Annotated in this window: 66 protein-coding genes and 1 riboswitch (1 of these 67 running past the window's edge); of the genes, 54 read left to right on the top strand and 12 right to left on the bottom strand. The window is 48.2% G+C overall.

Annotated features, from left to right (window positions below):
- The 49 genes from ACLTOQ_RS06975 to ACLTOQ_RS06735 all read left to right on the top strand — a co-directional run.
- Nucleotides 1–2,991 carry the 3' portion of a VirB4 family type IV secretion system protein gene (locus ACLTOQ_RS06975; RefSeq protein ID WP_006873393.1) on the top strand. It extends 66 nt beyond the left edge of the window, so the window shows 2,991 of its 3,057 coding nt (coding positions 67–3,057); its start codon lies off the left edge, out of view; the stop codon is at nt 2,989–2,991.
- 27 nt (nt 2,992–3,018) lie between these two features.
- On the top strand, nt 3,019–3,711 hold the full coding sequence (locus tag ACLTOQ_RS06970; protein ID WP_412319142.1) for a DUF5697 family protein: 693 nt from the start codon (nt 3,019–3,021) through the stop codon (nt 3,709–3,711).
- Nucleotides 3,712–4,374: a DUF6100 family protein gene (locus ACLTOQ_RS06965; RefSeq protein WP_006873396.1), complete on the top strand. Its 663-nt coding sequence runs from the start codon at nt 3,712–3,714 to the stop codon at nt 4,372–4,374.
- A gap of 172 nt (nt 4,375–4,546) precedes the next feature.
- Nucleotides 4,547–5,632, top strand: a complete 1,086-nt coding sequence (locus ACLTOQ_RS06960) for a hypothetical protein (protein ID WP_347060257.1) — start codon at nt 4,547–4,549, stop codon at nt 5,630–5,632.
- Nucleotides 5,633–5,643: 11 nt separating this feature from the next.
- Complete coding sequence (locus tag ACLTOQ_RS06955; protein ID WP_412319185.1) at nt 5,644–7,584, top strand: VirD4-like conjugal transfer protein, CD1115 family; 1,941 nt, start codon at nt 5,644–5,646, stop codon at nt 7,582–7,584.
- 34 nt (nt 7,585–7,618) lie between these two features.
- Nucleotides 7,619–9,115, top strand: a complete 1,497-nt coding sequence (locus ACLTOQ_RS06950) for a S1 RNA-binding domain-containing protein (RefSeq protein WP_412319141.1) — start codon at nt 7,619–7,621, stop codon at nt 9,113–9,115.
- A 194-nt stretch (nt 9,116–9,309) separates the two neighbouring features.
- Nucleotides 9,310–10,506: an AAA family ATPase gene (locus tag ACLTOQ_RS06945; RefSeq protein ID WP_006873400.1), complete on the top strand. Its 1,197-nt coding sequence runs from the start codon at nt 9,310–9,312 to the stop codon at nt 10,504–10,506.
- A gap of 1 nt (nt 10,507) precedes the next feature.
- A complete protein-coding gene (locus ACLTOQ_RS06940; protein ID WP_118560360.1) occupies nt 10,508–11,155 on the top strand; it encodes an RloB family protein in 648 nt (215 codons plus the stop codon).
- Between the two features lie 153 nt (nt 11,156–11,308).
- Entirely contained in the window at nt 11,309–11,770 is a 462-nt protein-coding gene (locus tag ACLTOQ_RS06935; protein ID WP_025529809.1) for a DUF4320 family protein, read from the top strand.
- An 8-nt stretch (nt 11,771–11,778) separates the two neighbouring features.
- A complete protein-coding gene (locus ACLTOQ_RS06930; protein ID WP_006873404.1) occupies nt 11,779–12,279 on the top strand; it encodes a hypothetical protein in 501 nt (166 codons plus the stop codon).
- A 74-nt stretch (nt 12,280–12,353) separates the two neighbouring features.
- Entirely contained in the window at nt 12,354–12,923 is a 570-nt protein-coding gene (locus ACLTOQ_RS06925; RefSeq protein WP_008394778.1) for a DUF6550 family protein, read from the top strand.
- Nucleotides 12,924–13,003: 80 nt separating this feature from the next.
- Nucleotides 13,004–14,701 (top strand): hypothetical protein, encoded by a 1,698-nt coding sequence (locus ACLTOQ_RS06920; RefSeq protein WP_173700508.1) that lies wholly within the window; start codon nt 13,004–13,006, stop codon nt 14,699–14,701.
- Nucleotides 14,673–15,185 carry a prepilin peptidase gene (locus tag ACLTOQ_RS06915; RefSeq protein WP_006873407.1) on the top strand — a complete coding sequence of 171 codons (513 nt, stop codon included), beginning with the start codon at nt 14,673–14,675 and terminating at the stop codon, nt 15,183–15,185. The genes ACLTOQ_RS06920 and ACLTOQ_RS06915 overlap by 29 nt, the downstream gene beginning before the upstream one ends.
- Nucleotides 15,186–15,197: 12 nt before the next feature.
- On the top strand, nt 15,198–16,037 hold the full coding sequence (locus ACLTOQ_RS06910) for a Flp pilus assembly protein CpaB (protein WP_003499634.1): 840 nt from the start codon (nt 15,198–15,200) through the stop codon (nt 16,035–16,037).
- A gap of 27 nt (nt 16,038–16,064) precedes the next feature.
- Nucleotides 16,065–16,859, top strand: coding sequence for a hypothetical protein (locus ACLTOQ_RS06905; protein ID WP_006873409.1), 795 nt, complete (start codon nt 16,065–16,067; stop codon nt 16,857–16,859).
- Entirely contained in the window at nt 16,852–18,228 is a 1,377-nt protein-coding gene (locus tag ACLTOQ_RS06900; RefSeq protein WP_215725540.1) for a CpaF/VirB11 family protein, read from the top strand. Before ACLTOQ_RS06905 ends, ACLTOQ_RS06900 begins: the two co-directional genes overlap by 8 nt.
- Nucleotides 18,229–19,161 carry a type II secretion system F family protein gene (locus ACLTOQ_RS06895; protein WP_006873411.1) on the top strand — a complete coding sequence of 311 codons (933 nt, stop codon included), beginning with the start codon at nt 18,229–18,231 and terminating at the stop codon, nt 19,159–19,161.
- Nucleotides 19,158–20,036: a hypothetical protein gene (locus ACLTOQ_RS06890; protein ID WP_008394770.1), complete on the top strand. Its 879-nt coding sequence runs from the start codon at nt 19,158–19,160 to the stop codon at nt 20,034–20,036. The genes ACLTOQ_RS06895 and ACLTOQ_RS06890 overlap by 4 nt, the downstream gene beginning before the upstream one ends.
- Nucleotides 20,037–20,221: 185 nt before the next feature.
- Entirely contained in the window at nt 20,222–20,368 is a 147-nt protein-coding gene (locus ACLTOQ_RS06885; RefSeq protein ID WP_006873413.1) for a hypothetical protein, read from the top strand.
- A gap of 61 nt (nt 20,369–20,429) precedes the next feature.
- Complete coding sequence (locus tag ACLTOQ_RS06880) at nt 20,430–20,651, top strand: DUF6133 family protein (protein WP_006873414.1); 222 nt, start codon at nt 20,430–20,432, stop codon at nt 20,649–20,651.
- A 91-nt stretch (nt 20,652–20,742) separates the two neighbouring features.
- Nucleotides 20,743–21,090 carry a hypothetical protein gene (locus ACLTOQ_RS06875; protein WP_003499640.1) on the top strand — a complete coding sequence of 116 codons (348 nt, stop codon included), beginning with the start codon at nt 20,743–20,745 and terminating at the stop codon, nt 21,088–21,090.
- 47 nt (nt 21,091–21,137) lie between these two features.
- On the top strand, nt 21,138–21,554 hold the full coding sequence (locus tag ACLTOQ_RS06870; protein WP_412319184.1) for a zinc-finger-containing protein: 417 nt from the start codon (nt 21,138–21,140) through the stop codon (nt 21,552–21,554).
- 16 nt (nt 21,555–21,570) lie between these two features.
- A complete protein-coding gene (locus tag ACLTOQ_RS06865; RefSeq protein WP_008394765.1) occupies nt 21,571–22,152 on the top strand; it encodes a sigma-70 family RNA polymerase sigma factor in 582 nt (193 codons plus the stop codon).
- Nucleotides 22,153–22,212: 60 nt separating this feature from the next.
- Nucleotides 22,213–22,908 carry a hypothetical protein gene (locus ACLTOQ_RS06860; RefSeq protein ID WP_025529799.1) on the top strand — a complete coding sequence of 232 codons (696 nt, stop codon included), beginning with the start codon at nt 22,213–22,215 and terminating at the stop codon, nt 22,906–22,908.
- 2 nt (nt 22,909–22,910) lie between these two features.
- On the top strand, nt 22,911–23,366 hold the full coding sequence (locus ACLTOQ_RS06855) for a hypothetical protein (protein WP_318281134.1): 456 nt from the start codon (nt 22,911–22,913) through the stop codon (nt 23,364–23,366).
- A gap of 158 nt (nt 23,367–23,524) precedes the next feature.
- On the top strand, nt 23,525–24,316 hold the full coding sequence (locus ACLTOQ_RS06850; RefSeq protein ID WP_008394760.1) for a CPBP family intramembrane glutamic endopeptidase: 792 nt from the start codon (nt 23,525–23,527) through the stop codon (nt 24,314–24,316).
- 167 nt (nt 24,317–24,483) lie between these two features.
- Nucleotides 24,484–25,092, top strand: coding sequence for a hypothetical protein (locus ACLTOQ_RS06845; RefSeq protein ID WP_008394758.1), 609 nt, complete (start codon nt 24,484–24,486; stop codon nt 25,090–25,092).
- A 293-nt stretch (nt 25,093–25,385) separates the two neighbouring features.
- A complete protein-coding gene (locus ACLTOQ_RS06840; RefSeq protein WP_025529798.1) occupies nt 25,386–25,787 on the top strand; it encodes a single-stranded DNA-binding protein in 402 nt (133 codons plus the stop codon).
- A 115-nt stretch (nt 25,788–25,902) separates the two neighbouring features.
- Nucleotides 25,903–26,718, top strand: a complete 816-nt coding sequence (locus tag ACLTOQ_RS06835) for a hypothetical protein (protein ID WP_008394754.1) — start codon at nt 25,903–25,905, stop codon at nt 26,716–26,718.
- Nucleotides 26,719–26,763: 45 nt separating this feature from the next.
- On the top strand, nt 26,764–27,837 hold the full coding sequence (locus ACLTOQ_RS06830) for a DUF932 domain-containing protein (RefSeq protein ID WP_006874318.1): 1,074 nt from the start codon (nt 26,764–26,766) through the stop codon (nt 27,835–27,837).
- 38 nt (nt 27,838–27,875) lie between these two features.
- Nucleotides 27,876–28,709, top strand: a complete 834-nt coding sequence (locus ACLTOQ_RS06825; RefSeq protein ID WP_006874319.1) for a hypothetical protein — start codon at nt 27,876–27,878, stop codon at nt 28,707–28,709.
- Nucleotides 28,710–28,812: 103 nt separating this feature from the next.
- The gene (locus tag ACLTOQ_RS06820; RefSeq protein WP_008394752.1) at nt 28,813–29,352 is read left to right on the top strand and encodes a hypothetical protein; all 540 of its coding nucleotides are present in this window, start codon (nt 28,813–28,815) and stop codon (nt 29,350–29,352) included.
- A 63-nt stretch (nt 29,353–29,415) separates the two neighbouring features.
- A complete protein-coding gene (locus ACLTOQ_RS06815) occupies nt 29,416–29,661 on the top strand; it encodes a hypothetical protein (RefSeq protein ID WP_006874321.1) in 246 nt (81 codons plus the stop codon).
- A gap of 104 nt (nt 29,662–29,765) precedes the next feature.
- Nucleotides 29,766–30,449, top strand: coding sequence for a YkgJ family cysteine cluster protein (locus tag ACLTOQ_RS06810; protein ID WP_412319140.1), 684 nt, complete (start codon nt 29,766–29,768; stop codon nt 30,447–30,449).
- A 35-nt stretch (nt 30,450–30,484) separates the two neighbouring features.
- Nucleotides 30,485–30,913: a DUF6809 family protein gene (locus ACLTOQ_RS06805; RefSeq protein WP_173700511.1), complete on the top strand. Its 429-nt coding sequence runs from the start codon at nt 30,485–30,487 to the stop codon at nt 30,911–30,913.
- Nucleotides 30,906–31,391 (top strand): hypothetical protein, encoded by a 486-nt coding sequence (locus ACLTOQ_RS06800; RefSeq protein WP_173885392.1) that lies wholly within the window; start codon nt 30,906–30,908, stop codon nt 31,389–31,391. Before ACLTOQ_RS06805 ends, ACLTOQ_RS06800 begins: the two co-directional genes overlap by 8 nt.
- A 175-nt stretch (nt 31,392–31,566) precedes the next feature.
- On the top strand, nt 31,567–32,106 hold the full coding sequence (locus ACLTOQ_RS06795; RefSeq protein ID WP_412319139.1) for a decarboxylase: 540 nt from the start codon (nt 31,567–31,569) through the stop codon (nt 32,104–32,106).
- Nucleotides 32,103–32,594, top strand: a complete 492-nt coding sequence (locus ACLTOQ_RS06790; protein ID WP_412319138.1) for an adenylosuccinate lyase — start codon at nt 32,103–32,105, stop codon at nt 32,592–32,594. The genes ACLTOQ_RS06795 and ACLTOQ_RS06790 overlap by 4 nt, the downstream gene beginning before the upstream one ends.
- Nucleotides 32,595–32,712: 118 nt before the next feature.
- On the top strand, nt 32,713–33,942 hold the full coding sequence (locus ACLTOQ_RS06785; RefSeq protein WP_412319137.1) for an ATP-binding protein: 1,230 nt from the start codon (nt 32,713–32,715) through the stop codon (nt 33,940–33,942).
- Nucleotides 33,943–34,043: 101 nt separating this feature from the next.
- Nucleotides 34,044–34,643 (top strand): hypothetical protein, encoded by a 600-nt coding sequence (locus ACLTOQ_RS06780; protein WP_173885396.1) that lies wholly within the window; start codon nt 34,044–34,046, stop codon nt 34,641–34,643.
- Nucleotides 34,644–34,691: 48 nt separating this feature from the next.
- Complete coding sequence (locus ACLTOQ_RS06775) at nt 34,692–35,786, top strand: DUF4313 domain-containing protein (protein ID WP_148336090.1); 1,095 nt, start codon at nt 34,692–34,694, stop codon at nt 35,784–35,786.
- Entirely contained in the window at nt 35,783–36,106 is a 324-nt protein-coding gene (locus ACLTOQ_RS06770) for a hypothetical protein (RefSeq protein ID WP_008394742.1), read from the top strand. Before ACLTOQ_RS06775 ends, ACLTOQ_RS06770 begins: the two co-directional genes overlap by 4 nt.
- A gap of 128 nt (nt 36,107–36,234) precedes the next feature.
- A complete protein-coding gene (locus ACLTOQ_RS06765; RefSeq protein ID WP_412319136.1) occupies nt 36,235–36,951 on the top strand; it encodes a DUF4313 domain-containing protein in 717 nt (238 codons plus the stop codon).
- 17 nt (nt 36,952–36,968) lie between these two features.
- Nucleotides 36,969–37,625, top strand: coding sequence for a hypothetical protein (locus ACLTOQ_RS06760; protein ID WP_412319135.1), 657 nt, complete (start codon nt 36,969–36,971; stop codon nt 37,623–37,625).
- Between the two features lie 265 nt (nt 37,626–37,890).
- Nucleotides 37,891–38,568, top strand: coding sequence for a response regulator transcription factor (locus ACLTOQ_RS06755; RefSeq protein WP_412319134.1), 678 nt, complete (start codon nt 37,891–37,893; stop codon nt 38,566–38,568).
- The gene (locus tag ACLTOQ_RS06750; protein ID WP_412319133.1) at nt 38,556–39,656 is read left to right on the top strand and encodes an ATP-binding protein; all 1,101 of its coding nucleotides are present in this window, start codon (nt 38,556–38,558) and stop codon (nt 39,654–39,656) included. The genes ACLTOQ_RS06755 and ACLTOQ_RS06750 overlap by 13 nt, the downstream gene beginning before the upstream one ends.
- 68 nt (nt 39,657–39,724) lie before the next feature.
- Nucleotides 39,725–40,399, top strand: coding sequence for an ABC transporter ATP-binding protein (locus ACLTOQ_RS06745; protein ID WP_412319132.1), 675 nt, complete (start codon nt 39,725–39,727; stop codon nt 40,397–40,399).
- Entirely contained in the window at nt 40,396–42,888 is a 2,493-nt protein-coding gene (locus ACLTOQ_RS06740) for an ABC transporter permease (RefSeq protein WP_412319131.1), read from the top strand. The genes ACLTOQ_RS06745 and ACLTOQ_RS06740 overlap by 4 nt, the downstream gene beginning before the upstream one ends.
- A 187-nt stretch (nt 42,889–43,075) precedes the next feature.
- Nucleotides 43,076–43,498, top strand: coding sequence for a winged helix-turn-helix domain-containing protein (locus tag ACLTOQ_RS06735; protein ID WP_412319130.1), 423 nt, complete (start codon nt 43,076–43,078; stop codon nt 43,496–43,498).
- A 141-nt stretch (nt 43,499–43,639) separates the two neighbouring features.
- Here ACLTOQ_RS06735 and ACLTOQ_RS06730 read toward each other — a convergent pair whose 3' ends face one another.
- Nucleotides 43,640–43,993: a winged helix-turn-helix transcriptional regulator gene (locus ACLTOQ_RS06730; RefSeq protein ID WP_412319129.1), complete on the bottom strand. Its 354-nt coding sequence runs from the start codon at nt 43,991–43,993 to the stop codon at nt 43,640–43,642.
- 152 nt (nt 43,994–44,145) lie between these two features.
- On the opposite strand from ACLTOQ_RS06730, the gene ACLTOQ_RS06725 reads away from it, so the two are divergent.
- From ACLTOQ_RS06725 to ACLTOQ_RS06710, 4 genes are all read left to right on the top strand, one after another.
- Nucleotides 44,146–44,664, top strand: a complete 519-nt coding sequence (locus ACLTOQ_RS06725; RefSeq protein WP_148336683.1) for a nitroreductase family protein — start codon at nt 44,146–44,148, stop codon at nt 44,662–44,664.
- 98 nt (nt 44,665–44,762) lie between these two features.
- Nucleotides 44,763–44,878, top strand: a riboswitch (FMN riboswitch).
- Nucleotides 44,879–44,995: 117 nt separating this feature from the next.
- The gene (locus ACLTOQ_RS06720) at nt 44,996–45,640 is read left to right on the top strand and encodes an ECF transporter S component (protein WP_148336080.1); all 645 of its coding nucleotides are present in this window, start codon (nt 44,996–44,998) and stop codon (nt 45,638–45,640) included.
- Between the two features lie 8 nt (nt 45,641–45,648).
- Nucleotides 45,649–46,341 carry a riboflavin kinase gene (locus ACLTOQ_RS06715; protein WP_412319128.1) on the top strand — a complete coding sequence of 231 codons (693 nt, stop codon included), beginning with the start codon at nt 45,649–45,651 and terminating at the stop codon, nt 46,339–46,341.
- Nucleotides 46,342–46,511: 170 nt separating this feature from the next.
- Nucleotides 46,512–46,937, top strand: coding sequence for a winged helix-turn-helix domain-containing protein (locus tag ACLTOQ_RS06710; protein ID WP_412319127.1), 426 nt, complete (start codon nt 46,512–46,514; stop codon nt 46,935–46,937).
- Nucleotides 46,938–46,990: 53 nt separating this feature from the next.
- Here ACLTOQ_RS06710 and ACLTOQ_RS06705 read toward each other — a convergent pair whose 3' ends face one another.
- From ACLTOQ_RS06705 to ACLTOQ_RS06690, 4 genes are all read right to left on the bottom strand, one after another.
- Nucleotides 46,991–47,173: a helix-turn-helix domain-containing protein gene (locus ACLTOQ_RS06705; RefSeq protein ID WP_080908623.1), complete on the bottom strand. Its 183-nt coding sequence runs from the start codon at nt 47,171–47,173 to the stop codon at nt 46,991–46,993.
- The gene (locus tag ACLTOQ_RS06700; RefSeq protein WP_238117712.1) at nt 47,170–47,577 is read right to left on the bottom strand and encodes a sigma-70 family RNA polymerase sigma factor; all 408 of its coding nucleotides are present in this window, start codon (nt 47,575–47,577) and stop codon (nt 47,170–47,172) included. The genes ACLTOQ_RS06705 and ACLTOQ_RS06700 overlap by 4 nt, the downstream gene beginning before the upstream one ends.
- A 19-nt stretch (nt 47,578–47,596) precedes the next feature.
- Nucleotides 47,597–47,896, bottom strand: coding sequence for a hypothetical protein (locus tag ACLTOQ_RS06695; RefSeq protein WP_412319126.1), 300 nt, complete (start codon nt 47,894–47,896; stop codon nt 47,597–47,599).
- A gap of 467 nt (nt 47,897–48,363) precedes the next feature.
- A complete protein-coding gene (locus ACLTOQ_RS06690) occupies nt 48,364–48,912 on the bottom strand; it encodes an SLOG family protein (RefSeq protein ID WP_118560398.1) in 549 nt (182 codons plus the stop codon).
- 126 nt (nt 48,913–49,038) lie between these two features.
- On the opposite strand from ACLTOQ_RS06690, the gene ACLTOQ_RS06685 reads away from it, so the two are divergent.
- Nucleotides 49,039–49,368, top strand: a complete 330-nt coding sequence (locus ACLTOQ_RS06685; RefSeq protein ID WP_003501971.1) for a helix-turn-helix domain-containing protein — start codon at nt 49,039–49,041, stop codon at nt 49,366–49,368.
- Nucleotides 49,369–49,398: 30 nt separating this feature from the next.
- Here ACLTOQ_RS06685 and ACLTOQ_RS06680 read toward each other — a convergent pair whose 3' ends face one another.
- From ACLTOQ_RS06680 to ACLTOQ_RS06650, 7 genes are all read right to left on the bottom strand, one after another.
- Nucleotides 49,399–49,809 carry a hypothetical protein gene (locus ACLTOQ_RS06680; protein ID WP_412319125.1) on the bottom strand — a complete coding sequence of 137 codons (411 nt, stop codon included), beginning with the start codon at nt 49,807–49,809 and terminating at the stop codon, nt 49,399–49,401.
- Between the two features lie 4 nt (nt 49,810–49,813).
- Nucleotides 49,814–50,728 carry a hypothetical protein gene (locus tag ACLTOQ_RS06675; protein ID WP_412319124.1) on the bottom strand — a complete coding sequence of 305 codons (915 nt, stop codon included), beginning with the start codon at nt 50,726–50,728 and terminating at the stop codon, nt 49,814–49,816.
- A gap of 167 nt (nt 50,729–50,895) precedes the next feature.
- Complete coding sequence (locus ACLTOQ_RS06670) at nt 50,896–51,330, bottom strand: winged helix-turn-helix domain-containing protein (protein WP_029465871.1); 435 nt, start codon at nt 51,328–51,330, stop codon at nt 50,896–50,898.
- 55 nt (nt 51,331–51,385) lie between these two features.
- Nucleotides 51,386–51,550, bottom strand: a complete 165-nt coding sequence (locus ACLTOQ_RS06665) for a DUF6440 family protein (protein WP_117497604.1) — start codon at nt 51,548–51,550, stop codon at nt 51,386–51,388.
- A gap of 150 nt (nt 51,551–51,700) precedes the next feature.
- Nucleotides 51,701–53,668: an ABC transporter permease gene (locus ACLTOQ_RS06660; RefSeq protein WP_412319123.1), complete on the bottom strand. Its 1,968-nt coding sequence runs from the start codon at nt 53,666–53,668 to the stop codon at nt 51,701–51,703.
- Between the two features lie 16 nt (nt 53,669–53,684).
- Nucleotides 53,685–55,895: an FtsX-like permease family protein gene (locus tag ACLTOQ_RS06655; RefSeq protein WP_412319122.1), complete on the bottom strand. Its 2,211-nt coding sequence runs from the start codon at nt 55,893–55,895 to the stop codon at nt 53,685–53,687.
- On the bottom strand, nt 55,885–56,357 hold a 473-nt coding region (locus ACLTOQ_RS06650; RefSeq protein ID WP_412319121.1), incomplete at its 5' end, for an ABC transporter ATP-binding protein. The genes ACLTOQ_RS06655 and ACLTOQ_RS06650, both read right to left, overlap by 11 nt.

Below are 56,357 nucleotides of genomic sequence, written 5' to 3'. Positions count from 1 at the left end.
TTCGGTGGTATGTTCAAAGCCCGAAATGTGATTGAAGCCGGCATCCTGGCATTTGCCATTGGTGTGCCGGTTTTTTCATTGCTCCCTCTTAGCCTGACTGCCCGTATCATCGCTTTGTGCCTGACCGCACTGCCAGCAGCATTGGTGGCGCTTATCGGAATTTCCGGTGAGAGCCTTTCCTCTTTTCTGCTGATTTTCATAAAGTACCTGCGAAACCGCCGCATTATAGGCGGTAACAGCGCAGAAGATGCGGTTCCGGCGGCAGAGCATGGCGGCAAGCATATTAAAAAGAAGGTACACAAGCCCGACAAGGCTCCCAGACGGTCACGGCGCTCCGGCAGAGAGGATTTCCCAGCGGAGTTTGATGAAGTTCGTAGCTACGAGATCCGCCAAAAACTCCGTCCTGTGAAAAAGCAGAAGCCTGCCAAGGAGAAGAAAGCCGCCAAGCAAAAAAAGAAGGTCTCCAAGGAGCGCAAAGTAAAACGCCCTATCCGCACCCAGGAGCCGAAGCCCGCCTGCCTTAACCCGGTAGCAGATTATCTGCCGATTTCCAAAATTGAAAACGGCATCATCTACACGAAGGACCACCGCTATGTCAAGGTCGTCGAGGTAGTACCCATCAATTTTATGCTGCGCAGCGCCCAGGAACAGCGGAACATCATCTATTCCTTTGTATCCTACTTGAAAATCAGCCCCATCAAGCTGCAAATCAAGGTACTGACACGTCGGGCAGAGATCAACCGCCATCTGGATACCGTTCGGAAGGAGATGGAACAGGAGACCAATGAACAGTGTCTGCTCATGCAGGAAGACTACCTCCAGTTCGTTCAGCAGATCGGTTCCCGTGAGGCAATTACCCGACGTTTCTTCCTGATTTTTGAATATGAGCCGTGGAGCAACACCAAGCGCTCTGATGAAGAAGGCGAGGCAATCAATGCCCTGCAAAGTGCAGTCCATACTGCTACCAACTACCTCCGTCAGTGCGGTAACGAGGTCATCGTTCCGGAAAACTGGGATGAGTTTACCGTAGATGTCCTCTATAACCTGCTCTGCAGAAATGAAAGTGCTGTAAAGCCGCTCTCCGTCCGGGCACAGGAGGTTGTGGCTGAGTACCTTGCCAAAGGGCGCGACAGTGAGATCGACCATATCCCTGCCACCGAATTCTGTGCGCCAAAAAGCATTGACTTCACGCATGGTCACCATATCTGCATTGACGGTCTGTATTATGCTTATTTGCTGGTGCCCTCTGATGGCTACAAAACGCAGGTTCCAGCCGGCTGGCTCAGTCTTATCGTCAATGCCGGTGACGGGATCGATATGGATATGTTCCTCTCCCGTCAGCCCAAAGAAACCATCATCCAGAAAGTCGGACAGCAGCTGCGTATCAACCGTTCCAAAATCAAGGACGCCAGCGACACCAACACCGACTTTGATGACATTGATGGCGCTATCCGAAGCGGGTACTTTCTCAAAGAGGGCCTTGCCAACAACGAGGACTTCTACTACTTGAATCTGCTGATTACCATTACTGCCTCCAACGAGGAAGACTTGGAATGGAAGGTCAGCGAAATGAAAAAGCTCCTGCTCTCACAAGACATGAACGCCTGCACCTGCCATTTTCGGGAGGAACAGGCGTTTTTATCTGCCCTTCCATTGGTGGCAATGGAAAAGAAACTGTATGAGCGCGGTAAACGCAACCTGCTGACAGGCGGTGCGGCAAGCTGTTATCCCTTTACCTCCTATGAGATGTGTGATGATAACGGTATCCTGCTGGGCGTCAACAAGTACAACAGCTCCCTTATTATCGTGGACATCTTCAATTCTGCGGTCTATAAGAACGCCAATATGTCGATCCTTGGCACGAGCGGAGCCGGCAAAACTTTTACCATGCAGTTGATGGCGCTGCGAATGAGGCGGAAAAATATCCCCATTTTCATTGTTGCGCCCCTAAAAGGCCATGAATTCCATCGCGCCTGCTCCAATGTGGGCGGCTCCTTTATCCAGATTTCACCGGCCAGTCCCCACTGCATCAATGTTATGGAGATTCGGCGGGTAGACCGCTCGGTGAATGAAATTCTGGACGGTCCAGGCATTCAGTTATCTGAACTTGCAGCAAAGATCCAGCAGCTCCACATATTTTTCAGTCTGCTGATCCCCGATATGTCTCACGAAGAACGACAGCTTTTGGACGAAGCCCTTGTTCGTACCTATAACACAAAAGGCATCACTCATGATAACGCCTCTTTGGAAGACCCTGCACAGCCCGGCCAGTACCGTGAAATGCCGGTGCTTGGTGACCTGTACGAAATTTTGAAAACCTCCAAGGAAACGATGCGCATGGCCCACATTCTAAACCGTCTGGTAAACGGCAGCGCCAGCACCTTCAATAAGCAGACCAATGTTCGGCTCGACAACAAGTACACTGTTTTGGATATTTCCTCCCTCACGGGAGATCTGCTCACCGTAGGTATGTTTGTGGCGCTGGACTTTGTTTGGGACAGAGCCAAAGCCGACCGTACAGAAGAAAAAGCCATCTTCATCGATGAGTGCTGGCAGCTTCTATCCGGCGCCGGTGCTGCTGGTGTAAGATTGGCCGGCGATTTTCTTTTGGAAATTGCCAAAACCATACGAGGTTACGGCGGCGCCTCAATTTTTGCAAGCCAGGATCTTGCCGATTTCTTTGACCTTGACGGCGGCAGATTTGGTAAGGGCATCATCAACAACTCCAAGACCAAGATCATTCTGAATCTGGAGGACGACGAAGCCCAGCGGGTACAGGAAGCCTTGCACCTGTCCGATGCTGAAACAATGGAGATCACTCACTTTGAAAGAGGTCACGGTCTGATTTCTACCAATAACAACAATATTATGGTGGAGTTCAAAGCCAGCCCTCTGGAAAAGGATCTGATCACTACCGACCGCCGCGAGCTGCGTGAAATCGTAGAGCGAAAACGCCGTGAACAATCCACATCTGCCGAACAGCAGATATAACAATTTGAAAAGCGAGGTGATTCCCATGTGCAACTTTCCTGCCAGACACCGCTATGCGTCTGCTTTGCGCCTGTATTACGCCTAAAAGCCAGTTTTGCCAGCCAGATCATCTTTTGGTTTACACTGACTGGCTTTCCTTCCTATTTAATGCGTCTTGAATACGCCTATATTACGCCATTGGAGGTGATACCCATGAAGACCAGGGCTGAAATCTATGGAAATGAAGCTGCGGCTCTGCTGCGGATCGTCACGATGTATCCCGGTCTCAATATGCAGCAGCTTCTTTGCTTTCACCCTGGCAAAGAAGAACTCATCAAGACCCTGCTCTCCCATCTGCAAAAGCAGGGCCGTATTTTTCAAACTGATACAGGCGGTTACTTTCCGTCTGGTTGGGCAGCAAAATCAGACAACTCCCTGATACGGGCTGCCTGGGTACTCTTGGATTTTATCGGACAGGTGGAATACCATGCTCCCGGTGATTTTCCGGTCAAGCTTATCTTCTTTGCAAACGGTGAACTATACGAAATCGTCTACGCAGCTTCCGGCCAGGAGGCCCTGATCAACCATGCGCTTCGGGATGACCGCAGCGGTGGACGCCGCATCATTTTGGTCGATAATCCGGAAGACATTCGCCGCATTGACTGCCCTGGCATTTCCGGTTTCTGCACCGTGGATGCAGCGGGCCAGGTGCATTACTTTAAGAAAACAGGAGGAACTTGATTGGAACGAAAAATCATCTCACACCGGATTGGAAGCATTCTTGATGATATATCCCGTTTGAGCAATGCTCTTTACGCGATGGATACCACGGATATTCAGCGCTATCCGGACAACTATGAAGTCTTATCCACTGACGCCGCCCTGCGGGCAGAGAAAATTGCCTGCAGGCTGCGGCATTTGATATATTCCAGCACCACCATCCGCAAAGGCGATTACCTGACATCCGCCGGTATTGTACACGGAATTGAGGTTGTCTATGAGGACGGTGTACTGGAGGTCACCCTGCCTGGTCTGCTCCCAAAACGCAAGCAGAGACAAAACACTGAGTTTCTGCTCGACCCGTTCTACTTCTCATTGGAGCAATACGCCAAAGAGCATCCCATGCCCCGCTTCAGCGATTGTGTGGTGTGCTTTACGCAGGTTTATGACCAGTGCCTTCCCACCCGGCGTATCCGTGACTACGACAATCTGGAAGAAAAGCAGCTTCTGGATGTCCTCTCCACCTTCGTCATGGCTGACGATACCGGCCTGCTCTGCGATGCCTACAACACCGCTGCGCTGGGCGAAAAGGACTGTACCAGAATCAGTGTCATGGAAAAAAAGCGGTTTCCCGCCTGGCTTGCTGAGCATGAAAACACCCTAAAATCCATCTCGGATTTTTGAGCATTTTCAGCCATTGCTTGTCCGACCTGCCGCAACATCGTATTTCGCCCCGGATTTCGGGGCTTTTTTCTGTCGTTACACCACGGATTTTTACCGAAGTTCCTTGCAGTCTCGGTAAAAGCCACACACCACAAGGAGGTGATCACTTGGGAAATTCCCACAGCCAGACACGATGGCGTACAGGCTTCTCTCTCTGACTGCCATCTCCGGCGAGTTCCCCACAGACCAGCTTAACAGACTTCCCGGCAGTCCATATTATCTGGAGTCTGTTGTCACTGCACTGAAAAAAGACGGGCTGCTGCGTACCTATTACCGGGATAAACTGCGCGGCTACCGTCTGGGGCCGCGAGCCAAAGCCACTCTGCTGAAAAGCCGGCCGGATAGATTTGCCAGCTACCTGACAGGAGATACCGACACCAACCGTTTGAAATGCGAAATTGACCGAAGACTCCGGCTACACCGCCTGGCCGAAACCTATGTGACCATGGATAATGCGGGTGTATGTGTGTATCGGGATGAAAAACCGGCAATTTTTGCACCGGAGGGCTACGCTGGCGGCAGGATTGTCTATCCTGCTTTTTTCAGTTCCAGAGAAGTGAAAGAAATGGGGATCGACACCACGAAGATCCGCAGTTCCCGCTCCACCGGAATACTCCTTGCGCCCTCCGGCATCTTCGTGACCTACAACAGCAGCAGCGCCCTGATGAAGTGGCGCTACAAATCGGAAATGCGGGTCAAGGCATTGATCTGGAGCGTAATCTGCCAACAGCGCCTGTCCCTACAGTTTCGCCATGAGGATGTTCATGGACTGATTCTGGGCAACAGCATGGATCTGGCTTACCAGATTTTGACCAGCACCGGAGGACGCAAACATGATTTCTTCATGCTGGATGGCAGCTATGAGCATTTTCTTTATCTTACCAACAACCATCAGGGGGAGGTGATACTTGCACTGCTGTGCGACCCTGTGAAAACTGCGGAGCTGGACCGCATTCTGCTCCAAGGTCTTACTGCGAGGCAGCCCGGACTGGCTATTGAGCATGACGGTGTTTCACCGGATGGCTCACCAGTCCTGTTTGGCTATTTCTGCGATCTGCCCCGTATCGCACGCTTCAACACCTCCCTCGAACTATCCGAGCGCCCAGGCACACTGATCTGTTTTGACTTCCAGGCAGAGGTACTTCGCAGCTACTGTGGTTCCCGGGTGCGCTTCCAGACCATTGATTTCACAAAATTCGAGGGGAGGTTGTTCCCATAAACAAGAAAAAACTGATCGTAAGCCTGATTGCAGCGCCCTTTGCCATTCTTGCGATTCTATACGCAGGCGGCTTTCTGGCACAGCTTTTGGGTAACTATGCAACCTGGAAACAGGGCGGCGGTATTCCCGGCGACGGTACTTCACCGCTGGCCGCTTCGCCCGACTTCCTTCTCTGCCTTTCCTCTGTGCTCAGACCGCCTTATGGCGTGTATGGCATTTTGATCTGCATTGGCTTGTTAGCAGTGCTGCTCATCATGGTCATGCGCATGGGATATGGTGATGCCGGTGAGTATGATGAAGACCGCAATTTCTCCTACTCCGCCAAAGGCACTTATGGCACCTCCGGCTGGATGTCCCGCAAAGAAATGTCCGGCGTACTGGATCTGGTGCCCGATCTGCGCAAACACAAGGGTGTTGTACTGGGTATGCTGGATGGCAAAGCAGTCTGCATACCGGAAGATACCAGAATCAACAGTAATCTGGCAGTCTACGGCGCCAGTGGTTCCATGAAAACCCGTTCGTTTTGTATGAACCGTATCCTTCAGGCCACTGTCCGAGGTGAAAATGGCGCCGGAGAATCGTTGATCATCTGCGATCCCAAATCGGAATTGTACGAGAAGTCAAGCGAATTTCTCCGCAGCCGGGGCTATTGTGTCAAGGTATTCAACCTCGTTTCGCCTGAAAACTCAGATTCCTGGTGTTGCCTTGCCGAAGTTGAGGGACAGGAACTAATGGCCCAGCTTTTTGTAGATGTCATCATCAAGAACACCACGAACAACGGCAAGAGCGACCATTTCTGGGATGCCTGTGAGATGAATCTGCTCAAGGCCTTGGTACTGTATGTGGATCAAGGCTATGCGGAAGAAAACCGCAACATTGGCGAAGTCTACCGGCTGCTGACTCTCAATGGGGAATCCCAACTTGACACATTGTTCGAGGCGCTTCCTTCCACGCACCCTGCCAAAGCACCCTACAGCCTGTTCAAGCAGGCCAGCGACACAGTGCGAAGCGGCGTGATTATCGGTCTGGGCAGCCGCCTGCAGGTATTCCAGTCTGAGCTGATCAAAAAAATTACCGCTAAGAATGAGATCGATCTGGAGCTTCCGGGTCAGCAGCCCTGTGCCTACTTCCTCGTTACCAGCGACCAGGACAGCACCTTTGATTTTCTGGCCTCGCTGTTTCTATCTTTCTGCTTCATCAAACTGGTGCGATATGCAGACCACAACTGCGAGGGCGGCAAACTGCCTGTGCCTGTCCATATCCTTGGGGAAGAACTGACAGCGTGCGGCACGATCCCCGACCTCTCCCGCCGGCTCAGCGTAATACGCTCCCGGAATATCTCCATGTCCTGTGTGTTCCAAAATCTCGCAGGATTGCAGAACCGATACCCGCAGAATTTGTGGCAGGAGATCATTGGAAACTGTGACGCGCAGTTGTTTTTAGGCTGTACAGACCAGCTTACTGCCGAATTTATTTCTGCCAGGACAGGGCTTGCCTCCGTAGCAGTATCCAGTAAGTCCAAACAGCTGGGCACCTGGCGTATCTCCAACTATACACCGGAGTTTCGTGAGACCTCTGGTGTTGGAAAACGCCCTGTACTTACTCCTGATGAAGTCCTGCGGCTCCCGCTGGATCAGGCGCTCATCATCATCCGTGGCAAGAAGGTTCTGCAGGTAGACAAAATGGATTACTCCAAACACCCGGAAGCCAAGTACCTGCGTTCCTGCAAAGCATCTGCCCATGTACCGGAATGGCGCCGCTTGGAAGAAGAAGCCGCCAAAACACCGCAGCCCGCGCCGAAACCGGCTCCTGCAGCAAAGAAGCCGGCAAAGCGCAAAGCCACCAAACCGGCATCCCCCACGGATAAATCACCCAAAGAGGCTCCGGCCCCCAAATCTGCCGGTACGCCGGAAGGCATTATCACCACAGACAAGGATTCCATCCTGTCTTAAACAAAACTATCAAATTCATAGGAGGTTTTAATCTATGGCAACCAAGAAAAAAGAACTTCTGGAACAGGAGGCTCCTGTTACCGAAACCGTTATGTCGGAAGGCGAAACTCTGCCGGCCGATACTGCTCAACCTGAATCCCTTCCTGCTGATACTGGCAATAGTCTGGATTTGAACGAACTGCTGGGGCAGATGGATCAGCCCCTGGAGGACACCTCTGCCGAAGATATGGCTGAAGATCTCCTTCCTGAACTCACCGAGGAGGAAATGTTCGGAGATACGCCTGCTGAAACAGACGATCAAAGCGCTGCTCCCACTGATATGCCGGAAGACTTTGATGTGCAGCCGCCTGATGTTTACGAAGATAACGCCGACGCTGTGCAGGAACCCCCTGCATCTCCCAAGCCCAAGCGTACCAGCCGAAAGAAGAAAGAAGCTGCTGCTCCTGAAGAAACTGTCACAGAGGAAGTCCCTGCCGAAACAACAGAGTCGGCGGATACAGCCGACTCTATTCTTGATACGGAGGAACCTGCTGTGGAGCCTGATGTTCCTGTCGTGGAAGAAGCTGCCGCTCCTGCCCCTACTCCTTCTCCTCCCCAGCGCCAGCCCCGCCCCCAGCGCGGCGAGGCCCCCGTCCTTACCATCCGCAGCCGGGATGATGTCGAGACTGCCGAAGACCGTGATGATGTAATCTGGCATGAGATCCATAATGCCTACCGCACCCGCAAGATCATCACCGGCAAGCTGGGCGGCATTGAACAGCTGGACAACCGCAAGACGGTGGCAGTTGTGGATTACAAGGGGTTCCGTGTCATTATCCCTATCAAGGAAATGATGATCAATCTGGGCCGCAGTCCTTCCGGTCAGGAATACGCCGACCTTATGCTGCGCCAAAATAAGATCCTTGGCAACATGCTCGGTGCTGACATTGACTTCATCGTGCGTGGTATCGACTCCAAGACCCGCAGCGTAGTTGCCAGCCGCAAGGAGGCCATGCTGCGCAAACGCCAGATTTTCTATCTGGATACGGATGCTGCCGGTATGTACCGTGTCTATGAGGGCCGCATCGTCCAGGCGCGTGTGATTGCAGTGGCTGAAAAGGTTGTGCGCGTGGAAGTTTTCGGCGTTGAAACCTCCATCCTTGCCCGTGACCTTGCCTGGGATTGGATCGGTGATGCCCATGAGCGTTTTTCCGTAGGCGATGAGGTTCTGGTCCGTATTCTCAGCGTGCGGCGCAACAGTCTGGAGGACTTGGGCATCAAGGCTGACATCAAGAGTATTTCCGAGAACACCGACAGGGACAACCTGCAGAAGTGCCGTATCCAAGGCAAGTATGCCGGCCGTGTCACAGATGTCCACAAGGGCGTTGTCTATGTGCGCCTCTCCAATGGCGTCAATGCGGTAGCCCACTCCTGCTATGACTACCGGATGCCCGGCAAAAAGGACGATGTATCTTTTGCCGTCACCCGTCTGGATATGGAGCGGGGTGTGGCCGTAGGTATTATCACCCGGATCATCCGTCAGAACCTGTAAGCAAAGCGCCTGGGAAGCAGCGGCGAACTGTTTCCCAGGCTTGCTTTTTATCATTACCGAAACTCCCACCGCATATCCTCTCCACACGACTGTTCTCTTAAATCCTCTATATAGATTTTTATTTTTCATTTGCGTTGATTTTTCACAAAAATGCGGATATAATATATTATAGCAAGGATTTAGGAGGTTGTTTTATGCTGATTCAATTTAGTGTAGAGAACTTTCTCTCTATCAAAGATAATGTCGTGTTATCCCTGCTTGCCAGTAAGGATAACGAACATCCGGAACACCTGATTGTGGACGGAAACAAAAAGCATTTGAAGTCTGCCGTGATTTACGGTGCCAATGCTTCCGGAAAGTCCAATGTCTTGAATGCATTTTGGTTCATGGTAAATTATGTGCTGACTTCGCATAACCAGCAGCTCCACAAAACCATTGAGCGTTCGCCGTTCAAGTTTGACCGGGAAACACCCTCTCGCCCCAGCAGCTTTGAGGTCATCTTCACCACAAATGGCATCCGATATGCGTATGGCTTTTCTGTAACAGACAAAGCTGTTATTGAAGAATATCTGTATTACTATCCCAATGGCAGGCAGGCACTCATTTTTGAGCGAAAAGACACAAAAGATTTTCGCTTTACCGTTGATGTCGATGAACAAAATACTCTCAAGGATCGCACTTCGGCCAACAAGCTCTATCTGTCTGTCGCATCAAACTGGAGCTATTCCAAAGTGATTCCGGTTCTGGAATGGTTTGCTTCCTGCCAGATCATCACGAAAAATTCTGTTGCAGACGCCTACGGCCTTGAAGCAGAACAACTCAAAGATGATGACTACCGGCATGTGATCGCCTCTATGCTGCGTGTTGCAGATTTTGGCATACAGTCCCTTCAGATGCGTGATACAGAACCCGCTCCTTCTCAGCGTAATGATATCTTTACCAATATCGAGGCCATTCACACGGTACAGGATACAGAGGGAAATACTTCTTCCTACGCGCTGAACATGGCAGAGGAATCTGATGGCACCAACAGTTATTTCAAACTGATCGGTGTTGTAAAAAAGGTGCTGGATGAAGGAACGCTTCTTGTCGCTGACGAGATGGACGCTCATCTGCATCCTCTTCTGACAAAGCATCTGGTCTCGCTTTTTAACAGCGTGGAGTTCAATCCAAATGGAGCCCAGTTGATTTTCACATCACACAACACCAATCTTCTTGACCTGGATGTACTGAGGAGAGATCAGATTTGGTTTACCGAAAAAGACGAGCAAACAGCGGCTACCGATCTGTTCTCCCTTTACGATTTTTCCATCCGCAAGGATGCCAAGGTGGAGAAAGGCTATCTGATTGGCCGTTATGGTGCAATCCCCTTTATCAAGGGAGGGCTGTAAAATGGCACGTGGAAAAATTGAAAAGCGTGGACAGCGACGCAGAAAAATAAAGCCTGTCATTCTGATTGTAACGGAGGGTTCTCAAACTGAGCCTAAGTATTTTGAACACTACCGCAACCGTCAGACAAACATTGATATTCGTGTGGTCGGCAGCCGCACCAGCGGAGGTGAAACAGATTATCTCAGCCTGATCCGGAAAGCCGTGGAATATCAGAACAAAAATCAGATTTCCGTATCAGAGGGAGACTCTGTATGGGTAGTTGCAGATGGAGATGTGAACTACAACAACCCTGACCCCATCACTGCAAAGGACAGTCTGCTCTCCAAGGCAAGGAAAATGGCAGATGCGAAGGGGATTCAGATTGCACTCTCCAATCCCTGCTTTGAATTTTGGTATCTGTTGCATTTCCAGTACACCACCAAATTTTTCAAAGACTACCCCGCAGTGAAAAACGCATTGACCACTTATCTCCCTGATTATGAGAAAGCTGGCGATGTATATAACCAGTTAGCAGAGCATACAGCCATTGCGATTCAGAACGCCAAACGTGTAGAGCAATACCATCTTCAAAATGACAGCAGCAAACCGTTTGGAATTGCTGTCAATCCATTTACCGACATCTATCAGCTGGTGGAATCACTGCTGTAATGTTGCAAAGAAACATGGTTGGCACAAAATTGTCTCTACATTGGCACAGTCCTGCCCTTTCGCCGTAAATCCATATCTGTTATACTTGGTACAGTCAAAACTTTGCATAGCAGCCGCTCCGGTTTGGAGCGGCTGTTTTCAATTTCAGTAAAGGTGGTGGTTTCTATTCTCTTTCAAAAAGCCCGGAAGGTGCTGAACAACGAGCGGGGCGAGGCCAACTATTTCAGTACGGTGGTCTTCATCTTCATCGCTGTCCTGCTGCTGGCCTTCATTATTGACCTGTTCAGCATCATTTCCACCAAGCAGGAACTTGACCATGCCGCCGATCAGATGGTCAAACAGATCCAGCTTTCCGGCGGCGTCAACGGCGAGACCGATGAGCTGTTTGAATTTTTGAGTTCTCAGATCGAAGGAGCCGAAAATATTTCCTACTCCATTGACGCTACCTACACATCACCCAGGCCATCCGGTATGACAAATGCCATCCAGTTGGGCACCCCCTTCTTCATTACTATCGAGGGAGATGCCAAACTGGGCGGGTTCTGGAATTTTGACCTGGTAAACATTACAGTGGTTGCCCGCGGCAGCGGCGTCAGTGAGCACTACTGGAAGTGAGGTGACCTATGAAACGCATATTCCTGCGACTGAAACAGCCGCTGCGAAACGAACGGGGCGAGATCACCTTTTTCGCCTGCTTTTTTGTAGTAGGCATCGTGATGCTGATTTCCTTCCTGCTCCTGTACGCTTCCATACGGATCACCTGTATCAACATCCGCAACGGCGCTAAAATGGAGTTAAATAACCTTAGCGGCACGATTTATGCAGATACCTACCGTTCCCAGCGTGAAACCAACTTTGAAGAGTACCTAAATACCCTTTACTCCAGCAGTGACTATACCGACATGCTGGAGGCTACAGTGGCAGGCGGCCTGGACTCCAAGATTCCGCTTTCAACGGAGGATTACAAGGTTTCCGACATCAGCCTGGAGTTCAATGTAGAAAATGGACGGGTTGAGTACATCTTCTACTGTGATGTGGAATTCTATGTGCGGATGTTCGGTCACAGTTATCCGGCTATCACCCAACGGGTGGAGCTGACAGGCTACCACAACACAAAATTCTAACCATACTGTTGAAAGCCCGGCACGTTATACCGTATAGGCTTTATATAACAGCAAAAAAGGAGTGTATGTAAAATATGAAGAAGTTTTTCCAATCCAAAGGCTTTATTGTTTCCTCGCTGGCTCTCCTCTGCGTCACTATTCTGGGTGTCTGCTGGTTCGTAAGCCGCGACCGTACCGGAGATTTTAGACCGGATGAATCCCCACCCAGCAGCGTCACCGGCGATTGGTCAGATGGTGGCACACAGACAGATGGTGATAATGGAGCAGATGCTTATGCTCCCGGCCAGTCCACAGATGCCGAAGAAGAATATCCCAAAGTAACCTCCCAAACGGAGGATGAGGTTGTGATCGACTTCACCGATACTGAAAAGTTTGAAGAAACGCCTCCTCCGGTGCCGGAAGGTAAGACCGAAATCAAAGATCCTGGTCAGGAGCATACCGTCAATCCCGACCCGTCAGTTCCGGAGGTTACTGCCCCGCCCGCCGAGCAAGCGCCGCCCAGCAATGAGCCGGTTCCAGGCTCCAGCAACGGAAATGGAGCTGTATATGATCCGGTGTTTGGCTGGGTTGTTCCCGGCAATGTACAGCAGTCCACCGGTGACAGCGATGGAGATCTGAACAAACAGGTCGGCAATATGGGCTGATTTACTACAACTGAATATGGCACTACTTGGCCGTCACAGGATTGTGGCGGCCTTCTTATTTTCAAAAGGAATGGAGCGTGATGTATTTGAAACGACTTCTCGCCTTCCTATGCTGCTTTGCCTTTGTTTTCTGTCTATTCCCCTCCTCTGCCTTTGCAACGGGCGGAAACGGAAACATAGATGGCGGCGGTGGCAGCATGGGTCACGGCACAAGCAGCAACTTCTGGAATTCAGGCAATGATGGTGTCCGCATTACTGTTGTTGACGCATCCAGCGGAACTGCCGTATCTTCTCCACTGGACTTTTCAAACCGGACGCAGAAGACCAGTCTTCTCCACTTTGGCAAAGTCAACAAACTGCAATACCTGGGCGGCGCCGGCCTCTCCCTTCAGTCCGGCGTTGCCTATTCCTGCATCAGACCTGCACAATCTATGCCCACAATCGTCAGCAGCAAGGGGCAGAGCAACATCGAAGCCATCAAACGGTATTTCTGTTCTGAATATGCGTGCATGATGGTCGCTCAGGCAGCCGGAGTCGATTATGAGCGGATGATTGCCGGCGAGTACAAGCTGCTGATCGAGCCCATTGCCTATTTCACGCACAACGGCCAGTATTACTGTATGACAGCTACTGAAGCCGGCCTGTATGATCAGATGTCCGGCGGCAATCTGCGAAAAACCATGACCTCACTTACCCATAAAAATCTGCCGCTGTCAATGTTCCTGGAATTCAGCGACCTTGGCATCTCCGCCTGGACAGGCAGCACCACTGGAAAGCAGAACAATTCCGACATCATCAGCACCCTCGGCGTTGGTATTGTCTGGTTTGATGAAGCTCCGCCGGAAGGAGAAATTCAGGCCCCTGATGTAGAATACCGAGTAGATACGGATGTGATTACCGCCGTCACACTGCGGACAGATCAGGATCTGACGCCGGATAATCCGGCATCGGTTACCTTCCATATCCTCGGCACCACCTACCGGGTCAATGATATAGTGATCCCAGCCGGTGACAGTCAGGTAGTCTGGGTCAAATGGCATACCCCCTCCACCCCGCAGACCGTGACCATTACGGTATCTGTCAGCGGCGCCTATACCGCTCAGGATACCTTTGTTGCAAAGATCGTGGATCTGAATGAGCACATTCCGCCTGACCCTGTGGCAACCGACACCAATCTCGGCTACTCTGTGCCGCCCCTGCCCAATGAAACGCAGAAGCTCACTGCCAACTGGGGCGTCTGGAGCTGCTACTGGGTGCCTGTATGGGTATGGTGCGACCACGGTGAAGATGGCGGGCACTGGGTTGATGAAGGGTATTGGGAATACGAATATACGGGCTACTCCGCTTCCATCAGCGGCGAGATGTCTCTAATGCCAGACGATATTGTACCCACAGCATCCGGCAAGACGATGAAAAGCGGGTACGGCGTTAAAACCGAAGTGCGGGCAACGCTGTCCACAGATGCCCCGACCAGCCACATTACTTATCCCCAAACTGCTTTTTCCGTATTTCCTGAGTTCCAGTATCAGACCTATCTGCGGCTTCTGCAGCGTTCCGGCGGCCAAAGTGCAAAATTCATCTTTAAGCCCAACGAATTTTCCACCTATGACCGGACAGTGCATTTCACACCGCTGTGGTTCCCCGATGCCACCGACTACACCATCTATACACAGGTGTGGGATACCTGGACTCCTGACGGCATGTTATCCATCAACCTAAATGACTATGTTTCGATCCAAGGGAGCCTTTATGATGACTGGTATACCAATCGAGAATAGCCTCTGGACAGCTTACCTGCTTACCATATTTTTTGTGGTGGCCGGCTTTGCTGTCTACGATGTGCTTTACAGACGGGTGCCTGACCGGGCACTCGTCTTTTTTATCCCCTTAGCTGCCCTGGCGCCGGTCCTGCAAGGATATTTCCTGTTAAATCACGGGCTCCCGCCGCTCTTTCTCTGGCCGGTCGCCACCCATGCCCTGGTAGGCGCCCTGCTCGGCTTTTGTATTCCATTGGCAGCTGCACTGGCAACAAACGGCACTGGTCTGGGCGGCGGGGATATCAAGTTCTGCGGGATATTAGGGCTGGTCTATGGCCCTTCCGGCATGGCGCTGGTCTTTCTGACTGCCGCTGTTACCGCAATGCCTGTGATCTTTCTTCTCAGGCGGCTTTATCGAACTGGGCAGCCCCTTGCTATCCCGTTCCTGCCATTTCTCGCCTGTGGCTGCTGTACAGCGACCCTGGCCCAACTATTTTTAAGATAGGAGACAACGCTTATGAAACTGAATAACCGATTCATCTTCGGTATCCTCTCCCTGCTGTTGGCGGCAGTTATCGCCTTTGTGGCACTTCCAACCATCGCCCGTCAGACCAATGGAAAAGAGGAAATCGTCCGTATCACCCAGCCGGTATTGAAAGGCGAGCAAATCTCGTCAGAAAATGCCGAGGTGGTTGAGGTAGGCGGCTATAACCTCCCCTCCAACATCGCCCATCAGCTCTCCGATGTAAATGGTCTTTACGCTACCGCCGACTTGGCTGTGGGTGACTATATCCTTACCAGCAAGATCAGCTCTGTACCGGTTTCGTCCGATGTGGCGCTCAACAGCATCCCTTCCGGTAAGGTTGCTATCTCGCTGACCGTTAAAACACTTGCTTCCGGCCTCTCTGACAAGCTTCAGCCCGGTGACATCATCCGTATTTACCACTTTCTTGATACGGCGGCCGAAGTACCGGAACTGCGTTTTGTCAAAGTATTGTCCGTCACCGACTCAGACGGCATCAATGTGGATAATGCCAAGGAGCCCACGGAGGATGAAGAAAAGCAGCAGTCAGCCACCATCACTGTGCTGGCAAGCCCTGAACAGGCGAAGATCATTACCGGTCTTGAAAATGACGGCGTAGCTCATGTGGCCCTTATCTCCCGCAACAATGACAAACTGGCAGATGAGCTGCTTGCCGAGCAGGATAAGACTCTTCAGGAAATCTACTTCCCCGAAACTTTGATTGAGGAAGAAGCTGCAGATGCGGAAAATTCTGATGTTGAAAGTGAACCCCAGGAAACGGAAACTGCAGAGTCTGCACAATCTACTAATGAAACTGCACCCTCGGCAGAATAATCAAATCAAGGAAGGAGGATCTTCGTTATGGGTAAAGTTATCACCGTCTGGGGAAGCCCCGGCAGCGGCAAATCCATGTTCTGCTGTATTCTGGCCAAAGCCCTGACCCGGGACAAGCGGAAAGCCATCATTATCAATGCCGATATGAATGTCCCTATGCTGCCGGTCTGGCTGCCGGAGCAGATCATCCAGACCAATACCTCTATCGGCCAGGTTTTGAGCAGTGTGGAGATCGATACATCTCTGGTTGCCAGTCATGTGACAGTGCTGAAAAACTATCCCTTCATTGGGATGATGGGCTATGCGGCAGGAGAAAACCCGCTGAGCTACCCAGAGGTCAAATATACCATGGTGCTGCAGCTCATTCATGCTGCCGCCAAACTGGTAGATTTCGTCATTCTGGACTGCAGCACCAGCATGACCAATGTGTTCACTCCCGCCGCTATTGAAGCCGGCGATGTGGTCATCCGTATCCTCACCCCGGACCTAAAGGGCATCAACTACCTGAAAGCCCATCAACCTCTGCTTGTGGACGAGCGCTTCCGGTTTTCTGAGCATATGACATTCGCCGGTCTGGCCCGTCCCTTCCACGCCTTGGATGAAATGGGCTATATCATTGGCGGGTTTGACGGCCTGCTTCCCTACAGTAAGGAGATCGACCGCTGTGCTACCGAAGGCGGTATGTTCAAGGCTATCACCTACTGTAACCCCAAATACACTGCTTCACTGAACAAGGTACTGGAAATTCTGGAGCAAATGGAACTGGCCGAGCAGTCAGAGGAGGATGCGGCGTATGAATGTGAGGAGGATGCCGATGAGTAATTTGAATGATATATTCTTCACACCAGCCGCCAATCAGGAGCTGACCTATGACCAGGTACTGGAGGATGTACAGCGGTATTTTGCCGAAAACCATGCCTCCACCATTGCCGAAGCTGGGGAAGGCAATGCAGAGCGTGCCACAAGCCTGCTGAAAGAACTGATGGAACACTACATTGTCAAACGCAAATATGCCCTTGACGGGCTCTCTACAAAAGAACTGTGTTCCAAGCTCTATGAGGACATGGCCGGCTACTCCTTTTTGAAGAAATGGATCTATAAGCCCGGTGTTGAGGAGGTCAACATCAACGCCTACAACGACATTGAAGTGATCGAATCCAGTGGGCGCAGTATCAAGATCCCTGATAAATTCAGTTCGCCCCAGCACGCCATCGATGTGATCCGCCGAATGCTCAACGCCTGCGGCATGGTCATTGATGATACTATGCCCAGCATTGTGGGATTTCTGGACAAAAACATCCGTATTTCAGTGGACAAAACTCCCATTGTGGATGCAGATGTAGGCGTCAATGCCTCCATCCGTATTGTCAACCAGCAGACCGTCAGTGAAGAAAAACTGCTGAACTCCGGCAGTGCCACCGCTGAAATGCTTCACTTTCTAACTGCCTGTATTCGATATGGGGTGTCTGTCTGCATTGCCGGCTCCACCGGCTCCGGCAAGACCACGATCATGGCCTGGCTGCTGTCCAATGTGCCCAATAACCGGCGCCTTATTACCATTGAAGAAGGCAGCCGCGAATTTGATCTGGTCAAGCGGGATGCGCAGGGCAATATCCTTAATTCCGTAGTACATCTGCTGACCCGCCCCAGCGAGAACCCTGCGTTGAACATCAATCAGGATTTTCTTCTGGAGCGGGTGCTGCGTAAGCATCCGGATGTCATCGGCGTGGGTGAAATGCGGTCAGCAGCAGAAAGCTTGTCCGCAGCCGAAAGTTCCCGCACCGGCCATACCGTATGTACCACCATCCACTCCAATTCCTGCAACAGTACTTACCGCAGGATGATGACCCTTGCCAAACGCAAGTACAACATGGATGACTCCATCCTCATGCAGATCATGGTAGAGGCGTATCCCATCATCGTCTTTACCAAGCAGCTGGAGGACCGTTCCCGTAAGATCATGGAGATCATCGAGGGCGAGGACTACCAGGACGGGCGGCTGATCGCCCATTCCCTATACAAATATGAAGTGGAGGACAATGTAACTGATGACCGTGGTGAAACCCGTGTGGTAGGGCACCATAAAAAAATTGGCTTGATCTCCGATTCCTTGAAGAAAAGGCTGCTGGACAATGGCATTTCCAACAAGGAATTGGAAGAATTCATGCAGCCGCCAAAGGAGGTGAGTTAATTGCAATGGATCTATCTTATCTGTTTTATCCTGCTCAGTGCTGGGCTTTTGGCTCTGTTTGGTGTGAAGCCGGGTGATTTTATCGACGCCCTCTTCCGCTCCCAGCGAAAATCCGCCACCTTGTCGGATGAACTGAATGTTCTTCTGGGCACACCAGCCAAGGGCTTTTTTAATCAGGATTACGAACTGAAACAGATCTTGAAGGGTACCGGACGGGCGGACCGCTATGAGGCAATAAAACGACTGTCCCTGATTCTGTTCGCTGTGGGGGCTGTGCTGGCTCTTTTGATTGGGAATGTGTACATGGTGCCCATTCTGGGTATCGGTTTTTCTCTTATACCGATCTGGTATCTGCGCAGCACTGCCGCCAGCTATAAAAAGCACCTGAATGAAGAACTGGAAACCGCTATTTCCATCATCACGACTTCCTACCTGCGCACCGAGGATCTGATCCGTTCTGTCAAGGAAAACCTGCCCTATATCAATGAGCCGGTAAAAGCCAACTTTGAAGCCTTCGTTTATGAAGCGGAATTGATCAACGCCAACATCACCAGTGCTATCAACAGCCTGAAGATGAAGATTCCCAACCGGGTCTTCCATGAATGGTGCGGCACCCTCATCCAGTGCCAGTCCGACCGCAGTATGAAGAATACCCTTCCTACCATCAACCAGAAATTCTCCGATGTGCGTGTGGTGCAGTCGGAACTTGAGGCAATGATGCAAGGGCCGCGGCGTGAAGCCATCACCATGATATTTCTGGTTATCGCCAATGTGCCGCTGCTCTATTTCTTGAATGAGGATTGGTTCCACACCCTTATCTTCACCACACCGGGCAAAATTGCACTGGCGATCTGCGCAGCCATCATCCTATTTGCGCTGACCCAGATCATGAAACTGAGCAAGCCCATCGAATATGGAGGTGATAGCGTATGACTTTTCTGGCGCTCATCGCCATCATCTTCTTCAGTTTTGCTGTCTACAACCTGACCTGCGCCTTTGTGGACATCCCGACCAAGAAGACCTCACAAATGATGATGCTCTCCCGCAAACAGCAGGGCACCAAAAACGAAAAGCTGCTTGATGTCTATGTGACAAAAATCGCCGGTTGGATCGCCCCTTATTTGCGGCTGGACCGGCTCAAGCGCAATAAGGTACAACGCGCTCTGGACATTGCAGGTCTGCAGCTTACCCCGGAGGTCTATACAGCCAGAGCCTGGGTAACTGCAGGGGCAGTTGGCCTGTGTGCCATCCCCATGGCACTTCTTATTCCGCTGCTGGTGCCTATTTTGATCGGTCTTGCAGTGGCGCTGTGGTTTTCAACCTACTATGCAGCCTTTGATTTTGTTAAAAAACGCCGCAAACTGATTGAGGGCGAGATTCCCCGATTTGCTTTGACCGTCGGCCAGAGCCTTGAAAATGACAGGGATGTACTTAAAATTCTGACTTCCTACCGCCGTGTGGCTGGGAAAGACTTCGGCGCCGAGCTGGATCAGACCATTGCTGATATGAAGACCGGCAACTATGAAAATGCCCTCATTCGATTTGAAACCCGCATTGGCAGCCCCATGCTGTCCGATGTGATCCGTGGCCTGATTGGTGTCCTGCGCGGTGATGACCAGCGGATGTACTTCAAAATGATTACCTTCGATATGCGCCAGATCGAGCAGAACAATCTGAAAAAGGAAGCTGCCAAACGTCCCAAAAAGATCCAGCGTTACTCTATGATGATGCTGATTTGCATTATGATCATCTATCTGGTGGTGCTCTGTACCGAGGTTATGAGTTCGCTCGGGGCATTCTTTGGCTAATCGGCATCCGCCACGGTACTTCCGGGCGTTTTCATACCTGCTCCTCATATGGAAGACAGATACACAGGGAGGTGAGCGTTTGTACCCAAGCGATTTTCCATAGCGACAGGCACACCATTCTTTTTCATCTGGACTGAGCCGGACTGTTTCATCAGCCCGGCTCCATTTTTTACAGGAGAATGCCTATGCCCAAAAAGAAATTTTATCCGCCGAATGATACCGGCACCAAAAAACGACGCTTTCGTTGCTTGCTGTTCCAACGGCCTAAAGCATATCCGAACCGGCCCCGTTCCAACAAAAACAATCTGATCAAGCCTATCCGCCGCGCTTAACAGACGGTGGACTTGATATACCTATCCACTCAATCATCAAACATATAACAGGAGGTTACCCATGAGAAAATTCACGACCCATATCTATACCAAAGCCAACTATCTGCTCAACCGCGGCCGTATGGCATTGTCCAATCAGCGCGGCGATTTTTACATTTCGGACGCCGTCAAGATCATTATCGCCGTAGTTTTGGGTGCGCTGCTCCTGGCGGCTCTGACCCTCATCTTCAATGATACGGTCATCCCCCGCATCACCCAGGAGATTGAAAGTCTGTTCTCCTAAGCACCAAATCAGGGGCCAGTTTGCAGAACTTCTGCAGCTGGCTCCTTTTTTATTTTTAGAAATGCAAATGTACTGTAACGGAGGTGAAAGCATGAATCAAAAACCGTGTCAGTTCTATTCCTTTCTGCAGGCAGTCCGGGGTAACTGGCGTAACGCCCTGTTCATCCGCTGCAGCGGTTCACTTTGTCCAATGATCCGGCAGGCATCTTGTGAGGGATTCCTGATGGCAGCAGACGCAGGCTGTCAGCCGATCTTTCTGTCCGTCCAGACAGTGCGGAAGCTGAGTGGAGAAGCAGTGGACCCCGAAGAATGCTCTGCAATTCTGGAGTGCCGCTCGTTTCGGACTGCTTATACCAAGTTTCTGGAATGGCATACCTCTTCGGACCATGTATGTCCGTTTTTACAGCTATGCCCAGACCGGGATACCTACTTCGGATGATTCTGCCTGTTAAGACGCAATGCCGCCGTCATCGGCGCGTAATGGAGGTGATTTTATTGAAACAAAAGCAAATCAAATGTCCTTATTGTCATGCTCACGCTTCTCTTCGGCCTGCAAGCCTTGTGTATGGATCTACTCCACAGACCAGAGGAAAATTCCTGTATGTCTGCAACAGATGGCCGGCCTGCAATGCCTATGTCAGTGCTCATGAGCGCACATTGCTCCCCATGGGGACACTGGCGAATGGCGATCTGCGCCACAAACGCATTCTAGCCCATCGTGCCCTAAAAAAACTGCAGCAGGACTGCCATATGGAAAAATGGGAAGTCTATATCTGGCTGCAAGCCAAGCTGGGACTGGATGCACACCAGACCCACATCGGCCAGTTTTCCGAATATATGTGCGAGCAAGTCATTTCCCTCTGTCAGCAGGCTCCGGCGTACACATCCGGGCGTGCTGCCTGAACGGAGGTGAAGCCTGATGAAGCAAAACTTTAAGCTTACCAAAGACCAGCAGACACTGGTAGAAAAAAACCTATCCATCGTTCACTGGGTCATTGTCAACAACATCCATGTGAATCCCGGCATCTGTGGTCTGGAGTATGGAGATCTGTTTCAGGAAGGGTGCCTGTGGCTCTGCAAGGCCGCCTTTACCTACCATGCCGGACAGGCACAGTTTTCAACCTACGCCAAAAAGGTTGTGAAAAACGGAATCCTCTCCTACTGCCGCAAAATCTGTAGCCAGGGACGGCACATCAGCCGGCTGATCATCGGAGAACAGGGCGAACTGGCTGCAGATGGAGAACAGATAGACCAGCCAGACGACCATTTTGACTCCCATCTTTCTCGTCTGGAGACCCTTGATCTGCTGGAAGCCAGCAAACAGAACTATCAGGGCGTTGCCAGACTTGGCATCGAAGCACTGGCGCTGAAGGTTCAGGGAATGCGCATTACAGACATCGCCGCCCTCTATCAAGTCCCTCCTTCCCATGTAGGCGCCTGGATTTCCCGTTCTCTGGAAAAACTTCGCAATGACCCTGACTTTTTAACCTGCCTGCTTTGATCTGTTGAAAATCAGCATCAGCAACAGTAAGGGATATGTATAAGAAGGAGGTATCGAAATATGGCAATCAAAACCCTATACACTGCGGTCGGCCGGTTTGAACGAAGGACAAACGGCTGCAACCGCAGTTGTCCAATCATCCTGTTAGGCGGTCAGGAGTACATGGTCGATATGCAGGAAATGGTGATTTGGAGCATGCTCAACTGGAGAATCCTTCGCTGGGATGACATCGCACAAGAATACGAAAAGCTATCCACCGCATCCGGTTACTGTACCGAGCGGTCTTGGGAAGACTGTACAAACCGCCTGCTGACCCGTGGCCTTCTGGTATCCGGCAGTGGTGAAACAGAATACGATGCTCTGTATGACCTGCTTGGCTCGCTCAGCATTATCCCAACCAGCGGACCGTTCTTCCTCCGGCTCGCCTCTTTTGTCAAGCTGACGCTGCTGGCACATGTTCCGGTATCCGCCGCGCGGAAACTGTTCCAGAAAGATAAACGCACCAAATACGAAGCTCTGGTCATGCGCCTTGCCGGACAAGCCCTGCTCTCCACTGCTGAGATCATCAAGTGCATAGATAAAAATATTTCCCGTCTCCCCAATGAATGTGCGCTTTTGGATTCCCTCTACGGCGATGAAACGACCACCAGTGACAACATTGCCAGCATGGTCAAAATCAGCCAGAGCAGCAAACCGGTGACATTAGCCGTTGCCAATCTTTATCTGCGGCAGCAGATTATCTTTGAGAGGGTATGAGCATGATGGAACAATGGACTCTTTTTCCCACTGTATTGCAGAGAAAGTTTCTGCTCACTCTGCTGGCCGGAATCGCCAGTGCGGGAATCAGCGTCATCATCTGCGTGGCGACTAAAGATCATATCCTGCTGGCATTGGGAATTATCGTACTCTGCGCCTGTCTTATATCCTGTAGAGGAATCTGGGTGACTGCGGCACATAAGAACTACGAAGTAGTGGAAGGCATCTGCGCCGGTATCAGTACACCTATGCTCCGCCGCTACCGCAAAGTACATCTGATAGACAGCCATGGCGTAGAGATCACACTGCTTCTCAGTAAATCGGCCCGGCTTAAAATAGGCGAACCCTACCGATTTTACTTTCAGAAAGGGGCACGACCTACCGTTGGAAATGACTATCTGGATGCCGCACTTTCAACGAACAGCTTTTTGGGCTATGAAGCAATCAGCGAGCCGTAGAAAGCGGAACTGAAAGATATGACTGACATCCCCCTAATGTTTTTTGAGGGAACAGAAATCTATTTATATTGCAATCATTTTACAAAAAGGATTCAACTCCTTGACAAAGTGATGTATAATGTACTTTATGTAAATTAGCATCAAGGAGTTTTAGAGATATGAAAAAACTAATAGAAGTATCATTAAAATCTATCATTTTCTTTATTGGATGGGCAATTTTCGTATCAGTTATACCGATTCCTGATATTGACAATACAGCGTTGTGGAGGTTTTTTGCAGAACTAATACCGTTTTTGGCGATTGTTATTATGACCGTCATTTTTTGGTTTGTAGATCGTAAAAAAACCAAGTTACATCTCACACAGCGCCCCGTCTATAGCAGTGTATTAGGAGGGACAGTTGGACTAAGTTGGTTAGGTATATCTGTCGGTATTTTGCTTTTTACCGGGTCTGCACGGATAGAAGGTACTAATCATATTTCTATGCTCTGGCTCTGGATACTATCAGCCTTTATCAACACAATTATGCAGGAAATGTTGGTTCGTGGTTATCTATATCAGATGATAAAGAGAAACTACAATGTAGTTGCGGCAACTGTTGTGTCTACCATGCTGTTTACTTTTGCACATGGAGGTGCTTTTGAAGCAGGAACTCTCCCTGTTTTGAATGTTTTGACAATGAGTTTGTTTATGACAGCAGTTTTGGAATATACAAATTCTTTAATTGCCCCTATAATCGTTCATTTTCTCTGGAATAGTGTAGGAGCGATTATTTTGGGAGGAGTATCACTTGCAGAGGACTATCCACATTTGTTTAATATGACATTCGGTGGCAATCAACTGCTATCTGGTGGAATTTATAAAATTGAAGGCAGTGTTGTAGTATTTGTTTTGAATGTGATTATGATAATTGGATTTATTATGGCAAAGAAAAAGAAGAATATTGCATAAGAAGTCACAAACCAACAATCATGAAGTTGTTTTGAAATGCTCCTTTTATGATGACAGTTTATTTTCACTGTCTCCCATAAAGGGAGCATTTCATTTTCCTTATATTTTGCAGAATACATTCCTTCCGTCCCTATTTATTAGGTAGATAAAAGAAAGGAGGGTTTCCCATGTATAAGCCCCACACCATTGAACAATACAAAGTCTATCGCTTTCTGGAAGAAAACTTTGCGCTGGAGCATTTCCTGCTCGCTCCTTTGTCACGCTTCGGACTGATGCTGGAGGACAAAACCGATGAGAAAATCGCGTTTGCCTTTCTCAATAACTGTGTGCAGGAAATACCCGTACCAGCTCCAGCCGATCCGGAAACGGTAACCGCTTTTCTAAAACAATTCCGCAGCCTTACGCCCCACCCAGTCATCCATGACTTTGAAGCGCTGACCCGCTGGTGGCTGGACAATCCCAACCCGCTTACCTACCAGCAGGCGCTTGGTATGTCCGATGATCTCTACCGCCATTTTCTGTCTCATCCTTTGATCAGTGAAGATGAGGCCCTTCGGCTGGCACGCAAAGGACTCGTTACCGAATCGGAATATAATGACCTGCAGCTATGGTATTTCAACGGCCATACAATGTCCTGCTGGTTTGGTCCTCTGGGAGTAGATGGCACCGGCAGCCTATACGGTCTGACCTTTGACTATCAAACGGCATCCCCAACAAAGACTCAATTCTACCTTTTGGATGACTACTACCGTGTTATGAACCATCTTACAGAGTAAGACCTTTTCAACTACTACATATCGTGCTTGTCACTGGCAATAAATCTATATATAGTGTTTTATATCTTGACAGACACAAGATCCAGTGCTATACTGAACTTGTAATTGATTTTTGTGCGTATCCCATTTGGGAATACAGGTCTTTTTGATCTGTACCGTAGGCCAAAAGCCTGCATTGCACACGCTGTTAAGTTTGTATGCAAGTGTCAGTGATTTTTTGCGCCCTTTTAGGGCCGAAAAACTGCTGGCACTTTTTTATATAGATAATAATGCCAATGGCAGAAAGGAGTGTTATGGCACAGATTTTTGTGTTCGGGCGCGTCATGAACGACCTCGTACCCAAAGAAAGCCAGTCCAAACAAAGCTATGTATGCTTTGATCTGATGGAACGCACCAAAAACTGGACGCAGTTCTATCAGGTATGGGCCTGGGATGCAGATGTCACCCGGCTCATGCAATTCAAGGTCAAAAAAGGCAGTATGATCTGGCTTGCCGGCTCACAGCGGCTGGTAGATGTTCGCATGAAGGACGGTAAATTGGAAAAGAAACTGAAGGTCAGTCTAAATGACTTTGGTTTCCTCCCCAAACAGCCCGCCACAGCGAACAGACAGGAGAATGACCCGGACATTACTGCGGAACCCGCACCGCCTCCCACAGAGGTATTGGACGGTGACCGTGAATCCCTGCCGGAGTAGTTTACTTCGGCGCCCAAGAGGGACCGTATCAAGTTTTTCAGAATGAAACTGAAAGCTTGGTGCGGTCCCTCTTTTTTTGTTTTCCAACAAATTCAGAAAAAGGATGGTATCAAACATGAATAATGACAGAGGACTTTTGAGTGGCAGCATCACGATCCTGATTGGTGCGGTCATCGCAATTATGGCTCTGGTACGCGGGCCCTGGCAAGTCTGGCTGCTTCTGGGCGTTTTCACTCTCTGGGGACTGTGGGTAGTTTTGATCCTGCTTCTCCCCTATATGCAGCAGGCTAAACGGCATCGCCAGCGTCAGCAGCGCACCAGACAACTCCATGCAGAAGGCATCCAAACAAGAAATTTTGAAATTCCTGACCTGGGCAGCACCAGCTCCGATGACCTGCTGGTTCGCCACACCAACCATCGTATTCTGGCATATCTGCGCTCCGCTTATCCGCAAGCCACCTTCGAGTGGTGTGAAAAGCAGCCGGAGCAGCTGATCCGCAATGGCGGTACCGGCCGCATCCGTGTTTTTGGCATTGACGAGTTTGATCACGCTGATGTGACACTGGATCAGAACGCCAATATCAAATGCGATATGGTCAAGATCGTTCCGCTATCCAAGGTCGGCGGAGAAACCGGTGAGGATGATACAACACCTCCGAACAGGCAGCCCGTTGATCCCCGTATCTGGTATGAAACACAGGGACGCTCTGTACTGGAAACACTGATCTCCGACCTTAATTCCCGTGGGCACAGCAAACTGACGCTTCGGGAAGACGGTGATATCTGCATTGAGCAGGGCGAAGATGCTGTTTCTCAGGAGCATCTGAACAACTTTCCCCAGAAGGTCTACTGGCCCCGTCTGGCAGAGGTACTGGAAAGCAATGGTCTGGCCGCAGAAGTCACTGCCCAGGGCATTCAGGTGTCCTGGTAATGCTTCTGACGCCAAGGAGCGAAGAGAAAGGAGTGAACTTGACGAATGAAATCAGGACTTACCATCGTGGAAATGGCACAGCAGATTGAACGCCAATCCAAACTCAAGCAAGACTATTTGCTTGATACCAGACGGCTTCAAGTAGAACCTTTTGGTTCTCAACTTTATCTCCATACCTTTGATGACCACGATGACCCACTGGTAGAGCCATTGGAGATTAACCAGATCGCCCATCGGCAGATCGGCACACATCTGAAGATTCCGGCTGCTTACTATGACCGTATGCTTTCCGATTATCCAGAACTGCTGGCGGAGAATGTGAATTCCTGGTTCCAGCGGGAACCGACCCAGCGTATGGTCCGCACTCTGGATGGCACTGTACGGGCGTTTTTGAGCAACCGCTATCGCCGCATTGACAATCTGGACATTGCAGAAATCGTCCTCCCTGTCATTCAGCAAATGGAGGACGCCTATTTTGAAAGCTGCCAGATCACGGACAGCCGTATGTACATCAAGGTAGTCAACAAGCGGCTTGAAGCCGAAGTTGTACCCGGTGACATCGTACAGTCCGGCGTTATCATCAGCAATAGCGAAGTTGGACTGGGTTCCGTCAACATCCAGCCTTTGGTCTATCGGCTGGTATGCAGTAACGGCATGGTCGTCAACGATGCCCAGACTCGCCGCACTCACATCGGCCGGGTCAATGAGGCAGATGAAAACTTTCAACTGTTCTCACAGGAGACATTGGCCGCTGATGACCACGCATTTGCCATGAAGATCAAAGATACCGTGATGGCCGCCGTGGATGAAACGCGGTTTACACGGGTAGTTGGCATGATGCGTGAAGCCACAACCGTTCAGATGAATACCACTGATATTCCCGGCGTTGTCCGTCTGGCAAGCAAGGATTTCAATATCACCGAGGAAGAAAGCACCGGCGTTCTGCAGCGTCTGATTGAAGGCAAGGATCTGACCCTCTATGGGCTATCCAATGCCGTAACACGCTTTAGTCAGGATGTGGACAGCTATGACCGCGCCACTGCCCTGGAGGGGATCGGATACAATATCCTGTCCATGCCCCGACAGCAGTGGAACCGTATCAATCAGATGGCCGCCTGACCATCTGCAACCATCACAGTTTTTAAGGAGGAACCACTATGTATAATCAGAACAGCGATTTGATGAAACAGGAAAAATTCATGCTCCCCACTATGATCGAAGGCGATTTCAGCGCCGAGGAACTGGCTGAGGACGCCGATGGTCTGCAGATGAGTTTTCAGCGTGTCAAGATTCCCGCCGGCGGCACACTCCAGTTTGAGATGCCGTCCGATGATCCGGACAATCCCGACTATGAAAAGAATCTGGTAGGCGTCATTCTGCATAACCACGCCACCTGCGCCTACTGGCCGGCTGGCAGCGAATATGACGACGATACCACGCCGCTTTGTTCTTCTGTGGATGGCAAGGTTGGCATCGGCACTCCCGGAGGCGCCTGTGCTGCCTGCGTGATGAACCGCTTTGGTTCTGCACCTGATGGCAGCAAGGGAAAAGCCTGTAAAAATATGCGTGTGCTCTACCTGCTTCGCAGTGGTGAATACATGCCTCTGCAGGTAAATCTGCCTCCTACCAGCATCAAGCCCTTCAAGGAATTTCTGAACCGGGCCTTCATGCTCCGCCGCCGCGCCACTTACGGCAGTATCGTGCAGATTGGTCTCAAGCGTGAGAACAACGGCACCAATGACTACAGTGTTGCTACCTTCAAACTGCTGCAGGATTTCCAGGGCGAGGAGCTGGCTCAGATCCGGGCTTACGCCAACAGTTTTAAGGAGCAGATCAAACTCCTGCTCCAGCAGCGTGCCGAAATCACTGAGGAGCAGCGCGACACCGGCTGCGATTATGTAATCGAGCCTGGCGCCATGACCAACGAGCCGGCAGATGGTCACTATACTGTCAGCCAGATCAATGGTGACTGCGAACAGCTGCCTGCATAAGTATCTTGATGTGGTTTGTGCCACATGACACATAAACAAAGGGATGCCTTCGGTCTAACACACCGGAGGTATCCCTCTTTTTTTATTTAAGGAGGAAACCACTATGTTATGTGAAGTACCATTAAACAAAGAACAGCAGGCATTTGCCGCCGATCATCATGGTCTAGTCTACAAGTTTTTAAATGAAAACCGTCTGCCGGAAGATGAGTTTTACGATGTGATCATTTTTGGCTATCTCCGAGCAGTGTATCGCTATTTCAACGAGCCCAAGCTTCAGAAATACTCCTTCGCCACAATCAGCTGGAAATCAATGCAGGGGGCTTTATCTAATTACAATCGATACCAAACTCGCCGCAAACGCAATATGGAGGTTCTCAGTATTCATGTCGGGTTATATCCCGATGGTGCGCCTTTAGAAGATACCATTCCTGCCCATGACCCAATCATGCAGCAGTTGGAAATGGATCTTCTTCTCCACGAGCTGGCCGGCAGAGTCTCTAAGCAGCAAATGGATATTGTGCATCTGAAACAGGGCGGCTATGGCATCCGTGAGATTGCCCGCACCCAGAAGGTTCCTATGCGGCGCATTAAAGAGTTGCTGGCTGAAGTCCATGATGTGCTGCTGGATATTTGCTATGGATGAACCCATTACAGATAAGAAATACCCTTACATCCACATTTTCAAAAAGATTGGAGGTCAAACCGAATGAAGAAAGAAAAGAAACAGATCGTTTTGAATGGTTCTCTGCTGCGTCCACTGTCTGTTGGACGGGGTGCGATTCTGCACGCCGGAGGAAACATCTACCATACTTCGCGTGTGGTGGCGATTCTGGAGGAGTCGGAGGATTGCGTCCGTTTTGAAACGCAGAACTCCCACTACCATCTCTCCATGTCCCCTTTTCCGCTGGCGGCTGTCAGTCCGCTCCCTGTGAGATTGGCCGCATGTGCGTGAAGGGGCTGTAAATGGATTGGAACAGCCGGCTCACGCTGACTATTCCACAAGTTCTGGCCGTGGCGGATACCATTCCGTCACGGCTCTTTTTATGGAGGAACAAAATGAACGAAGAAATCATGAATGAGATCCAACCAGTCCGCCCCAAAGACCAGTTTACCTTTTCCTGCCGTCAATGCGGGGCGTGCTGCCGCAATATCGAAGGCTGTGTCATGGTGGAGAGTCTGGACGCCTACTGTCTGGCCCGCTACCTCCGGGCAAAGGGTGAGCCCATCGAAGGAATAGAGGATTTCCTGTTCCGTTACTGCGAACCAGAACCACTGACTGAGGAAGGCTTCCCTATCTATATGCTCAAGACAAAAGTCCCTAACGGCTCCTGCATCTTCCTTACGGATGGGCGCTGTTCTGTCTACCCTGCCCGTACCCGCACCTGCCGTATCTATCCTCTTACCGTAGGTCCAGGGGAGCGTGGCCGCGATTTTGAATACTGCCTGTGTCTGAACCGACACCAGAGCCACTTTACCGGCAGCCGGGTATCCGTCAAGGACTGGCTGTATCAGAATTTTAAGCGGGAAGACAAAGAATATGTGAAGCGGGAATATGAGATTGCTACCGAACTGGGCAAACTGATGCGCGCCATTGACCCTACCATGCGGCAGGGCATTGTATTCAAGGTGCTCTACTACCGCTATTACAATTTTGATTTAGACCAGCCTTTTCAGCCTCAGTATGAGCAGAATAACCGACACCTGTTAGCAGACCTGCACCGGATTGCCGGGGAACAGTAAAAGGCAAATGGCTTTTAGAAAGGGGGCCTTATTTTATGAATTTACACGAAACAGCGATGGGGCAAAGATTTTTTAATGTTCAGCTCCCCGCACTGATCAACACACTCAAAGACATTGCGGCGGCGCTTTCCCGCCCTGCACCATCTGCTATATCCTTTCCGGCAGACCAACACTTTCTCACTTCGCTCTATTATGGTGAATATGAAGCAGATGTGTTCAAGCCCGATAAACGCCTCGCGCCTTTTAATCAGGCAGTACAGCAGAAAGAAAAAGCTCTGCTTCCGCTGCTCTCAAACGAGGCGTCCATCGCTTTTGAACAGTATCAGGCTGCGGTACAATGCCGCAATTCTGCTGTATTGGAGCAAGCATACGCCTCTGGCTACCGTACCGCTGTGCAGATGTTTGCGGCAGGCTTAGGCCCACAGCCGCCAGTACCGGAACATGGGGAGGATAATAATGGATGAAAACAGACTGCCCGAACTGCCCCAGGAAGCTTTTCGGCCAATGATCGCGCAATCAGTCCAACTGGAACAGTTTTTAGGGGAAGAACTGACTTTTTGCTTTCGGGATCTTGATGGCGCCCATACCTTTACTACCTGCTATGGCGATATCTACAAAACGGTCAATGCACTGCGGGACTATGTCCGGCTTCTGGAATCAGTGTGCGATCAGTGGGAGCTGACTGGATTCCATCGTGCTACCTACGAGTACCATGCAGAAAAACTGCGTAAAATTGCGGATAAACTGCAAGCTGGTATCGGCTACGACTATGACAAAGCGGTGGAAAAATGCAAAAAGAAACGCGCCAGAAAGTCCCACAGCAACGATGTCGGGGAAGATGCCCTTCTACTGACGGTACGGGCTGCCGGCAAGTCCGCTGACAATGAAAAGGAGGCTGCGCCTTATGAGGAAGATACCCCTTGGGAACCTGAACTCGAATAACCCTATAAAAACACCTGTTAAAAAGTATCATGCAAGCGTTGCCCGACAATCCCCCAGAGAACGGAACCGATTGCTGGCTTGCAAGAATTTTGCGTTTACCCACGCCAATGTGCATAAGCACTGCCGCCACTTCCGGCGCGGATAACCGCCCGGAAGCTACCCACGGAGGATGCCTATGGAACGAGATGAACTACGCACCACTTTAGTGAACCATCTGGAAACCCTGCGGCGCAACCTGCAGGTCGTATCCATGGAGGTGCTGAAAACCAAGTACAAAAAACCATTTGATATCCTGCGGCAAGACATCTGTAAAGCCGCTACCGCCTATACCCGCTTTCTGGTATTCGATGGTATGCGGATCAAACACAAATACTTTGATGAGGCCGTACCCTATATTGATGCAGCTGTGAAGCAAACCAAGCGGCTCAAACAGATCTCAGATGCTGCCTTCCAGCGTCAGGATATTGACGAGATCGAATCACTCGCCCTTGCCCTGCGCAAAGAGATAGAAGCAGCTCTGCAGCCCTTCTATATGGGACATATGTGCCTTTATGTGACGCCGGAATGCTTTGACGACCCGCCCAAGACGCCAGAAATCTACAACGATGCAACCGCCTGCGTCTGGAGGGATGGTACATGGCAACTCCTGGAGGATACCAGCAAAGGGTTCCTGCTCTTTGTCCAATCCAAATCCAAGGAGGAATCTGCCGCATGAAAGAAACATCCCAACGATATCTAAACAGCGAGGCTCACGGTTATCTCATGGAGGCCAAAGCCTGTACGCTTTTGCTCAAAGACTTGGAGCGCATCCGCGCCAAGCTCAGGCGGCACATCGAAAAGGAAGCCGCAGACCGCGAGGCAGAATTTGAAGCGGCCATGCAATACCATAGCGAAAGCGACATCCAGGAAGCCTACGGCTGGGAATTCATCAGTGAACAGCAGTATGAGCGCTATCTGGAATTGTTCCGTCAGGGCCGCAGGGAACTTGATGAACACAGCCCCACTGTTACAGAACTGGCTCTCTCCATCCTGAACCGTATCTTTCAGGATATTGATAGAGACTGCCGCCAATGCGAGTTTGAAGCCCTGTCTCTGAAAGAACAGCTTGCCGAGTTGAAGCGTGCTGAGGAATCCAGGCAGGCATGGAGGCAGTATATCGCCAGTCTGAAGGAAATGATCAACCCCTCCGCTGCGCAGGAATGACCCTTAAAATCGCTACTGAAATTTACTTTGCAGGCTGCCTACTTGCAAAATCAGATTTTTTCGGCTAAAATAGGTATATAATAATATATCAGCCGAAATCGAGAAAGGAGGAACGCCTGTGTATATCACCCGACACATGGAGAAACCGGTGATGGAGCTGAATGAACAGTATCCTGTGCTTCTGCTTACCGGACCAAGGCAGGTTGGAAAAACTACCATGCTGGAACATTTGATAGAGGTCGAGGGCAAGGGGCGCAAGAAGGTCTCTTTGGATGATCTGACGCTGCGGGAACTCGCCAAGACGGACCCAAAGATGTTCTTTCAGCTGTATCAGCCGCCGCTGCTCATTGACGAAGTGCAATACGCACCGGAACTGTTCCCATATATCAAAATCATGGTAGATGAACGCCATCAGCCCGGCGATTTCTGGCTGACGGGTTCTCAGCTTTTCAAGATGATGAAGGGCGTACAGGAATCTCTGGCAGGCCGGGTGGCTCTGCTCCACCTCTCACCGCTTTCCCAGAGTGAGATCATGAAACGGCCCCCTGAACCACCGTTCAGCCTGGAGCTGCCTCTTTTGTCAGAACGGCAGAACGGACGCCAAATGCTGAACACGCCAGAGGTCTTTCAGCGTATCCATCAGGGCGGGATGCCTGCCCTGGTCACAGGAACTTATTCCAATGCCTCCATCTTCTATTCCAGTTACATTGACACTTACATGGAACGGGATGTGCGGCGGCTGTCCAATGACATTGACAGCTTGAAGTTTTTGCGGTTCCTGCGTTCTGTTGCCGCCAGGACTTCCCAGCAGGTCAATTACAAGGGCATTGCCGATGATGCGGAGATCGACCAGACCACAGCCAAAAACTGGCTTCATGTTCTGGAGGCGCTGGGGATCATCTTTTTATTGGAGCCCTATTCCAATAATGTCCTCAAACGCACCGTATCCACACCCAAGCTCTACTTCTACGACTCCGGCATTGTCTGCTACCTGACCCGTTGGAGCAGTCCGGAGACAGCCATGGAAGGAGCCATGAGCGGCGCACTACTGGAAAACTATACCGTAGCGGAAATCATCAAGACCTATCAGAACGCCGGTCAGGAGCCATTCCTGTACTATTACCGGGATAAGGATGCCAGAGAAATCGACCTGATCCTGGAGCGGGACGGAAAACTGTTTCCCATCGAGATCAAAAAGATGGCCTCGCCGCCAAAGAAATTGACGAAGGTATTTGACCTGATCGACAAGTCCCCACTGCAGCGCGGCACTGGTGCTATCCTGTGCATGGCTGACCAGTTGGGCGCTTTTGATCAGAACAATCTGATCGTGCCTATCTCTTTGATTTAACGAGGAACCCTGCCGCATTACCTGCGGCTTATAACCGAAAGGATCGACAGACTGCATTTAGCGGCCTGCCGGTCCTTTTTTCATTTAGGAGGAAACACCTGATGATAAAACGACAAATATCTTTTCTGTTTGAAGATCCCGGATTCTGTATAGATGTATTCTGCACCATTGCAGAACCGGTACGCTACTACAACCGGGATACCGAAAGCGGCGCATGGTACAGCTCTACACCGGACTGGAATGAAAATGGCAGTCTCATCCGGGAAGACCTCATCTTTGAAGTGATTGCAGGTGGCGTAGTCTGTGCACTGGACGGCAATGGTAACTTTGAAGGCAAGAAACCCTTCGTACCTTTCTGCCAATTCCGCCAATCGCTGGTGCAGTCCGTTCATACACAATATCCGCACCTGCAGAATCAGGAAGCACTAAGGGAAAAGCTGCTCTCCCTGCCGGATGCCAGAGAAACGGTTGGGCATGGTTGGTACTGGGAAAACTGGCTCTTTGCCACCGATGTTGAGAACACCGCTGAGGAAGCAGTAGACTCAGCCGAATGGCTAAATAGTCAGTTCCACATTCTGGCTGTCCGCTATACCCACAAGCCCACCGGCTTTGTGTTTACCAACTACCGTTTCCGGGACAAAAGAACCGAAGCCAAATCTTCCGGACATGACCTACTGCTCTATGACTGGAAAGACCAATGACCGCACTGCGTCAAAAAATGCAGCACCTATACACAAGGAGGATACAAAATGAAAATCCACGAAGATCGTTCCCATATGAATATTGATACCAGATGGTTTGAAAAAGGCTATGCCAAAGAAGACGTCCACTCCCTGCGCCTGCAATCCCTATGCACCGAAGCAGAGGCCGCAGCCAACAAACAGTTTTATGACAGCCACACCCGCGAAGAATGGGAACAGTATATCCGTCAGGCAAGTTTGGAGAGCAGCGCAGCAATGAAACCCGTCATGGAAGCCATCGCACAGGACTTTGTCTGCTACCAGTATGACGAAAATATCCCTGTGTCCTATGGCAGCGACCGATGGGATCTGTACTTCTGGTGTAATCCCTTTAGCGGCGCCGCAGACGCATCCGAACGGGATTTCTCGTATTTCACGCTGACCTTTAACGAGCGTCAGACGCTGGAGAAACGGAGAAAAGTCTGTCAACAAGTGCTGGATCTCCTATGCTCACGCTTTCAGGAGCATCCCCATCTCCATGTAGCCGTACAGTATTCCATATGGTTTGACCACCCGAAGATCCACGATGCTGTGGAGCGCGCAAAGCCCCGTCTGCATGGCCTGCGCTGTATCCAGGACCAAAAAGAAGGAAAACTGCTCCTGCAGGACGGTGCCCTGCTCTTCAAGCCAAAATACGCAAAGAAATATTCCCGCACGCTGAGTCAGAGCCAGATTTTGTCTCTTAGTTGGGAACTGGGCGTGGCGGACGAAGAACCGGATATCGATGCGGCACCTGTTACCTTGCCTTACAAGAAATTTGGCGCCACGCACCCCATCCAGCTGCAGGTGACTTCCTACCTGAATGGAAACCTTGCCATACAAATGGTGACATGGGAAAGCGGCGACCCGGAACCCTGGGCGACTCTCACCGTCAACCTGCCCGGCCAACGGCAAAAAGGCCATGCCTTTATCGACACCAATGCCGATTCGGAATTTCCCACTTGGCTCATACGACATGGTCTGGCTATCCCAACCGGTCGCACCATGCAGAGTGGGTTCTGCACCTATCCCGAATATCGTTTTCGTGCCAACCGGCTGCAGGAGCTGGACCCGGAAGGGTATGCAGGCTACCTGAAAAACTTTGAAAGGCGGTGCAGCGCATGAAATATAAGGCAGTTTATGATGTACTGAATGAAAGGCGGCAGACTACCCCCGGTTTCTGTTACCATGACCGCAGCGGCTGGCGTGCTTACCCCCAGACCTACATGACCATGCAGTGCCCTTTATGGATTATTGCTGAAGATGCTGCCACGGGCAGGCGTCTGTGGATCACTCAGGAGGGCCCCCGATTTAGCATTTCCATTCGAAGGATGGATGAACAGCGGCACAACTATGGCCCTACCTATCGCATTACTTGTGAAAACAGGACAAAACTGGCTCAGGTTCTGCGCTATCAGTTCGAGTCAAAAACTTTGGCTGTGTAGCTGACGATGACCAGAGAGGAACTGCATTCCTCTCCCTGCTCCGGGTTCCTTGTCCGGAACACACACTAAGAAGCACCGGCAATCTGCATTTTTGCAGGCGTCCGGTGCTTCTTTGGAGGAAAACGCTTATGAATACTCTCGTATTTACACTGGGCGAACACCGATCCCAGCTGACTTTGAAAATCAGTACCTATCCCAACGGCAATCTCGCCATCAAGCTTTATGAAAAGGATCACGGCATCCTGATTTTTTGGGAAACCCTTACCACCAACTTAACCGGAATCCGGCCCGACCACTGCGCTTTCATCAATATAAAAGCCGCAGACGGACTTTTTCCAGTCTGGCTGTCAGACAATCACCTTGCGGAACCTACCGGGCAAATTCTTGAATCGGATGGCTGCCTTTACCCTGAATACCTGTTTAATGGCAAAGAACTGGATGCCCTGGATCATGAGGGGCACACCCTCTACATCCGGCGGCAGAAAGGCGAACTTGGGCGCCGCTTTGAGCGGCTGTATCTTGCCCTGCGAAGACTGGCGCGAGAAATCAACGGATTCAGCTACACCGATTACAGCGGCTGGCGGTGTCTGGATGGGAGTTCCTCCACCCTGCCCCTCTGGATCGAGGCATTTGACCCTTCTCATGGCCGCAAATTCATCTTCACGCAGAAAGGTCCCGCACTCCAAACTACCATCCTCTATGCAGATGGCACAGAGAAGCAGCGCATCTATCGGCGTAAAGAGGACATGGCAACCGAGCTGATGGCCATGTTTCAGGAAGAATTGCGTGTCTACCCTCCCTGGTCTGAAGACCGGAGGAAACGGTACGAATATGAAAGACAATAAAATAGGAGGACATCATCATGAAGATCCGTATCTATCCCAAATCCCTGTTGGAAACCGTATGGCAGCAGGACAAACTGCTGTTTACCCCAGAGGCAGAGCAACCACCCCTGTGTCTTCGGTGTGGTCAGACGCTGGACCGCAGGCTGGTCATCAACGCCCTGAGCCGCTATGCAGATGTCCATATCTGCGAGGCGTGCGGTATGGATGAAGCCCTGCGTGATGCCAACCGTTGCCCACTCCCTCTAACAGAATGGGCAGCTGTCAAAAACGGTTTGAGCCAGCAGCAGACCAATTTTGAAGATCCGCTACTGACTACTTCCTGCGCCTTTGAAGATCTGTTTCAGCAAGGCTCCCGTCCTGCCAGCGAGATAGCCTATTCCCGTTCTGATTATGATGGATGGAAATGGTGGACCACCTGGCATCAGTGCCAAAAGGATACGCCTGTTCTGGAAGTTGCCCGTGAAATTGATGCTTTCCAGGATGCGCTATTCCAACTGCCGGAGTTTCGGAATTTGGACACCTTGACACGGTTCTGCCGAGGGTACGCCCAACCCACCAGCGAGCCCACCGAATTCAATTTGTATTCGGAAACTGCTCACTTTTATATCTGGCTGCGGCTGATTACTAGGCGTCGAGATTATAATGTGTATGTACATTACTATCTGAAAGGTTAAAAAGTCTGCAACGCACCGGATACAGTATGCCTATCGACTCTGTATTCGGTGCATTTTTCTCTATGAAATAGTTATTTATTTTGCTATACACTTATAAAATCTTGTTGCAAAAGTCAACCTGCTATATAATTATAAGGTAATATATTTTTCAAAATCTGTCCGTTGTAATATTTCGCAGACATTTGCCTGTTATAATATCCGCAAAAGCAAAGGAAGTTGAGGGATTTTTGAGATTTACCATATATCATATAAAGAATGGAGGTGCATGATTTTGAATCTTAAATTACTGGTCGTTGATGATGAACGCGGTATTGTCGATATGATACAGAGTTATTTTCAAACACAATATGATATTCTGACCGCTTATAGCGGCCAAGAAGCACTCAAAAAAGTAGCCTGCAAACCAGATTTAATTTTATTGGACATCAATATGCCGGGAATGGATGGTCTGACTGTATGCCAGCAGATACGGGAACACATAGCCTGTCCCATTCTTTTTTTGACTGCTCGTATTGAATCCAGCGATAAGATTATTGGATTTCAGGCCGGGGCGGATGATTATATCGTCAAGCCCTTTGATTTGGATGAATTGGGGGCGCGTATTGCTGCACATCTGCGCCGGGAGCAGCGACGCCAAAATAATTCGGCAGTACGCTTCTTTGGTGAATTGATACTGGACTATTCCGCCCGAACAGTTACAATCAATAATCAGAACATCCCGCTATCTAAGAGGGAGTTTGAGATTGTAGAACTTTTATCCCTTAATGCAGGACAGGTTTTTGATCGTGAGCGGATTTATGAGCGTGTGTGGGGATTAGATGGGGACGGAAACAGCGATACAATTATGGAGCATATCCGGAAAATACGCGCTAAATTTGCAGCACATACATTGCACAATTACATTGAAACAGTTTGGGGGTGTGGGTATCGGTGGAACGCCTAAAAAATATGGGACTAAAGAAATCTTTCCTGTTATTATCCCTCTCCTGTTTAGCAGTGGCATTTCTCCTGCTTGGTGCGGTTATCTTTCTTTGCCGTGGCATTGAAAACTATTATCCTTTAGGCGGTGTAGAAATCCTATCGGATGGTTCAATCGTACCCCTGCCATCTCCTACGGCGTCACAACAGCGCATTTTGGCTATCCTAAATATTGTGCAGACGCTTTCCTGTATTCTTTTCCCGGTAGGTGGATTGATTGTTTCAGTCTTTCTTTTTTATTATCTCAAATTGAAGCAGCCTATTTCCTGCCTGCAAAATGGCATTATGCGGATTCAGAATAATGATCTGGATTTTTCGCTACCGATTTTGTCTAACGATGAAATGGGACAGCTATGTGCTGCCTTTGAAGAAATGCGGAGTGAACTTTTGAAATCGAATCGGCTGTTGTGGCAACAGGCCGAGGAACGCAAACGGCTCAATGCCGCATTTTCCCATGATCTGCGTAACCCGATTACGGTCTTAAAAGGAAGTGTAAAACTTTTGCGGCAAGGTATTCAGGATGAACAGACCATAGACCGGCTGGAAAGTTACACTTTACGGATCGAGCAGTATGTAGAAGCTATGAGCAGTGTTCAAAAATTGGAACAACTCTCTGTTAAGCCAAAAGAAATCAGACTATCAGTTTTGCAGAGTGAATTGCAGGAAACAGCACGGCTGTTAGCACTATCCAAAAAAGTTTCTGTTTTAGTACCATCAGATGGAACAGTTTGTATAGATCACGGGCTATTTCTTACCGTAGCGGAAAATCTGATTGGAAATGCAGCGCGATTTGCAGAAAAAGCAATCTCTATTCAAATAACGCTGCAAAATGATTCTTTGGTCCTGAAAGTAGAGGATGACGGTGCGGGGTATCCGCTGTCTCTCGTGCAGAATGGGCCAAATCCCTTTGAAACGACAAGTAGCAATTCCTCACATTTCGGAATGGGACTTTACAGCAGCAGAATTTTATGTGAAAAACATGGTGGACGATTGATTTTGGAAAATCAGGCCGGGGGCGGTGCATCCGCAACTGCCATTTTTCATTTCGTGTAATCCTTGAGCAATTTTTGAGATTTATCATTTACACTCTCCTTATACCACAAATAAGGAGAGTGTTTTTTATGAATATTGAGGCAAAGAATTTATCAAAGATTTATGGTGACGGTGAAAACCGAGTGGTGGCTTTGGATCATGCGAATCTCGAAATTGTATCCAGCGATTTTATTTCTATTATGGGACCATCTGGAAGCGGAAAAAGTACCCTGCTCCATTTGCTTTCCGGCTTGGATAAGCCATCTTCCGGTTCGCTGACCTACGATGGTAAAGATATTTACAGTTACAGCGATAAGGAGTTGTCGGCATTCCGCCGGAAACGGATCGGATTTATTTTTCAACAATTTAATCTGCTTCCGGTTTTGACGGCGAAAGAAAATATTATCATGCCTCTTTTGCTGGATAAACAAAAACCGGATGAAGCATACCTGAAGCAGCTTACAGAACTGCTTGGCATTCAGGGGCGCTTGGAACATCTGCCCCATGAGTTATCCGGCGGCCAGCAGCAGCGTGTAGCCATTGCCCGCGCTTTGATTGCAAAACCAGATGTGATTTTTGCTGATGAGCCTACGGGAAATCTGGACAGCAAAAGCGGCGGCAAAGTCATGGAACTGCTTCAAAATATATGGAAAAAGATGGGTAAAGCTCTCGTTGTCATTACCCATGACAGCCGTATTGCGCGAATGGCAGACCGCCAGTTTCAGATCGTAGATGGTTTGCTTGCGGAGGTGACAGCGAAATGAAATCTTATCGTACATTAGCATTAAAAGAACTGCTATCCCAAAAAGTCACTTCTATTCTTATTTTGATTGCCGTTGTGCTGTCTACTATGATGACAACTATTGTGGGACAATCCATTGGCGTACTTAGTGCAATGCGGGAACAGCAGGCCATCGCTGTCGGAGGAAACCGATATGCCACTTTTTTGCAGATGAATGCAGAGCAGCTTCATGCACTGGAACAGGATGAGCGTCTTTCCTATGTAGGCAAATCTATTTATATGGGAAGTTTAGAACTCTCCCCATCTCTTACCCTTGGTTTGATGGAGTATTTGGATGATACTGCCGCTATCTACCCATCAAGTACCAGTATAGAGGAAGGTCGCCTGCCGGAAGCCTCGATGGAAATAGCGCTTTCTGAAGATATTCTGAAATATCTTGGCTTTGAGGGCGGTATTGGAGATAAGATTACACTTTCACTGCAAAAAAATCTTCGCCACAACATTGCGGACAGCTATTCCTATACAGCAGAATTTGTTCTTACAGGGATATTGAAAAATAACTACTTGGGATATACAAGCGGCACTGTTACGGGAGTTGTAGGGGAAGGAACTGCTGAACAACTTTTAACGGAATCTTATATTTATTACAATGTGGATATTCGGACTGCCGATAAAAAGAATTTTCAAGCAGTTGTCGATGACATCAATAAGGAATTTAATATCCATGAACTTGATACCAGCTATAATATTGTATATTTGAACGCCTTGGGAATTTCCTATACTGCAAATTCCGAGGGTGCTAATGATAAGGGATTCTCTTTTATGACAGTCGCAGGGATATTAGTGGGTACTTTGATTTTGCTGGCTGCTGGTCTTGTGATTTACAACATTCTGAAAATATCTGTATCAAAACGGATAAAGGGATATGGAACACTTCGGGCTATTGGAGGCGAAAAAGGACAGCTTTATCAGATCATTGTAATCGAAGTAACCCTATTGTGTCTGATTGGGATTCCTATTGGTATGCTTCTTGGCTTTTTGAGTGCCAGAGGGATTTTAGAGGCAGCTACCGGCCTGGTTTCTCCTGAATTGTTCTTGGTTCAGGATTCTTCCGAATTGAAAACCCTAATAGCAGAAAACAGTTCTTTGAATGGAACCTTACTGATATTAAGCGGAGCAATCACTTTGGCGTTTGCGTTGTTTGCAGCATTACCAGCAGCCAGATCAGCCGCAAGGGTATCCCCTATTATGGCGATGTCTGGAACAAATCTGAAAATTCGACGCAGAAAGCGTAAAACAAAGAAAATCCATAATTTTGAAGCATACTATGCCCGTCTGAACTTAAAGAGAAATAAAGGCCGTACTGCAATTACAATTTTGTCCCTTGTTATGAGTATCACGGTTTTTATTGCACTGCAAGGTTTTTCCTCTTTACTGAACGCTGCAAGTGCCCTGCAAGATAACCATTTAGGAGATTATCAGATCACAAATGAAAGTGTTGGATTTACCGCAGACGATCTGAATACCTTAAAGAAAAATAAAGCAGTACAGAGCGTAGCTGCTATACAGTTTTCGCTTTACGAACAAAATGAAAATGGGCAGCTCGATGGAATCAGTCTTGAATTTCAACTAAAACCCGGCGAAACTTTTCAGGTTGTCGGATTGAACGATGAATATTGGGATTATTTCATGGGGGATCAATTATCAGAAGAACAGCTCGGACAACTGAAATCAGGGAACGCCTGTATCGTAAGGAATCCTATTCCAATGAGCTACGGCGAAGATGTTCTTGAATTTACAAACATAGAGGCTGGAGAAAGCATCTGTGTTGCGGAAACGGAGCTGGATGTTTTGAAAACCTTAGATGGTTATGACGGTTATCTTGGTATTGGCAATGGCGGTTTCACAAATGGTGTCCAGGTAATCGTTGATGACGCTATCTATGAACGCCTGACGGGAAAAGATACCTATTCAGAGTTTTTGCCCACGCTGAATGAGGGCGCAGACAGGGAAAACTTTGATACATTTATCGAGGCGTTTTGTAATAAAACACCGGGGACAACATTCTTGTCATATGAAGAAACCGACCAGCAACTAAAAGAAAGTTTTGCACAGATTCAAATGCTGGCATGGGGACTGATTCTTTTTGTTGGCCTAATCGGCATTCTTAACATCATCAATACCGTTTACACGAATATTCACACCAGAGTAACAGAAAACGGTATGCAGCGGGCCATTGGAATGAGCGCTGGTAGCCTCTATAAAACTTTTCTTTGGGAAGGTGCATATTACGGGATTATTGCCTCTGTGATTGGAAGCGTGCTGGGATATGTTTGTACGATTTTCATTGAGGCGGCCACGAGCGACACCCTCCAGCTTGTTGCAATTCCTGTCATACCCATTCTTGAAGCAACCCTCTTGGCAGTAGGGGCTTGCTTGCTGGCAACAGCAATTCCTCTGCGGAAAATTTCAAAAATGAGTATTGTAGATTCCATTGAAACGGTTGAGTAGAACACTATTTTTTGAACTGTCCGAACTTTCTAATATTTTGTGGACATTTAGGTTTTAGAATGACCTTATCAGTGAAAGCAGGTGGATAAAGGAGCTTTTGTCTATTTGCTGTGCTGATTCTGGTACAGTTGGCGGCCACTGGCACAACAGTTTTCCGCATTTACCCCAAGCAAAGGAGGCGAACAATATGGGCAAATTTTTAATATTATCCGTCACTGACCACGAAGAACATATACTCAATAAAATTATGGAAACTATCGCAAACGAGCCGAAGCTTAACCATATTGCGCCTCCTCTCCCTTGCAACATTCTTTCTTTTAAAAATCTGGAAATTCGGCTAAAGGAGCAGACAGTATCCTGCAGAGGTCAACTTGTTACTCTGACTCACCATGAGTTTGCTGTCCTTACATATCTGGCTCGTCATCCCAGCTGGGTATTCTCAGCCAGCCAGATTTATAAGGCCGTATGGGATAGAGACGGTGAAAACTGCGGGACTGCTGTTGCCAGCGTTATCGGTCAGATACGGCGTAAATTGACGCCAGAAACACCAAAGGGTGGCTATATTCGCACTGTACTGGGCAGTGGATATAAATTTGAATCCGTAATATAGGAAACGCCGGACATATGCTGATTGGCTCTGTCCGGCGCTTCGTTTTGTATAAAATAAGGCAGCAAATATAGCTTTTCGTATTACTTGAAAAAACGCATATAAATTCGACGAAGGGCAGTCTGCTCTTCCCCAATAGACTATTTATAGTTTTGAACCACAAGGCGGTGTAATATCCAAGCCTTCAAGAAAGTGTATTCCCCAGTTACACATAGAATCTAATACCGGAATGATACTTTTTCCAAACGCAGTAAGAGAATACAAAGTTTTAGGTGGTTTTTCTGGAATTACTTCTCTATGAATCATGCCGCATTCTTCCAAATCGCGAAGTTGTTGTGAAAGCATTTTAGGTGTGGCTTTTGGAATTAAGCGTTGTAATTCCATGTAGTGCAAAGGTTTTTCTATCAAATGCCAAAGAATGAGAGGTTTATATTTTCCTCCAATCAGAAAAAGTGTGGCTTCCACTGGACAACTAAATTGTTCTTTTTGATAATTCATTTTTATAAACTCACTCCTTTTTGGGTACTTTCTTTGAGGGAAGTATCTACCTGAAAAGTGCAATCTTGTTATTCTACTGCACCATGTTAAAATTAGTACGACGATTGAATATGTCAACTAAATTATACAGCACCAAGAAAGGATTGACCATGATGAATTTTATTGAGATTGCAAAAAAACGGTATTCTGTACGCAATTACAGTGGCAAAAAAGTGGAGAAAGAGAAGCTTGATAAAATTTTGCAGGCTGCTCATGTTGCACCTACAGCAGCAAACCTACAGCCGGTTCATTTAATTGCAGTAGAAAGCAAAGAAGGGCTGGAAAAAATCAGCAAAGGGGCAAATATTTATAATGCTCCTCTTGCAATCATTGTATGTGCAGATCATAACAAGGCATGGGTTCGCCCCTTTGACCAAAAACAAACTGGAGACATTGACGCAGCTATCCTAACAGACCATATGATGTTAGAGGCAACAGAATTAGGTTTGGGCACCGTATGGGTATGCTACTTTCAACCTGATGTTATCCGGAAAGAATTTGATTTACCCGATAATTTAGAGCCAATCAATATTTTGGTAATCGGTTATGGAAATGAAGCGCCAGCAGATACAGAAAGACATGAACACATGAGGATTCCACTCACTGACTTAGTTTCGTATGAAAAACTGTAACCGAGTATGACTCGATTTCCGAAATACTTCCGAACTATCTTCAACTCATTGCTTCCAAAAATAGTTGATGTTATAATTGCGGGGAAACAACTGAATAAAAGTGTCTTCGGGGCAGGGTGAAATTCCCGATTGGCGGTAAAGTCCGCGAGCGTAAAACGCACGATTTGGTGTAATTCCAAAACCAACAGTATAGTCTGGATGAAAGAAGATATGGTTAGATTTCCGCAGATTTTAAGGGGCTTACTTTCTTTTCTGTGGCCTAATTATAATGTTAACACCCGAAAGACCTTTTCTTTTGGGTGTTAATTTTTTGCCACGGAGGAAAGCAATTATGAACAGTAAAACAAAAAGAGTCACCACTATTGGGATGCTATGTGCGATCACTTATGTCACCATGGTTGTCGGCAGGATTCCGATTATTCTATTCTTAAAGTACGACCCATCCGATGTTATTGTAACTTTGGGCGGCTTTATTTGGGGACCGATGACTTCTTGTATCGTATCTGTCATTGTGGCAATCCTTGAAATGATTACAGTAAGCGATACTGGAATATTAGGTTGTATCATGAATATCGTACAAACACTATCTTTTGCGTGTACGGCATCTGTCATTTACAAAAAAAAGCACACTTTATCTGGTGCAGTGATTGGTCTGGCATCGGGATGGCTCATAACGGTTGTTGTTATGCTGTTGTGGAACTATTTGGTAACACCGCTTTATATGGGGTATCCAAGAGAAGCAGTTGTAGAATTGTTACTTCCTGCCTTTCTTCCATTTAACTTGTTGAAAGGTGGGTTAAATGCATCCATTACCTTTTTACTGTATAAGCCCATAGTTACCGCTTTGAGAAAAAGCGGATATGTTGCTGCTTCGGAAAATGAAGCAAGACAAAAGCATACTGGTCTGCTTATATTGGCAAGTTTTATTATTGTAACTTGTGTTTTGATTATCCTGTCAATGAATGGGATTATATGAGGATCGAAATGAAAGAAAAACTAAATGAGCCTATTTACACACTAACAGGAACCGTTATACATGGCCGAGGTATTGGAAAGCATGTGGGGACACCTACCGCGAACATAGCAATCGAAAAAAAAGATTTTTTGCCAAAAACAGGAGTATATGTGGCAGATATTCTTTTAAGCGATAAGAGATATTACGGTGTTACCCACATTGGGACGCGCCCTACACTTGATAATGATAGTTTTATTTCAATCGAAACATATATTTTTGATTTTGATAAGGATATATATGGGTGTACGATAACTGTCAACCTATATAAGAAATTGAGGGAAGTCAGAAAATTCAATGAATTATCCTTGCTGCTTGAACAAATTGCGAATGACCGGACAATGGCACAAGAATTTTGGGGATTAAAGCAAACAAATCACACCTTACACATTGATGTTAACCGGCATTGTGTAATATTAGAACAGCAGGAAGTTTATTTATCAACAAACGAATTTGAAGTCCTTTATCTGTTACTGCAATCTCCTCAAACCGCATTCACAAAAGAACAGATTTATGAACAGATTTGGCATGAACCCACAAATAACCATTTGCATGCAGTAGAAAACACGATTTTTCAAATACGAAAAAGGCTAAAGCCATATTGCATGGGACACGAGTATATAAAAACAGTAATTGGCTATGGTTATAAATTCAATTCCGAGTAAGGTGGTAAACACAAGAGCAAATAGCGCCATTCTCAAAATTTTGAAGTCTTCGTGTTCAGCAACCTTTTATAAACAGAAACGGCTCTGATACTATCCCCCAGTTCATTTAGGTTTCACCAAAAACAAGACCACTGCTTATTCATATAGAGAGAAGAAAGGATGTGAACAATATGGGCAAATTTTTAATATTATCCGTTGCAGACCATGAAGAACACATACTCAATAAAATTATGGAAGCCCTTGCAGACGAACCAGAGCTTGACCATATTGCTCTCCCACTCTCGGATGACACTCTCCCCTTTCCGGAGCTTGAGATTCGCCTGAAGGAGCAGGCAGTATTCTGCAGAGGTCAACTTGTTACACTAACTCATCATGAGTTTGCTGTCCTTGCTTATCTGGCTCGCCATCCTGGCTGGGTCTTTTCTGCCAGACAGATCTATGAGGCTGTGTGGGCTGCGGACGGTGAACACTGCGGAACCGCCGTTGCCAGCATCATCAGCCAGATCCGGCGCAAGTTGACGCCAGATACCCCAAAAGGTGGCTATATCCGCACTGTACTGGGCAGTGGATATAAATTTAACAGTTCTCCCTTTTAAGTCAGCAAGAAAGGCTCCGAGGCCATAATGATCTCGGAGCCTTTCTCATTGACTTAAATCTTAAACAGTTTAATCGCCTTCAACAAAATAATGCTCAATTCCTGGTACAGATCCTCATCCAGCACACCATCTATAATGGCATACTTTAACAGCAATGGACGATACATCTGTAAAATCGCCGTAATGGCATCCTCGTTTCCAGCCTTGGCGCTGAGAAGGAGACATTCAAAATTCATCTCTTGTCACCTCCTTCAATGCTCTTTCTGATTTTCTGAATCGTCCTGTAGTAAAGTGCAGCTGCCCCCTTGTAGGAAAGTTCAAACTTTACTCCCAGAGTCTCAAAATCTTCTTCCTCCAGCGTTCGAGCCAGAAAGATCTGGCGCTCCCGCTCATTGAGTTTCTGAAGTGCCTCCAGAAGCGCTCCATTCTCAATGACATCCATAAGCGGCAACTTGTCTAAAACCACTTCCTCTGAGCTGGGTTCGGATTCGTAAACCACTTCCGAACTACTCTCTATGCTGCTGCGCTTATAAAGCTGAATCAAATAATCTTTTCTGCGGCGCTTGACCGCCGACACCAAATATGCTGTAAATCTGAATTGCAGGTCATCTTCTGCCTGTCCATTGTTCCGTTGCCACATGGCTTTACCTCCAAAAGTCTCAAGAATTTCCACGAATTTCCCGAGCTTCTGGCGGTGCCCTGCACCGGACAAAACCTGGCTGTGATAAACAAAAACAGCCAGCTTTGTACCAATGGACAAAACCAGCTGTTCCCTGAATTGCTGCATCGAGCAGTTCAATAGATACCATCCGAGCAGGTGGAGGTTTTTCTTTATGTGGAGAAAACTCTCTCGTCCTGCCTCGACGATATACCCCTATTGAGAGCCGTTCATGAAAAGCCGTGTGTCCTGGAGTTATGAAAGCAATGAACTGCTCGATGTTGTGGAATCCTTTTTCCATAACATCGTTACTCCCTGTCCGCAGTTATGCGGACGGCACACAGGCGGCCTGCATCATCCCCTTTCTTTCGCGATATGGCAGCGCAACGCTGCCGCCCTGCTGATAATTGTTAAATTGTGAAATAATACTTTTTTCAAATGCTATTCCAACTATTCTATGAATCTATGAAATTAAAACAAAAGGCGGCCTTCATCCTTATTGTCAGGATAAAGACCACCCTCTTCTTCCGATTTTCATTGGGTACTGTACTGATCTCATCCCCCCACCTCCACTTATCGAGTTTTCATTGGTTTTGGGATCACTGCCATAATTACAGTGTAACTGACAGTTTTCGGAAACTTTTGGAGTAGCATTGGAGTCGCTTTCGAGTAAAAAGAAAATCATTCGACATTATATGACAAAACAGGCTCTAAAACGGACACACTGCTTTTCAACCTCTCTCAGTGTCCCGCTTTAGAGCCCTTCCTTTATTTTTTAGTTATATCTTCCTCTGTTACCTGGGCTGTATCTGGATGGATATAAATGATCTGGAGTCCTTTCTTCTTGGCATAGTTGACCGTCTGCTGGGTTCCGGACCGCATATTGTGTGCATTATCATAGACAGCTATCATATGCCCGGCCTGCTCCACCATATAGTAATTGCGTTTCTTATAGCTTTCGCTTGAGGGCATTTCGCCCAGCACTAAGACCTTCTCAGCATATCTGCAAATAAAATCCATCCTCTTTCGGTGCCAGTCATCCCAGTCTGCATTGTAACCCTCAAAAGGGAGAGCCAGACACAATTCCACATCTTGATACGCTTGCTGCTCTTTCATACGTAGCAGGAGCTCCGCTGCCCACATATCAACGCCCATTGCTCCTCCAACCCAAAAGCATCGTACTCCCTGATGATAGAGTCGTATGAGTTGCTCCTGCAGACACTTTTTAATCCGTTGGCAGCGTTTATCCTTTTCATTATATTTGAACTTAAATCTGGTCGGTCTGTGACCTGTAATCACACACGAAAAACTGTTCATATAATTCTCCTTTCCTGGCGTACTCCTCTGCATATTATACTTGCCATGGACGAGATAAATCAACCATGACCGCTTAATAATCCATGTCATAGCGGATAAAATGTAACTATAGCATGGAGGTGACGCATGGAAAATCTACTGAAAGATATGGGTAAACGGATCTTCGACCGGAGGAAACAACTAAATATGACCCAAGAAACTCTGGCAGAGCTGGCTCATGTCACACCACAGACCATCTCCACCGCAGAACTGGGTCAAAAGGCTATGCGGCCTGAGACGATCCTCAAAGTCTGTGATGCACTTCACATCAGCACCGAGTATTTGTTGCGAGGCGTCATCACAGAAACAGATTCCTCCCTTCTTATGGAGAAGATTTCCACACTAACACCCAAACAATACAGGCATTTTGAAGATATTTTAGACAGTTTTATCGCGGCCATACAGGAAGAGGCATAGGAGCATCACTGGCTCCCATGCCTCTTTTGATTATCCCCTGCTGCGGAACGCAGACAAAGTACTGGCAATCAGGCTGCGTGTCCTATCGTCCATTTCCGGATCATCGTCCACTTCCTGTGCAGCCGAAAGCATCACAGGCGCTGCAAGCTTCTCCACCAATCTGGCTGTGGGAATCTGCTCTTTTGCTTTTTCCTGTCCCATACCTTCCTGCCGCAAAATCTCTTTGACGATAGCTACCACCGCTTCTTTGCTGATAATCGAAGCATTTAGCGGCTGCGGCTCCTGCCCAAAGTGCTCATTATAGTAGACCACTGCATTTGCCACATATTGCGCTTTTGTGCGGGGACTCTGTAACTCCAGTAATCCAATGGCAGTCTCGTGTATGGGATCGCCCTCATTAAAGCGCAGCGTAAACCGTCCTCGTTCTTTTTTCTCGCCCATACCATCACCTGCCTGCTGTTTCAATCCGGTACAGATACTCATAGCCATCCGCATTTGCATTGATTTTCGGTACGAAGAATGGTGTTCCCACCTTGCCCGAAGTTTCGATCTGCCGCTTCAAAAGAATGGCGCCACCGCCTACAAATACTACCTTGCAATATTGCAAGTCCAACATTCGCTCCCGCAACGTGCTGAACAGGTCATTGATAAATTCCTGCGCCATCTGTTCTGTCAGCCGTATGGCTGCATCCGGATATTGAGTCTTTTTTCCCATCAGTATGGCATCCACATCTCCTTCATCCAACAACAGATCCAGCTCCGAATTCACCTTTGAACGCACCTTATTGTACAACAGGATCACGCCATTTTCTAACGAATCACAGGAGGTAAGGTCAATCTCTCCGTTTTTCATCAGCAGATAGTCAGCAGTAAACCCACCAATATCCAAAATTACCGCCTTTGGCTCTTCAACAAGCGCGTGAAGCATGGTGGCCGCCGCTGCATATGCCTGTGGAAAGCAGGCCACATCTTCAATATAGATGGAGTACGGCTTGCCCTGCACCTCAAATTCTACCATTCCCCGCTGCCCAAAGTATTGTGTAAACCGCTCCACCTGGGCGCCAAAGTGTGCCGGCGGCAACCCTACTGCCAGTTGTATACGCTGAACCTCTGAGGAATATGCTCCCCTCGCTTCAATCTCACCAGCCAGAGCAAATAGGGTCAGGATAAAGAAGCGATTGTCCTCCGTTTTATCTTTCCGATAAGGAATCCGCTCAGTAGACAGCGTATAGTAGGTATTCTGATACCTCAGCACATTCTGTCCAAAGGGACGGGTGACACTCTGCTTAAGACCAGACACAAAGGGGTTGCAATGAACCGTTTTAATTTGTTTGTTGCCATGATCAACGCCAATAAGCATATGTAATGCCTCCTTTTTGCTTTATACATATCCTTTACGCCTATATGACGCCTATTCTCAACAATCACACACTATTTTTATGAAAACAAAAAGCAGGAGACCCATCATAAAGGTTTCCCGCTTTTGGCTGCTTCATAATGTGCGCAGCTAATATATATTTGATTGTTCTATTCTGCCATACCCTGCGGAACTTCAAATTTGTATCCGCTCCCCAAAACAGTACGGATATAACCCGCTTTCGGCATATCCGGTGTCAGTTTTCTGCGGATCTGACCAATGACGCTGGCAACGGCTGTTCCGCAGTTTTCACCATCCTCACCCCACACTTCTTCATAAATCTGCCCGGCAGAAAATACCCAGGACGGGTGGTTAGCCAAGTATACCAATGTCGCAAATTCCCGATGGGTCATAGAAATTAACTCGCCGTTTCGGTGTACCGTTCTCTCCTTCAAGCGAAGCTCCAATCCCGGAAAAACAAGAGTATTACAAGGATGAGATGACACAATATGGTCAAATCCTGGCTCGGCTGCAATAATCTCCATAATTCTGCTAAGTATGTATTCTTCATGGTCTGTTACCGACAATACAAAGATTTTTCCCATATGTCCCTCCCTTATTCATAATTAGAATGCTGATACCCTGCAGCCAATATAAAGTTTACTTGTTTATTTCAGTAATAACGACTGTTCCGTTTTTATCCAGCAAAGGGGTAATCCCCGTATCATGGACAAGGTAGTTTACACCTGTTTCGGTGTCTACAACAATACTCAAGGAAGTTCCCTGTGTATAGATTGTTTCAAAGCGCTTTTCTTTGTTTGCCATAGTAATCCACTCCTTTGCATAGTGTAAGGTATCAGCATTTCTAATTTATTACTCTATGATAAAGGCCAAATGTTGCAGAAATCTCCTAACCGCTTTCTTTTTCGGCAAGAAAACAGGCGGAATTGCTTCATTTTTGTAGCAATTCAATTTTCATCTCATTTCCGGCCGAAGAATAACCCGTTTGAATAAGAACATTGTTGCACCAAAATAGGTCAGGTAGATTGCACAGAATAGCAGGATCGTCACCAGACCATAAAGAGGTACAAGTCCCTGCTGCAAGATTGCCTCTCCGAAAAAGAACTGTGCCCCTGTAATCAGTAAAACCGTCAGCAAAAGAGGGAATAGCAGTGGGATCAAAAAGACTGTGGACAGTTCCCTGCGGATCAGGGAAGCCTGCCTGTGGCACGGTACACCCAAACGGTCAATGACTGCATAATTCTTCTGGTTTTTGTCTATGGCAAAAAGCTGCTCAAATGCAAGAACCGAGCAGGATAGAATGATAAAAATAATGCTTAAATACAATCCGCAGAACGAAATGGCTGTAAATCCAGTCAGCGAATTGGCAACGCCCCACGCCTTTACTGTAACACCCATCGTTACTTTTTCCGGGAGCTGTTGACCGGACTGCAATTCCGGCTGCCATTTCCCACTGTTCAGGAATTGCTTCAAGTCGCTTTTCAATTCCGGGTATCCGCCATCTTCCAGTTTCATCGCCAGACGGATTTTTTCTCCGACGAATTGTGAAGCTGCTTCATCCGGCAGAACAAGTACATATCCCTTCGTTCCGGCCATTTGATACTGCTCCATCGGCTCCGTCAGAATCGGTGTCTCTGCAATAGTCAAGGTTCGACCATTTAATGTGATCTCCGGCTGCTGCTTCAAGCCCTGCCGGATTCCGTCCATATAGTTCCATGTATCACAATGAACCAAAAACTCGTTGTCGCTCATGGAAACAGGAGAAAGTCCCAAAATCTCACGCAGGTGGTTATAGTCGGACAAGGACAAGGCTTCGATTGGTTTTTCAGGAACCGCATACAGATAATAGCTCACAGAATCCTCGACTCCACAATGCTCCTCTGTAAAGGAAACGATGGAATCCATGCTGGATTTCTCCAAAGGTGCATCAATCGCCACGCCTGCATCATAGGGATAGTAGGCTTTCATGTTGGCTTTGTAGCCTGCTCCCATTGTAAGCCCCACAAACATGGTTGCCAGGGATATGGTTAAAAGAATCGCCACCACAGCCATTGTCCGGCCAGCAGAATGGATGCGCCGCCCAATCTGCCCCAGGAAGAACAGATTTTCTTCTTTGTACTTATGGCGCAGATTTTGTTTTGCAAATCGGTGCAGCAAAAGCGGAATCTGGCGATGCAGCTCGTAAACACCCACCAGAATGAGCAAGCAGGCTCCGCCAAGGTACAAAAATGCTTCATTGGTTTGTGTCTGAAGCATCCGCCCAAGCAAAATCACGCCTGTAACCATTGCAGCGATTGAAAGCAATACTACCAGAAGACTACGACTGTATGATTTGAAACGGTATTCTTCATTCTTGCGGTTATCATACAGCAGATCGATCACTTTCTGATGCCGAATAATCTTTGCCGCCCGAAACATCCCAAAACCATACATCAAGGCAAAAAACAAAAATGTTACTGCCCATGCCTGGAGAGAAAAGGAAATCTGATAGGTATGCGGCACCTCAAAGATATTTTTTACCACCTGATTCAGCAAACCGGAAAGCCCTGTGCCAACCAAAGAACCAAGCAGAAAGGCCCCAGTGCCGATGATACTGTTTTCAGCAAGGAACAAATTTCGTACTGTCTTTGCTTCCATGCCAATCAATTCGTAGGTTGCAAACTCTTTTTTCCGTCGTCCCAGCATAAAGCGGATCGCATAACCGATCACAAACGAGGACATAAAAGCAACCAGAGCTGACATAAGCAAAATTCCAGTCGTCAGCATCGACATATTTTCTGCCATGGCAAGAACATCTGATGAAAACCCCAATGCCAAAAATGAGTACATCAATGCCGCAGTCAAGGTAAGCGTCACAAAGTAAATGATATAATCCCGCAGGCTTCTGCGGATATTTTGAATTGCTAACTTCCAGTACATCATTACGACCTCCCTTCCTTTAATGTTTTTCTATGTTCCTTTGAAACAGGTAATAGGTTGACACAAAATAACATCCAAAGACGATTATAAAAGAGATATAGGATAGGGTCAGGATTATTCCAATTTGCGAAGGCAAAACATAGGCGATAATCTCATTGTAATTGCTCCAAAGCAAATAGGAAAAAACTCCAATACTTCCAACTATCGCCGTCAGAACCGGAAGTCCAAACCAGAAATACATTTGCCGACGAGCAGTTTTCTGGCATTCTTTACGCTCCACTCCTAATTTACGAATGATGTCAAAACGATGTTTTTGTTCAATAGCGTCTGTAAGCTGTTGAACCGATAACATAGTAAAACTGCTTACTAACAACACAAGCGCCGCATAGGTGCCAATCAGTGACAATAACAGCATATTTGAAATACCCTCATTGGACTGTAAGGTATTCAAACGAATAAATGCAGACTCCGGCGGGAAATTTCCAAGTTCTCTCTGATATGTGCCCATATTTTCTTCAAATTGTTTTGCAAATTCATAAGTTAAAGGCTTATCGGTATTTGCAGAATAAAATGTGGTCGCAATCCGAAGGTCTGAGATAGCTGCGTCCGGCAAAACATAAACCGCTTTTGTCCTGCTGGTAAACAGGTTAATTCCTATCGAATCCTGAAAGTCGGCGTCTTGGGCCTTATTAAGAACAATGCCATTCACTTGGATCTGACGGATATTTCGGTCAATTTCCTGCATCTCCGTTTCTACTGCTTCCCGGTTCCAAGAAACCCCAAATGTATCATCGGGCAACACAGCCGGTTCCAGGCCGGACAACGCCCTCAATTCGTTGTAGTCAGATAACGAAACTGCAAGAAACGGAATCTTCTTTTGCCCACTGCCAATATCCTCATTCTCAAGGAAGTAAAGCTCTCCCTGCGCCTTTCCAGTTACAAAGTATCCCCCTTGTTCCAGATATTCGGTAATCGCATCATAGTCCAGAGTCCCTGTTGGTAACAAAGATTCTTCTGCCCGGTACATCGTCCCTACCTGCACATCGTATACAGAAAGAGCGAGCTGGTACGATTGAATCCGAAGCGCCAGAACGGGAAGATAGGAAAAGAGGACCAGAGCTGCTGTCAGGACGCAGGAGATGACCCCCATCGTCTTGGAACTGGTTCCCATTCTACTCTTGATTTGCCCAAGCCAGAACAGATTCCGATAGTATCTGGCAGAAGGCTTACGAATCATTTTTGATAGCCACCAAGTAAGATTGCTAAAAAAAGCAATCAAGGAAAATACAAGAAGCAATAGTGCAAAGACTGGTGGCATCGTCAAATACGCCTGTATCGCTATTCTTTGGCGTACCAACGAATCAAAAAGCGGGGAAAGAACCAAAAGAGCAATCCCTTCAGCATCTCCAAAAATTGTGAGTGCCATTAGCGGACCACTTCCATCTCTTTTCTTTCTGCCAGCAAGAAAGAAAAACACAGCTGATACCAAAAAGCCAGCAGCCAGGAAAGTCAGAAACAATACCCTGAAAAGAGCTGCCGGATAATGTAAAACCAAACAGCTTAGAGCAGCCATCATCCCAAGGATCACAGTTGAAACTGCGGTACAGACCACCACCCACTTCCCAACCTGCCGCGTTAAAGGAATATTTTCTACACCTTTCTGACTATTTTGCAACATCTGAATGATTTTCAGTTTTCGTACAGCAAACAGGTTCTTAATTCCCAGCAAAAGTACAATCGCACCAAAAAAGATAACAGTTCCAAGAAAAGTGTCCGGAAACAGAGACAAATGCAAATGGTAATTCTCACCGAAAGATTGAACAACAATCACACTGATAATCTGAGAAAGCAGCATTCCCAACAGTACACCTAATAAAATCGCAGCAGCTCCCATAACAGAAGTTTCCAAAAAGAATAAGAAGGCAACTGTTTTCTGCTCCATCCCAATAATCGTCTCAATCGCAAATTCCTTCTGTTTACGCCGAAGCATATAGGAATTAACATAGGACATCAAAAATACTACAAAAAGTCCCACCAATGGTACTGCGATCCGCATCATTTTCTTCAGTACATCTAAATGGATGGGTACGGGAAGTGTCGCATTGTAATAGGGACTTACCAGAGAAAAGAATCCATAAAACATTCCAACCGACAAAACCAGTGTAACCACATAAATCAAGTAATCTCTGGCTGTTCGGCGGACATTGCGAAGTGCCAGTTTAGCGTACATCACTCACGCCCCCTCCCATCATGGTGAGGACATCCAGAATTTTTTCAAAGAAAGTCCTGCGTGAATCGCTGCCTTTGAAAATTTCTGTAAAGATTGCCCCATCCCTCAAAAAGAGAATACGATTGGCATAGCTTGCTGAGAAAGCGTCGTGTGTCACCATCAGGATCGTGGCTCCGAGATCTTCGTTGATACTCTGGATCGTCGAAAGCAGCATCTGGGACGAGTGACTATCTAACGCGCCGGTGGGTTCGTCCGCCAAAATCAGCTTAGGCTGGTTGATAATGGCTCTGGCGCAGGCGCACCGCTGCTTCTGGCCTCCAGACACCTGATAGGGGTACTTATCCAGAATGTCCGTGATATTCAGCTTTCCGGCCATTTCCCGCACCCGCCCATCGATCTCGCCTGCGGGAACCTTGTTGATGGTCAGCGCCAGGGCTATGTTTTCCGAAATGGTCAGCGTGT

The sequence above is a fragment of the Gallintestinimicrobium sp. genome, assembly GCF_046968865.1.
In the GTDB taxonomy this organism is placed as follows: domain Bacteria; phylum Bacillota; class Clostridia; order Lachnospirales; family Lachnospiraceae; genus Gallintestinimicrobium; species Gallintestinimicrobium propionicum.
The sequence above is the reverse complement of the archived record's forward strand: the minus strand, read 5'-3'. Positions and strand labels throughout refer to the sequence as shown.

Bases quoted from the DNA above. Each gene is read 5' to 3' on its own strand.
- ACLTOQ_RS06960 (WP_347060257.1), top strand. From the start codon at position 4,547: ATGGCGTACAGGCTTCTCTCTCTGACTGCCATCTCCGGCGAGTTCCCC.
- ACLTOQ_RS06950 (WP_412319141.1), top strand. From the start codon at position 7,619: ATGGCAACCAAGAAAAAAGAACTTCTGGAACAGGAGGCTCCTGTTACC.
- ACLTOQ_RS06945 (WP_006873400.1), top strand. From the start codon at position 9,310: ATGCTGATTCAATTTAGTGTAGAGAACTTTCTCTCTATCAAAGATAAT.
- ACLTOQ_RS06940 (WP_118560360.1), top strand. From the start codon at position 10,508: ATGGCACGTGGAAAAATTGAAAAGCGTGGACAGCGACGCAGAAAAATA.
- ACLTOQ_RS06930 (WP_006873404.1), top strand. From the start codon at position 11,779: ATGAAACGCATATTCCTGCGACTGAAACAGCCGCTGCGAAACGAACGG.
- ACLTOQ_RS06925 (WP_008394778.1), top strand. From the start codon at position 12,354: ATGAAGAAGTTTTTCCAATCCAAAGGCTTTATTGTTTCCTCGCTGGCT.
- ACLTOQ_RS06920 (WP_173700508.1), top strand. From the start codon at position 13,004: ATGTATTTGAAACGACTTCTCGCCTTCCTATGCTGCTTTGCCTTTGTT.
- ACLTOQ_RS06915 (WP_006873407.1), top strand. From the start codon at position 14,673: ATGATGACTGGTATACCAATCGAGAATAGCCTCTGGACAGCTTACCTG.
- ACLTOQ_RS06910 (WP_003499634.1), top strand. From the start codon at position 15,198: ATGAAACTGAATAACCGATTCATCTTCGGTATCCTCTCCCTGCTGTTG.
- ACLTOQ_RS06905 (WP_006873409.1), top strand. From the start codon at position 16,065: ATGGGTAAAGTTATCACCGTCTGGGGAAGCCCCGGCAGCGGCAAATCC.
- ACLTOQ_RS06900 (WP_215725540.1), top strand. From the start codon at position 16,852: ATGAGTAATTTGAATGATATATTCTTCACACCAGCCGCCAATCAGGAG.
- ACLTOQ_RS06890 (WP_008394770.1), top strand. From the start codon at position 19,158: ATGACTTTTCTGGCGCTCATCGCCATCATCTTCTTCAGTTTTGCTGTC.
- ACLTOQ_RS06885 (WP_006873413.1), top strand. From the start codon at position 20,222: ATGCCCAAAAAGAAATTTTATCCGCCGAATGATACCGGCACCAAAAAA.
- ACLTOQ_RS06880 (WP_006873414.1), top strand. From the start codon at position 20,430: ATGAGAAAATTCACGACCCATATCTATACCAAAGCCAACTATCTGCTC.
- ACLTOQ_RS06875 (WP_003499640.1), top strand. From the start codon at position 20,743: ATGAATCAAAAACCGTGTCAGTTCTATTCCTTTCTGCAGGCAGTCCGG.
- ACLTOQ_RS06865 (WP_008394765.1), top strand. From the start codon at position 21,571: ATGAAGCAAAACTTTAAGCTTACCAAAGACCAGCAGACACTGGTAGAA.
- ACLTOQ_RS06860 (WP_025529799.1), top strand. From the start codon at position 22,213: ATGGCAATCAAAACCCTATACACTGCGGTCGGCCGGTTTGAACGAAGG.
- ACLTOQ_RS06855 (WP_318281134.1), top strand. From the start codon at position 22,911: ATGATGGAACAATGGACTCTTTTTCCCACTGTATTGCAGAGAAAGTTT.
- ACLTOQ_RS06850 (WP_008394760.1), top strand. From the start codon at position 23,525: ATGAAAAAACTAATAGAAGTATCATTAAAATCTATCATTTTCTTTATT.
- ACLTOQ_RS06845 (WP_008394758.1), top strand. From the start codon at position 24,484: ATGTATAAGCCCCACACCATTGAACAATACAAAGTCTATCGCTTTCTG.
- ACLTOQ_RS06840 (WP_025529798.1), top strand. From the start codon at position 25,386: ATGGCACAGATTTTTGTGTTCGGGCGCGTCATGAACGACCTCGTACCC.
- ACLTOQ_RS06835 (WP_008394754.1), top strand. From the start codon at position 25,903: ATGAATAATGACAGAGGACTTTTGAGTGGCAGCATCACGATCCTGATT.
- ACLTOQ_RS06830 (WP_006874318.1), top strand. From the start codon at position 26,764: ATGAAATCAGGACTTACCATCGTGGAAATGGCACAGCAGATTGAACGC.
- ACLTOQ_RS06825 (WP_006874319.1), top strand. From the start codon at position 27,876: ATGTATAATCAGAACAGCGATTTGATGAAACAGGAAAAATTCATGCTC.
- ACLTOQ_RS06820 (WP_008394752.1), top strand. From the start codon at position 28,813: ATGTTATGTGAAGTACCATTAAACAAAGAACAGCAGGCATTTGCCGCC.
- ACLTOQ_RS06815 (WP_006874321.1), top strand. From the start codon at position 29,416: ATGAAGAAAGAAAAGAAACAGATCGTTTTGAATGGTTCTCTGCTGCGT.
- ACLTOQ_RS06810 (WP_412319140.1), top strand. From the start codon at position 29,766: ATGAACGAAGAAATCATGAATGAGATCCAACCAGTCCGCCCCAAAGAC.
- ACLTOQ_RS06805 (WP_173700511.1), top strand. From the start codon at position 30,485: ATGAATTTACACGAAACAGCGATGGGGCAAAGATTTTTTAATGTTCAG.
- ACLTOQ_RS06800 (WP_173885392.1), top strand. From the start codon at position 30,906: ATGGATGAAAACAGACTGCCCGAACTGCCCCAGGAAGCTTTTCGGCCA.
- ACLTOQ_RS06795 (WP_412319139.1), top strand. From the start codon at position 31,567: ATGGAACGAGATGAACTACGCACCACTTTAGTGAACCATCTGGAAACC.
- ACLTOQ_RS06790 (WP_412319138.1), top strand. From the start codon at position 32,103: ATGAAAGAAACATCCCAACGATATCTAAACAGCGAGGCTCACGGTTAT.
- ACLTOQ_RS06780 (WP_173885396.1), top strand. From the start codon at position 34,044: ATGATAAAACGACAAATATCTTTTCTGTTTGAAGATCCCGGATTCTGT.
- ACLTOQ_RS06775 (WP_148336090.1), top strand. From the start codon at position 34,692: ATGAAAATCCACGAAGATCGTTCCCATATGAATATTGATACCAGATGG.
- ACLTOQ_RS06770 (WP_008394742.1), top strand. From the start codon at position 35,783: ATGAAATATAAGGCAGTTTATGATGTACTGAATGAAAGGCGGCAGACT.
- ACLTOQ_RS06765 (WP_412319136.1), top strand. From the start codon at position 36,235: ATGAATACTCTCGTATTTACACTGGGCGAACACCGATCCCAGCTGACT.
- ACLTOQ_RS06760 (WP_412319135.1), top strand. From the start codon at position 36,969: ATGAAGATCCGTATCTATCCCAAATCCCTGTTGGAAACCGTATGGCAG.
- ACLTOQ_RS06755 (WP_412319134.1), top strand. From the start codon at position 37,891: ATGATTTTGAATCTTAAATTACTGGTCGTTGATGATGAACGCGGTATT.
- ACLTOQ_RS06745 (WP_412319132.1), top strand. From the start codon at position 39,725: ATGAATATTGAGGCAAAGAATTTATCAAAGATTTATGGTGACGGTGAA.
- ACLTOQ_RS06740 (WP_412319131.1), top strand. From the start codon at position 40,396: ATGAAATCTTATCGTACATTAGCATTAAAAGAACTGCTATCCCAAAAA.
- ACLTOQ_RS06735 (WP_412319130.1), top strand. From the start codon at position 43,076: ATGGGCAAATTTTTAATATTATCCGTCACTGACCACGAAGAACATATA.
- ACLTOQ_RS06730 (WP_412319129.1), bottom strand. From the start codon at position 43,993: ATGAATTATCAAAAAGAACAATTTAGTTGTCCAGTGGAAGCCACACTT.
- ACLTOQ_RS06725 (WP_148336683.1), top strand. From the start codon at position 44,146: ATGAATTTTATTGAGATTGCAAAAAAACGGTATTCTGTACGCAATTAC.
- ACLTOQ_RS06720 (WP_148336080.1), top strand. From the start codon at position 44,996: ATGAACAGTAAAACAAAAAGAGTCACCACTATTGGGATGCTATGTGCG.
- ACLTOQ_RS06715 (WP_412319128.1), top strand. From the start codon at position 45,649: ATGAAAGAAAAACTAAATGAGCCTATTTACACACTAACAGGAACCGTT.
- ACLTOQ_RS06710 (WP_412319127.1), top strand. From the start codon at position 46,512: ATGGGCAAATTTTTAATATTATCCGTTGCAGACCATGAAGAACACATA.
- ACLTOQ_RS06705 (WP_080908623.1), bottom strand. From the start codon at position 47,173: ATGAATTTTGAATGTCTCCTTCTCAGCGCCAAGGCTGGAAACGAGGAT.
- ACLTOQ_RS06700 (WP_238117712.1), bottom strand. From the start codon at position 47,577: ATGTGGCAACGGAACAATGGACAGGCAGAAGATGACCTGCAATTCAGA.
- ACLTOQ_RS06695 (WP_412319126.1), bottom strand. From the start codon at position 47,896: ATGGAAAAAGGATTCCACAACATCGAGCAGTTCATTGCTTTCATAACT.
- ACLTOQ_RS06690 (WP_118560398.1), bottom strand. From the start codon at position 48,912: ATGAACAGTTTTTCGTGTGTGATTACAGGTCACAGACCGACCAGATTT.
- ACLTOQ_RS06685 (WP_003501971.1), top strand. From the start codon at position 49,039: ATGGAAAATCTACTGAAAGATATGGGTAAACGGATCTTCGACCGGAGG.
- ACLTOQ_RS06680 (WP_412319125.1), bottom strand. From the start codon at position 49,809: ATGGGCGAGAAAAAAGAACGAGGACGGTTTACGCTGCGCTTTAATGAG.
- ACLTOQ_RS06675 (WP_412319124.1), bottom strand. From the start codon at position 50,728: ATGCTTATTGGCGTTGATCATGGCAACAAACAAATTAAAACGGTTCAT.
- ACLTOQ_RS06670 (WP_029465871.1), bottom strand. From the start codon at position 51,330: ATGGGAAAAATCTTTGTATTGTCGGTAACAGACCATGAAGAATACATA.
- ACLTOQ_RS06665 (WP_117497604.1), bottom strand. From the start codon at position 51,550: ATGGCAAACAAAGAAAAGCGCTTTGAAACAATCTATACACAGGGAACT.
- ACLTOQ_RS06660 (WP_412319123.1), bottom strand. From the start codon at position 53,668: ATGATGTACTGGAAGTTAGCAATTCAAAATATCCGCAGAAGCCTGCGG.
- ACLTOQ_RS06655 (WP_412319122.1), bottom strand. From the start codon at position 55,895: ATGTACGCTAAACTGGCACTTCGCAATGTCCGCCGAACAGCCAGAGAT.